At 61.5% G+C, this 42,392-nt stretch carries 35 protein-coding genes (2 of these 35 cut by a window edge); 12 read left to right on the forward strand and 23 right to left on the reverse strand.

What is annotated here, in order from left to right:
* From trxA to ahcY, 7 genes are all read right to left on the reverse strand, one after another.
* Positions 1-279 carry the 5' portion of a thioredoxin gene (gene trxA, locus N2601_RS17515; RefSeq protein ID WP_028753820.1) on the reverse strand. It extends 42 nt beyond the left edge of the window, so the window shows 279 of its 321 coding nt (coding positions 1-279); it begins with the start codon at positions 277-279; its stop codon lies beyond the left edge, outside the window.
* Positions 280-354: 75 nt separating this feature from the next.
* Positions 355-3,921 (reverse strand): double-strand break repair helicase AddA, encoded by a 3,567-nt coding sequence (gene addA, locus N2601_RS17520; RefSeq protein WP_260303248.1) that lies wholly within the window; start codon positions 3,919-3,921, stop codon positions 355-357.
* Complete coding sequence (gene addB / locus N2601_RS17525; protein ID WP_104821457.1) at positions 3,914-7,102, reverse strand: double-strand break repair protein AddB; 3,189 nt, start codon at positions 7,100-7,102, stop codon at positions 3,914-3,916. Before addB ends, addA begins: the two co-directional genes overlap by 8 nt.
* A gap of 3 nt (positions 7,103-7,105) precedes the next feature.
* Positions 7,106-7,837 (reverse strand): nucleotidyltransferase family protein, encoded by a 732-nt coding sequence (locus N2601_RS17530; RefSeq protein ID WP_104821458.1) that lies wholly within the window; start codon positions 7,835-7,837, stop codon positions 7,106-7,108.
* Positions 7,838-7,914: 77 nt separating this feature from the next.
* Positions 7,915-9,426 (reverse strand): tRNA (adenosine(37)-N6)-threonylcarbamoyltransferase complex ATPase subunit type 1 TsaE, encoded by a 1,512-nt coding sequence (gene tsaE / locus N2601_RS17535; RefSeq protein WP_104821459.1) that lies wholly within the window; start codon positions 9,424-9,426, stop codon positions 7,915-7,917.
* Entirely contained in the window at positions 9,423-12,011 is a 2,589-nt protein-coding gene (locus N2601_RS17540; protein WP_104821460.1) for a sensor histidine kinase, read from the reverse strand. The genes tsaE and N2601_RS17540 overlap by 4 nt, the downstream gene beginning before the upstream one ends.
* Positions 12,012-12,328: 317 nt before the next feature.
* Positions 12,329-13,729 (reverse strand): adenosylhomocysteinase, encoded by a 1,401-nt coding sequence (ahcY, locus tag N2601_RS17545; RefSeq protein WP_104821461.1) that lies wholly within the window; start codon positions 13,727-13,729, stop codon positions 12,329-12,331.
* A gap of 304 nt (positions 13,730-14,033) precedes the next feature.
* Here ahcY and N2601_RS17550 point away from each other — a divergent pair, with 304 nt between their 5' ends.
* Together N2601_RS17550 and N2601_RS17555 are read left to right on the forward strand one after the other, a co-directional pair.
* Positions 14,034-14,522, forward strand: a complete 489-nt coding sequence (locus tag N2601_RS17550; RefSeq protein WP_104821462.1) for a GNAT family N-acetyltransferase — start codon at positions 14,034-14,036, stop codon at positions 14,520-14,522.
* Between the two features lie 156 nt (positions 14,523-14,678).
* Positions 14,679-15,308 carry a glutathione S-transferase family protein gene (locus N2601_RS17555; RefSeq protein WP_104821463.1) on the forward strand — a complete coding sequence of 210 codons (630 nt, stop codon included), beginning with the start codon at positions 14,679-14,681 and terminating at the stop codon, positions 15,306-15,308.
* A 25-nt stretch (positions 15,309-15,333) separates the two neighbouring features.
* Here the strand turns inward: N2601_RS17555 and N2601_RS17560 are convergent, their stop codons facing one another.
* The 5 genes from N2601_RS17560 to N2601_RS17580 form a co-directional block, all read right to left on the reverse strand.
* Positions 15,334-15,609: an HPr family phosphocarrier protein gene (locus N2601_RS17560; protein ID WP_104821464.1), complete on the reverse strand. Its 276-nt coding sequence runs from the start codon at positions 15,607-15,609 to the stop codon at positions 15,334-15,336.
* 19 nt (positions 15,610-15,628) lie between these two features.
* Positions 15,629-16,030, reverse strand: a complete 402-nt coding sequence (locus N2601_RS17565; RefSeq protein WP_104821465.1) for a PTS sugar transporter subunit IIA — start codon at positions 16,028-16,030, stop codon at positions 15,629-15,631.
* Positions 16,031-16,182: 152 nt separating this feature from the next.
* Positions 16,183-16,635 carry an HPr kinase/phosphorylase gene (locus N2601_RS17570; protein WP_104821466.1) on the reverse strand — a complete coding sequence of 151 codons (453 nt, stop codon included), beginning with the start codon at positions 16,633-16,635 and terminating at the stop codon, positions 16,183-16,185.
* The gene (locus N2601_RS17575; protein WP_104821467.1) at positions 16,632-18,425 is read right to left on the reverse strand and encodes a sensor histidine kinase; all 1,794 of its coding nucleotides are present in this window, start codon (positions 18,423-18,425) and stop codon (positions 16,632-16,634) included. The genes N2601_RS17570 and N2601_RS17575 overlap by 4 nt, the downstream gene beginning before the upstream one ends.
* A 195-nt stretch (positions 18,426-18,620) precedes the next feature.
* On the reverse strand, positions 18,621-19,352 hold the full coding sequence (locus N2601_RS17580; RefSeq protein ID WP_199773506.1) for a response regulator transcription factor: 732 nt from the start codon (positions 19,350-19,352) through the stop codon (positions 18,621-18,623).
* A gap of 364 nt (positions 19,353-19,716) precedes the next feature.
* Here N2601_RS17580 and N2601_RS17585 point away from each other — a divergent pair, with 364 nt between their 5' ends.
* The 3 genes from N2601_RS17585 to N2601_RS17595 all read left to right on the forward strand — a co-directional run bounded on the left by N2601_RS17585 (position 19,717) and on the right by N2601_RS17595 (position 22,778).
* Entirely contained in the window at positions 19,717-21,327 is a 1,611-nt protein-coding gene (locus N2601_RS17585; RefSeq protein ID WP_104821469.1) for a phosphoenolpyruvate carboxykinase, read from the forward strand.
* A 121-nt stretch (positions 21,328-21,448) separates the two neighbouring features.
* Positions 21,449-21,883 carry an alternative ribosome rescue aminoacyl-tRNA hydrolase ArfB gene (gene arfB / locus N2601_RS17590; protein ID WP_104821470.1) on the forward strand — a complete coding sequence of 145 codons (435 nt, stop codon included), beginning with the start codon at positions 21,449-21,451 and terminating at the stop codon, positions 21,881-21,883.
* Positions 21,884-22,169: 286 nt separating this feature from the next.
* Positions 22,170-22,778 (forward strand): alpha-ketoglutarate-dependent dioxygenase AlkB, encoded by a 609-nt coding sequence (locus tag N2601_RS17595; RefSeq protein WP_104821471.1) that lies wholly within the window; start codon positions 22,170-22,172, stop codon positions 22,776-22,778.
* A gap of 3 nt (positions 22,779-22,781) precedes the next feature.
* Here the strand turns inward: N2601_RS17595 and coaA are convergent, their stop codons facing one another.
* The 7 genes from coaA to hisB are packed head-to-tail and all read right to left on the reverse strand — an operon-like array spanning position 22,782 to position 27,444.
* Positions 22,782-23,777: a type I pantothenate kinase gene (gene coaA, locus N2601_RS17600; RefSeq protein WP_104821472.1), complete on the reverse strand. Its 996-nt coding sequence runs from the start codon at positions 23,775-23,777 to the stop codon at positions 22,782-22,784.
* Positions 23,778-23,783: 6 nt separating this feature from the next.
* Positions 23,784-24,098 (reverse strand): phosphoribosyl-ATP diphosphatase, encoded by a 315-nt coding sequence (locus tag N2601_RS17605; RefSeq protein WP_104821473.1) that lies wholly within the window; start codon positions 24,096-24,098, stop codon positions 23,784-23,786.
* Positions 24,099-24,113: 15 nt separating this feature from the next.
* Positions 24,114-24,902 (reverse strand): imidazole glycerol phosphate synthase subunit HisF, encoded by a 789-nt coding sequence (gene hisF, locus N2601_RS17610; RefSeq protein ID WP_104821474.1) that lies wholly within the window; start codon positions 24,900-24,902, stop codon positions 24,114-24,116.
* Positions 24,899-25,648, reverse strand: coding sequence for a 1-(5-phosphoribosyl)-5-[(5-phosphoribosylamino)methylideneamino]imidazole-4-carboxamide isomerase (hisA, locus tag N2601_RS17615; RefSeq protein WP_104821475.1), 750 nt, complete (start codon positions 25,646-25,648; stop codon positions 24,899-24,901). The genes hisF and hisA overlap by 4 nt, the downstream gene beginning before the upstream one ends.
* 25 nt (positions 25,649-25,673) lie before the next feature.
* Positions 25,674-26,324 (reverse strand): imidazole glycerol phosphate synthase subunit HisH, encoded by a 651-nt coding sequence (gene hisH / locus N2601_RS17620; RefSeq protein WP_104821476.1) that lies wholly within the window; start codon positions 26,322-26,324, stop codon positions 25,674-25,676.
* Positions 26,325-26,326: 2 nt separating this feature from the next.
* Entirely contained in the window at positions 26,327-26,809 is a 483-nt protein-coding gene (locus tag N2601_RS17625) for a DUF2628 domain-containing protein (RefSeq protein WP_104821477.1), read from the reverse strand.
* Between the two features lie 26 nt (positions 26,810-26,835).
* Positions 26,836-27,444, reverse strand: coding sequence for an imidazoleglycerol-phosphate dehydratase HisB (gene hisB, locus N2601_RS17630; RefSeq protein ID WP_104821478.1), 609 nt, complete (start codon positions 27,442-27,444; stop codon positions 26,836-26,838).
* 214 nt (positions 27,445-27,658) lie between these two features.
* Here hisB and hslV point away from each other — a divergent pair, with 214 nt between their 5' ends.
* From hslV to N2601_RS17660, 6 genes are all read left to right on the forward strand, one after another.
* A complete protein-coding gene (gene hslV / locus N2601_RS17635) occupies positions 27,659-28,186 on the forward strand; it encodes an ATP-dependent protease subunit HslV (protein ID WP_104821479.1) in 528 nt (175 codons plus the stop codon).
* A 43-nt stretch (positions 28,187-28,229) separates the two neighbouring features.
* Positions 28,230-29,537: an ATP-dependent protease ATPase subunit HslU gene (hslU, locus tag N2601_RS17640; protein WP_104821480.1), complete on the forward strand. Its 1,308-nt coding sequence runs from the start codon at positions 28,230-28,232 to the stop codon at positions 29,535-29,537.
* A 168-nt stretch (positions 29,538-29,705) separates the two neighbouring features.
* Positions 29,706-30,659, forward strand: coding sequence for a DUF1402 family protein (locus N2601_RS17645; protein WP_104821481.1), 954 nt, complete (start codon positions 29,706-29,708; stop codon positions 30,657-30,659).
* A 48-nt stretch (positions 30,660-30,707) separates the two neighbouring features.
* Complete coding sequence (locus N2601_RS17650; RefSeq protein ID WP_104821482.1) at positions 30,708-32,102, forward strand: cytochrome P450; 1,395 nt, start codon at positions 30,708-30,710, stop codon at positions 32,100-32,102.
* Between the two features lie 327 nt (positions 32,103-32,429).
* A complete protein-coding gene (locus tag N2601_RS17655) occupies positions 32,430-34,433 on the forward strand; it encodes a hydantoinase/oxoprolinase N-terminal domain-containing protein (protein ID WP_104821483.1) in 2,004 nt (667 codons plus the stop codon).
* A gap of 119 nt (positions 34,434-34,552) precedes the next feature.
* Positions 34,553-36,721: a malate synthase G gene (locus N2601_RS17660; RefSeq protein ID WP_104821484.1), complete on the forward strand. Its 2,169-nt coding sequence runs from the start codon at positions 34,553-34,555 to the stop codon at positions 36,719-36,721.
* A gap of 264 nt (positions 36,722-36,985) precedes the next feature.
* Here N2601_RS17660 and N2601_RS17665 read toward each other — a convergent pair whose 3' ends face one another.
* Positions 36,986-37,660 carry a L,D-transpeptidase gene (locus N2601_RS17665; RefSeq protein ID WP_104821485.1) on the reverse strand — a complete coding sequence of 225 codons (675 nt, stop codon included), beginning with the start codon at positions 37,658-37,660 and terminating at the stop codon, positions 36,986-36,988.
* A gap of 180 nt (positions 37,661-37,840) precedes the next feature.
* On the opposite strand from N2601_RS17665, the gene N2601_RS17670 reads away from it, so the two are divergent.
* Positions 37,841-38,329, forward strand: coding sequence for an MmcB family DNA repair protein (locus N2601_RS17670; protein WP_104821486.1), 489 nt, complete (start codon positions 37,841-37,843; stop codon positions 38,327-38,329).
* 3 nt (positions 38,330-38,332) lie between these two features.
* Here the strand turns inward: N2601_RS17670 and N2601_RS17675 are convergent, their stop codons facing one another.
* The 3 genes from N2601_RS17675 to hrpB all read right to left on the reverse strand — a co-directional run.
* Positions 38,333-38,920 carry an ActR/PrrA/RegA family redox response regulator transcription factor gene (locus N2601_RS17675; protein WP_104824929.1) on the reverse strand — a complete coding sequence of 196 codons (588 nt, stop codon included), beginning with the start codon at positions 38,918-38,920 and terminating at the stop codon, positions 38,333-38,335.
* A 74-nt stretch (positions 38,921-38,994) separates the two neighbouring features.
* The gene (locus tag N2601_RS17680) at positions 38,995-40,332 is read right to left on the reverse strand and encodes an ActS/PrrB/RegB family redox-sensitive histidine kinase (RefSeq protein ID WP_104821487.1); all 1,338 of its coding nucleotides are present in this window, start codon (positions 40,330-40,332) and stop codon (positions 38,995-38,997) included.
* Positions 40,333-40,334: 2 nt separating this feature from the next.
* On the reverse strand, positions 40,335-42,392 hold the 3' portion of the coding sequence (hrpB, locus tag N2601_RS17685) for an ATP-dependent helicase HrpB (RefSeq protein ID WP_104824930.1). 411 nt of this gene lie beyond the right edge of the window; 2,058 of the gene's 2,469 nt are visible here — the last part of the coding sequence; its start codon lies beyond the right edge, outside the window; its stop codon occupies positions 40,335-40,337.

Genomic DNA, 42,392 nt, shown 5'->3' on the forward strand with positions numbered 1-42,392 from the left:
AGCGGCGCCAACCTTGATGTCGGCAACTTCGCCGGCCTTGAACATGGCAAGCGTCGGGATCGAGCGAACGCCGAACTGGGCAGCCAGTTCCGGGTTTTCATCGATGTTGAGCTTGGCGACCTTCACCTTGCCTTCGAACTGTACGGCGAGCTCTTCGAGAGCAGGCGCGATCATCTTGCACGGACCGCACCATTCGGCCCAGAAATCAACGACGACAGGCTCTGCGGACTGCAGGACTTCGGCAGCGAAGTTGGAGGTATCGACTTTCACGGTAGCCATAGGCTGCTCCTTACCAGGATTTGCGGGTTGCTAGATATGTGATGGTGCGGTGCCCAAATTTCAATATTTGGTATTTCACTTTGTTTTGAGCTCCGCAAGCGCCAATGCGAGCGCTTCTTGGGAGAGCGTGTGGATCGAGGCGTTCTCGGTGTAGACAAGCACGCAATCGATGCGTTTGCCGGGATAGAGCGGCGAAAGGATCTCGCGATAGATGGCAAGCTGGGCCCGGTGGGCGAAAGGAATCCCTTCGGCACCACGCGGCGGCACGCGATTCGTTTTGTAATCGAGGATGACCACGCGATCGTCGAGCACGGTCAGCCGGTCGATGCGGCCGGAGACGGCATAGTTTTGATCGCCGAGCGTCAGCGTGCCCATGATCGAGACTTCGGCCTGGGCATGGGCGCTGAAAACACCCTGCAGGTCTGGGTGCGACAGCAGCGCCATCACCGCGTTGATCAGCGCTTCGCGTTCGGCCTCAGGCCAGAAGCGTGCGGCTCGCTCGGCGTAGCGCCGCGCGGCATCGGCGCGATCTGCCGGCGCGATCTCCGGCAATGTCTGCAGCATGCGGTGGATGAAGCGGCCCTTTTCCAGCGAGCGATCCGATTTGGGCTTCTCGGTGAACAGCGGCGAGGCGACAAGCAGATTGTCGGCTTCATCGTCGATGATGGTGCCGGCACCGGAAGGGCTGAGCGGCCGGGGTAGGTTTCGCTGCGGCGGCAGCGGCCGGCTTAATCCCACCGGCAGCGCTCCTCGGTCCACGGTCGCTTCCGCCTGTTCCATGTGCTCGAAACTGCGCTCGACCTGGGTCACGCGCCAGCTCAAACCCTGCCACTCGCCATCCGGTCCGGAAAAGCTGACAGGCGTGCAGCGCTCGCCATCCTGGCGCAGCGTCCTGGAAATCATAGCATGCCATGTATCGACGTTTTCGCGAATGCCGCGATAGCCGCAGACAATCAGCCGGTCGGCGGCGCGTGTCATGCCGACATAGAGCAGGCGGCGATATTCCTCCTCCGCCAGCGACTGCAGCCTCGTCGCATCGGCCTGTGTCAGCGAATTGGCAAGTGCGCTGACCGGCACCCAGACGGGCAGCGGGATTTCGCCTTTGCCGGTCTCGATCAGGCGCAGCTTCGGCAAATGCGTATGGGTAAAGGCCTTGCCGCCGCCATCGACGAGGAAGACGATCGGCGCTTCCAGGCCCTTGGAGGCATGCACCGTCATGATCCGCACCTCGTTGCGGCCCTTGTCCTGCTCCCGCTTCACGGTCGGCGCCTCCAGCTCCAGCGTCGAGATGAAGGATTGCAGACCCGGCAGGCCGGAAGTTTCGTGGTCCAATGTAAAGGTCAGGAACTCGTCTAGGATGTCGCTGACTTCGGTGCCGAGCCGCGCCAGGAACTGCCGCCGGCCGCCGAAGCTGCCGAGAACGCGAGCGTAGAAGTCATGCACGGATAGGCTCTTGGAGAGTGCCAGGAAGGTTTTCAGCCGGTCGAGGACATGCCGGAAGCGCTCATTGCCGTCATCGGCGAATTTTTGGAGATGGCTCCAGACGCTTTCATCATCGCCGCGATAGGCCGCGACGGCGAACACATCGTCTTCACCGAGATCGAACAGGGGGCTCTTCAACAGCGCTGCCAACGAAAGATCGTCTTCCGGCAGCAACAGGAAACGGCCAAGCGCCAAAAGGTCTTGAATGGCGATGTGGCTAGTCAGCACCAGGCGGTCGGCGCCGGCAACGGGAATGTTGTTGCGCCGCTTCAAGGCCCGAGTCAGCGCGTTGACGAAGCTGTCACGCTTGCGCACCAGCACCAATATATCGCCGGCCTCGATGAAGCGCGCCTTTCCCTTGTCGATGATCGTCTCGCGGCCAATGACGTTGCCGATCGTCTGCGCCATGCGCCGCGCCAGGATCGCCGCCGGCGCGCTTTCCGGCGTCGAATCGAAGGGCGCCGTCCAGTCTTCCTCCTTCGCCAGCGGCTCGGGCGCAATCATCTCCCAGAGATCGACGGCGCCGGGATGACCGATGCGGCTGGAGCGGTGCACGACGGGCTCGGCGGCGGCACTGAGGCCACGGGCATTCTCGGGCGCCGTGAAGACATGGTCGACGGCGGCCAGCACGTCGGCGGTGGAACGGAAGGAGAGCGGAAGGCGGATCGATGAAAACTGCTGGCCGCTATTATCCACGCGCCGCCGCGTCCGGTCGCTCTCCTCGGAGAAACGTTCGGGCCGCGCACCCTGGAAGGAATAGATCGACTGCTTTTCGTCGCCGACCGCGAAGATCGTCCTGAGGGTCGGGCGCGCGCTTTCCCCGGAGAAGAAATCCTCCGCCAGCGATTGGATGACGCTCCATTGGATCGGGCTGGTATCCTGCGCCTCGTCGACGAGGATATGGTCTATGCCCTGGTCGAGCTTGTAGTGGATCCAGGGGCCGACGTCCTTCTTGGTCAGCAGATCGGCGGTGCGGGTGATCAGGTCTTCGAAATCGAGCTGGCTGCGCCGCTTCTTCAGTTCTTCATAGTCGCGGTTCAGCCGGTCGGCGAGGGTAAGCGCCGGCCGGGTGGCGCGATACATCCGCATCAGCTTCAGCCGGTCGCGGCAAACGACGACATGGGCGCGGGCGGCAGCGACTGCGTCGGCCAGCGCGGGTGCATCGGCCAGCATCGCCTTGACGAAAAACTGGCTGTCCGACTTCGGCTCGCCCTTGGCGGTCAGCATGACCTTTTCGAGGATCTCCGCGCGGGCGATCGGGTTCGCTTCGCGTTTGGCAAGGCGCAGCCCATAGGCGATGTCCTGCGCTTTTGCCCCACCCTTGAGATCGGCAAGCGTGAGATAGAGCTCCAGCGCCGAGCCTGAAAGGCCGGGCAGAGGCCAATACTGCTCCGCTATCCCAGCTTCGGTGTCATCGGGAGAGAGACCGAGCCGGGTCAGCAGCGCAGCCTCAATGCCGCCGTTCCGTTCGGCTTCCGCAGTGAAGCGCCTGATAGCATTGCGGTTGGCGACGATTTCGCCCAGCAATGTCTCCAGGCCGGATTCGTCGCCGAGATCGAGCACATAGGCGAAGGCCTCGGCAAGTTCGGCATTCGGATCATGCGGCGTTGCCGTCAACAGGGACCGACGGGCATCATCCAGCAGGGTCGCCGCGGCGCGATCGTCGAGAACCGAGAAATGGCCGGCGACATTGGCTTCCAGCGGGAATTGATGCAGCAGCGCTTCGCAGAAGGCGTGGATCGTCTGGATCTTCAGCCCGCCCGGCGTTTCCAGCGCCTTGGCAAAGAGGCGGCGAGCTTCGGCGAGCTTCAAGAGACCCGGCTCCGCGCCTTCGATCTCGGTGATTCGCGCCTTCAGCTCCTCGTCCGGCAATGTTGCCCAGGCAGCTAGGCGATCGAAGACGCGGTTCGACATCTCCGACGCCGCGGCCTTGGTATAAGTGAGGCAGAGAATGGCTGACGGCCGCGCGCCGGCGAGCAACAGGCGGATGACGCGCTGGGTCAGCACATGCGTCTTGCCGGAACCGGCATTGGCCGAGACCCAGGCGGACCGTTCCGGATCGGAGGCGATCGATTGCTGCACAGTCGTCCAGCCGATCCAGACGCCAGGATCGTCGCTATCGGGCAGGGCGCTGAGTTCGCCGTCGGAAAGCTCACTCATCGCCGCCTCCCTCCTGTTCGGTCTCCGCTGTCGACCATTCGGAGGCGCGGGCCAGGTGATCGTAGTCGCCGCCATATTCGAATTGTTGGGCGGGGATCAGCCGTGACGAGAAGCCCTTTTCGCCGGACTGCAGCAGGGCAACGAATTTGACGAGTTGGTCCATCGACTCCTCCGCCAAATCCATAGCCGACTTTGTTTCCGTCTTGCCGCTGCGGCCGGAAAGTTCGTTGTTGACCTGATCGACCTTGAAGCGATCGCCGGGCCTCAGACGCACATAAAGCAGGTTCTCCGGAGCAAGTGCGCCGACATCGCGGAAAGCGCCGGCCTTGAGTGCGTAAGCCTCCAGAGCCAATTGCGGATCGAGCAGCGCGCGGGCCTGCGCCGGCGAGGGATTGTAACCGGTCTTGTAGTCGATGATGTCTGCCGCCCTGTTGCCTTTGAAATCGATGCGGTCGGCAACGCCGGTCAAGCGGATGCCGATCGGCTCGATCTCGACGCCCGCAGGCACTTCCGTTGCCGTCGAGCGGATCTCAGGCCGCCGCTCCGCTTCCCAGGCGAGAAAAGCGCGCGCCACTTCGCGGAAACGTGGCCGCCAGACGCTATCGATATGAACCGGCAGTTGCTCCGCGTCGAAAAGCTCGGCCACGATACGATCCATAGCCAGCGATGCATTCGGCGTTCCCGCGATATGACCCTCACGGATAAAGCGATCGATGATCTTGTGATAGAGCGTGCCGCGCTCGGCCGGGCCGGGCTCGCGGTTGAAGGGAGCGATCGGGTCGAGCCGCAGGACGCGTCGGGCGTAGATCGCATAGGGATCGCGGCGGAGGCGGCCGACCTCGCTGAAGGAATAGCTTTTCGGCTGTAGCCCGGCTGGCGGTTTCGGGGATGGCCTCAGCGCCGGCGCCTGGTTTTCGCCTTCGTCGATCATCCCAGCCCAATGGCGATATTGATCGCCGCGCGCTTTCAATTCCCCGGCAAACGTCTTGCCGCCCAGCGCCATCAGCCGCTGCAGCCAGCGCGACGCCACGGTCGGGGTCGAGCCCTGTCGCAGTGCGCGCGAATAGATCAGGTCGCGCGTCCCATTCGCCATTTCGAAATCGTGGGCAAGCTGACCGATGCGGCGCTCCGGCGGTTCCAGGCCGATCGCGGTCTTCATCGTGCGGGAGATGAAGGGATTGTTGGCGGTCTGGCCCGGCCAGGAGCCTTCGTTGAGCCCGCCGAGGATCAACGTATCGACGCTCTGCAGGCGCGCTTCCAGCGTACCGAAGATGAACAGCCGCGGATGGCTCAGTGCCCGCGGCTTGACTGCCTGCCCGGCGGAGAGCGCGGCCATGATATCGATCCACTGCGGCCCATCCGCTTCGAGCTGGCCTTCGGTTTCCATGACCTCCTTCAGCAGGCTTGCCATCGTATCGCCGGCCTCGCCGGACCAGAGTCCGGCCAAGTTGCCGCGCTCATCGGCGGCAACGGCTTCAAGGGCGCGGCCCGTGCGATCGGCCCATTCGGAAAGGGTGGGAAGTCCGGCGGATGATGGTGTAAGCGCTGAGGTCAGCGGCTCGCATGCCGCTGCGATCTTTCGGGCCAGCGCGCGCGCATGTTCCACGGCTTCCGGAGGCAGGGATTTGCGCCAGTGCGGCGCATGTCGGTCCATTGCCTGTTCGGTGAGCTGCCGGTCGAGCAGGGATTCCAGCGCGCCGATATCGACATCGGCGATGCCGCCCCTCAAGGCGAGCACTTCCAGCGCATCGACGCCAAGCTGCAAGGCATCCGTGCGAAAGCCGAAGCGGGCGAGGGGATGCTTGATGAGCGAGACGATGGCAACGGGGTCGCCGGGGCGAAGCGTCGCCTCGAGCAGCAATTGCAGCAGCGCCCCTTGCGGCGTGGCGGCGAGCGGCGTTCCGGCCGAATCGTCGGCGGTGATGCCGAAGCGGGCCAGCTCCGCCGTCACGCGCCGCGCCAGATTGCGATCCGGCGTGATCAGTGCCGCCTGGCTTTCGCCGCCGTTGCGCCCCGGCTTCTCCAGCGCGAGCCGCAAGGCGATGGCGATTGCCGTCGCCTCTTCGCGTTCGTTCGTCGCCTCGATTAGCGCGACATCGGCGAAGGCTCGCGCAATGGCGTCCGGCGCCAGCGTCTTTTGCCATGCCCCCCAGCCGCTGGTCGCTTTCGCTGGCGCCAGGGCGCGCGACAGGACCTCAGCGCGAATCTGCATGCTCTCCGGCGCCTCGGCGACGGTTTCCACATCGCTTCGCTCCACGCGCAGCCGCTTCAACAGCAGCGACAGGCCATATTGTGAATGGCTGCGTGTCGTCGGATCGACCCTAGCGCCAGCGCCCGTCTCCGGCGCCACAAGCCGCCATTCCTCCTCCGGCATCGAAAGATCGAGCCCCGGAAGCACAATGACGCCCTGCGGCAGGGAGGCAACGGCGGCAATCAGCTCCGCCGTTGCCGGAACCGAACCGGTGGAGCCGGCGATGATGATCGGCCCGGCATGCTGCATTGTGGCAAACCGTTGCGCCTCGGCACGCAGGATGGCGTTGCGGTGTCTGGCGGGCGAGGATTTGCCGAGTTCCTCCAGCCGCGCCGGCCAGAAAGCACTGGCAATCTGCAGGAATTCGGTCGTCAATTGCCACCAGAGCGCATGGTCGTCGGCGCTAAGCTTGGCAAGCTCGGCCCAGTCGCGATCCTCGGTCTCGATGGAATCGATGAGTTCGGCGAGATTGCGCGCCAGCCAAATGGCGTCTGCCGGGCTTGCCGGAGCGACGAGCGGCGAATCCGAATGAATGTCGCGGACGATCTGCGGCAGCCTGTTGCGCCAGGCAAGGATCAGCCGTGCCAGTTCCAACAGCCGCGCGGTATTGGCGAGCGGCTGTGCCAGATCCGCGGTCGCGGGCAGAGCCTCTTCGAAATAGCCGCTATCGTCGTCCGTCTCGCCGAGCGGGCGGATCACCGGCAGGATCGCGGAGCGGCCGCCAAGCAGATCGACGAATTCCGAACGCAGCACGCGCGCCGCGCGCCTTGTCGGCAGGAAGATGGTAACCTTGGCAAGCGATAGCGGATCGCCGGGATCGTGGCGAAAGTGCTCGGTCAGTCGGCCATCACAGAGAGCGCTGGCAAGGGTCTTGAGAAAAGGCAGGCCCGCCGGGATCGTCAGGATGCGTTGCCGGTGCCCGCCCGTCATCCGTCACGCAAACGCCCGGAAAGTCCGGATCGTTTCCTCCGCCTCGCCGATCGCCTCCGGCGTGCCGACGGTCAGCCAATGGCCGTCCATCATCGTGCCGTAGAGCCGGCCCTTGGCGATTCCCTTGTCGAAATAGATGTTGATGTTGAAGGCATCATTTGGCGCATCGTCAAGAAGGGAGGGGTTCATGACGAAGGCGCCGGCATAGACGACGCCATTATATTGCGCGTCGCGATAGCGTGTAAGCCGGCCGTCCCCAGCCATGCTGAAATCGTTCTTGCCGTTGTGACCCGTGGTTCTTTCCAGCTCGACGCACAGCATCGCCATATCCATGCGCTGCTCGTCGAAGAATCCGGCTAATCGCTCGAGGTTTGTTGGTTGGCCGGGTTTCTCGCCGATCCAGAACAAGTCGGCATTCATGACGAAAACAGAATCGCGGCTCAGCAGCGTCAGGCCTTTGACGATGCCGCCGCCATTGTTCATCAGCGCATCGCGTTCATCTGAGATCAGGATGTCTAATCCGCGATAGTTCCGAAGATGCGCCTCCATCTGATCGGCATGATGATGGACGTTCACGACGGCCCGCTCGACACCGGCTTCGGCCAGGGCATCCAGCGTATAATCGATCATCGGCTTGCCGGCGATCTTTACCAGCGGTTTTGGGATGGTATCGGTAATTGGCCGCATGCGGGTCCCGAGGCCCGCGGCCAATACCATGGCTTGCTTGATGGTCATCTCGTCTCGAATTTGTGATTCGCTCGGCTGTCTTCCTTTAGCATATTGCAGGAAAACCGTCGCCCGGTCTCGGTCAGCTAGACGTCGCCTATTCCAGCTCGTGCACACCATTCGCGCAACGGAGCGAGCGTTTCGTGTTCGAAAGCGATGGCGAGATAGGCGAGCGTGCGTGGCATATGCTTCATATAGCCGGGCTTGCCGTCGCGCTGCAGCAGCCGCACCCAGAGGCCGGCGAGCTTGCAATTGCGCTGCGCCGACATGATCGCCCAGCTCTTCAGGAACTTTGCTTCGTCGAAACCGCCTTGGGCATGCCGCAGCGACAGATAATCCGCTATCAATTCATCATGCAGATCGCGCTCAATGGTGACACGCGCGTCCTGGACGATGGAGGCAAGGTCATAGGCCGTCGGGCCGATCATCGCATCCTGGAAATCGATGAGGCCGATTCGCTGGATGCCCTTTTCCTTGACCCGCCAGATGATATTCGGCGAATGGAAATCGCGCAGCAGCAGGTTCTTTTCAGCATCGTCCAGCTCATCGATCAGGCCGTTCCAGATCGCCAGATAGTCGGCCCTTTCCTCGTCGCTCGCCGGCGCACCGCGTTTCCAGGGCAGATGCCAGTCGATGAGCAACCGCGCTTCCATCGTCATGGCCGTCCGGTCGAAATCCGGAATATGATGGACGTGATCCGGCGTGACCGGGATGTCCTGCGGGATATGAAGGCTGTGCAGATGCGCCAGGCAGGCGACGCTTGCCCGGTAGCGATCGGCGATCGGCTTGCCTTCCTTGTCGAGCACGCCATCGGTGCCGAGATCCTCGATCAAAAGAATGCCCTGATCATAGTCGGCCGCGAAGATCTCCGGCGCGGCAAAGCCGTTTTCGCGCAGGACATTGGCGATCGCCACGAAGGGATAGGCATCCCAGGCGAGATGCGCGACTTTGGGGTAGGGCTTTCCGTCGAGCACCGGCGGCCCTTCGGGCAGCCGCGGCCAGTCCATCAGGATCACACGCTTACCGCCGCCATGCGGATGGATGGATTCGTAGGCGCGCAGCGAAGCATCGCCCGTCAGGAAACGCCGCCGAGCGCCGGCATAACCATTGGTGTCGAGGAAAGCGCGGATCGCCAGAACGCGCTGGATGCGGGCGAATTGCTTGGCCGATGCCACAATGGTCGCGCGGCGGCCTTCGCCTTCGTGCTCGAGCTTGAGATCGATGCGCTCTTTCGGCAGTTCGCCTTCGGCCATCTCCGGCCATTCCACCAGGCAGATGCCGGTCTGCAGCGCCTCGTCGAAGCCGAGTTCGTCGAGTTCACTGGGGTCGCCCAGACGGTAGAGATCGAAATGCGAAACCGGGATGCGCAGCTCGTAGGACTGCACGAGCGTGAAGGTAGGGCTTGGTACGTCCAGTTCCGAATCATCGGCCATGGCGCGCAGCAGGGCGCGGGCGAGCGAGGATTTGCCGGCGCCGAGATCGCCCGACAGCGCCAGGCAGTCGCCGGCCTTGAGCGCCAGCGCCAGATCTTCGCCCAGGCGAGTGGTTGCCGCGTCGTCTGCCAGGAAAAGGGAGATGCTTGTGTTCGCTGCTGTCATTCTGCTGCGACGGAGTGCGGCAATTCGGCGGAGGGAATCCGACACGTGACCGTGGTTCCCTTGCCCGGCTGGCTTTCGATCGAGACCTGGCCGTCGTGCAGGCTGACGAAGCTTTCGACGATGGAGAGACCGAGACCGGCGCCGCTGCGCTTGCCGCCCTTGCCGCTGGAAGCAAAGCGGTTGAACACGGTGCGCATGATCTCTTCAGGGATGCCCGGACCTTTGTCGGCGACCGAGAAGACGAAATCGGTGCCTTCGCGTGCGCATCTCAATTCGATCGTCGAGCCTTCCGGCGCGAAATTGGCGGCATTGGTCAGAAGCTTGAGCAGGATTTGCTTCAGCCGTTGTTGATCCGCAACCACGGAACCGAGATGGGCGGGGACGGTGATTTCCAGCGTGACGCCGCTTTCCTGCAGCCGATCGGCGATCTGCATCGACACCTCGTCCAGAAGGTCGTCGAGCCCGATCTCGGAATAGTTCAGCCGCATGATGCCGGCATCGACCGTTGCAAGATCGAGAATGTCGTTGACCAGCGTCAAGAGCACCGAGGAAGAGGTGGAGATATGATCGATATACTCTGCCTGCCGGTCGTTCAGCGACCCGATGCCCGGCGTCTTCAAAAGATCGGTAAAGCCGATGATATTGGTTAGCGGCGAGCGCAGCTCGTAGGAAACATGCTGGACGAAATCGTTCTTCAGCTCGTCGGCCTTCAGCAGCGCCTCGTTCTTTTCGGTCAGCGCCCGTTCGGCGCGCACGCTGTCGGTCTTGTTGACGAAGGTCAGCATGGTCTGCGCATTCGGCAGCGGAATGACGGCATAATCGAGGACTAGGTTGGAGTAGAGCTCCAGCGTGCCCTGCGACGACGGGCGTTCGTCGTCGAAGCTGGTGATCTGCTCGGCAAACCGCTTCCAGCCGTCCGGCCGGTCGTAGGAGGGCGCGCAGGCCTCGGCCAGAGCCTGGATATGCGTGCCGGGCTTCGCCTGTGCCTCGGTGATGTTCCACAGGATGCGGAATGCCGGGTTGGAGAGGCGGATGCGGCCATCGGGGCCAAAGACGGCAACGCCTTCGGAGAGATGGTCGATCGTCTCGCCCTGCACCTTGACCAGCGTGTTGTAGCGGGTTTCGAGATCGACCTGCTCGGTCAGATTCTCGAATACCCATGTGGCGCCGCCTTGCGGGTGGGCGGTGGCGAAAACCCGCAGGGTCTGACCGTTCGGCAGGTGCCAGAGATCCGATTGGGTGTCGAGCGCGCGGTAGACGGACAAGACTCCGTCTTTCCAGGTCTTCCAGTTCAGTTGCTCCGGCAGCTTCTTGGCGCCGCGCAGCCGATCCAGCAGCTCGCTATTGTCAGGTTTCTTCTCGAGGAAGGCGATGTCGAGCTCCCAAAGCTGGACGAAGGCCTGATTGTAGAATTGCAGCCGCCGGTCACCGTCGAAAATCGCGACCGGTGTCGCAAGATGATCGAGCGTCTCGGCATGGCTCTTCAGCGTGCGCGCCAGCTCGGCACGGACTGCTTCCGCTTCCGAAACGTCGATAGCGATGCCGGCCGAACCATCAGATGATTTGACGTCGATGACATCGAAGAAGGTGCGATTGCCGTGTACGACGGTGGAAATCTTGTCGTGGAAAGGCGATTCCGGCGTGGTGGATGCACGGATGCGCTCGCGCGCGACGGTCGTCAGGAATTCGCGGCCTTCGCGGATGGCTTCATCCGGCGACACCGCCTCGACTGCTTCGCCATAGGCCTGGTTGACCCAGGTCAGCTTGCCCTCGGTATCGCGCCGCCAGACCGGCAGGTCGATGGCATCGAGCAGGTTCTGGAAAGCGGAGATCGAAGTCATGAGCCGGTCGCGCTCGATCTTGAGCTCGGCCAGTTCGGCGCGCAGATTGTTGAGCGCGATGAAGCGGACGAAGGCGCGGCCGCCGGAGATGCGGCCCTGCGCCTCCAATATCTCGTCGCGGTTCGTCTCGACCACCATATCGAAGCTTTGGCCGCTGCTGCGCAGCTTGTCGATCGCCTTTTCCAGCTCGCCGGCCGACCAGGATTTCAGCCAGCGGCCGAAAGCGAGGAATTCGTTGTCCTGCGGCGCGCCGGTCTCGACGGGGAGCTGGCCAAGCAGCTCCGGCCGTGCGTTCTGCCCGTCCCAGATGACGATCCGGCGATTCTTGTCGGCGATCAGCGCCTGATACTGCGAAATGCGCTGGTTCGCGTCCGATAGCGCCGTACGGATCTCGCGGCTTTCGCTTTCCATATTGCCGCGCTGGCGGACCACCCAGACCGTCGACAGAAGTGCCGCGGAAATTACGCCGATGATGACGGAAAAGACGGCCATTTCGGAGGAGGTAAAGAGACGGGCTACCGCCGGCGTGCCGGCGCTCGTCTGCGCCAGAACGGGACCCGCCAGGCCGCTGACGATGCCGCCGAAAACGCTGAAACGCAGCAAGCGACCCAATGAGGCCAAAAGGCCTGCATTCGTCCGCCGCTTTGCTCGCGGTAAAAGCATATATGCGCCGCCCTGCCGCCGCCGCGCGATCGCCGCTGGGGGTATCGCTGGCTCAGGCAGGTTGTCTTTCCCTTCAGACATAAGCGGTCTGTCTCCGTCCTTCAGAGCATGATGCCGAAAAGTGTAAGCGGTTTTCGGACGACATCATGCTCTACTTATTTGATTGTAGAGCGGATTCAGATTTTAGGTCGTGTCGACCTAAAATCATCCGACTCTACTGTGCCGCATCTCGACAAGACATCCCATTTTCATGGCTCCGGGCATGCCCGGTTCGTCACGAATCAAGTCTAAAAACAATACTGCCTAAGGGAATCGCCGGGAAGGGAGCGGGCCAAAAAATAAGCCCCGGCATTTGTCAATGCCGGGGCCACAAGATATTGTGGATATCGATCGTAAGATCAGTATCTGTAGTGGTCGGACTTGAACGGACCCTTCGGAGTGACGCCGATATACGAAGCCTGCTCTTCAGAAAGCTCCGTCAATTTCACGCCAAGCTTGCTGAGATGCAGGCGAGCAACCTTTTCGTCGAGGTGCTTCGGCAGCACGTAGACTTCGTTCTTGTACTGGCCGGGCTTGGTGAAGAGCTCGATCTGCGCCAGCGTCTGGTTGGTGAAGGAAGCCGACATGACGAAGGACGGATGGCCGGTGGCGTTGCCGAGGTTCAGCAGGCGGCCTTCCGACAGCAGGATGATGCGGTTGCCCTTGGCGAACTCGATCATGTCGACCTGCGGCTTGATGTTCGTCCACTTCAGGTTACGCAGGGCGGCAACCTGGATTTCGTTGTCGAAGTGGCCGATGTTGCCGACGATCGCCATGTCCTTCATCGCACGCATATGGTCGATGCGGATAACGTCCTTGTTGCCGGTGGTGGTGATGAAGATGTCGGCGGTCGAGACGACGTCTTCGAGCTGAACCACTTCATAGCCGTCCATGGCAGCCTGCAGGGCGCAGATCGGATCGACTTCCGTGACCTTGACGCGCGCGCCGGCGCCGGAAAGCGAAGCAGCAGAACCCTTGCCGACATCGCCATAGCCGCAGACGACGGCGACCTTGCCGGCCATCATCACGTCGGTGGCGCGGCGGATGCCGTCAACCAGCGATTCCTTGCAGCCGTACTTGTTGTCGAACTTCGACTTGGTGACGCTGTCGTTGACGTTGATCGCCGGGAAGGGCAGCAGGCCCTTCTGGCTGAGCTGATACAGGCGGTTGACGCCCGTGGTGGTTTCTTCGGTGACGCCCTTAATGGCTTCGCGCTGCTTGGTGAACCAACCCGGCGATGCCTGGAGGCGCTTTTTGATCTGCGCGAAGAGGATTTCTTCTTCTTCGGAATGCGGATTGGAGAGGACGTCCTCGCCAGCTTCGGCGCGAGCGCCAAGCAGGATGTACATGGTGGCGTCGCCGCCATCGTCGAGGATCATGTTGGAGAAGCCGCCATCGGCCCACTGGAAGATCTTGTCGGTGTAGATCCAGTAGTCTTCAAGGCTTTCGCCCTTGACGGCATAGACCGGAACGCCGGAAGCGGCGATCGCGGCAGCGGCATGGTCCTGGGTCGAAAAGATGTTGCAGGATGCCCAGCGCACTTCAGCGCCGAGAGCGACAAGCGTCTCGATCAGCACTGCGGTCTGGATCGTCATGTGCAGCGAACCCGTGATGCGCGCGCCCTTCAGCGGCTGCGCTTCGCCGAATTCGGCGCGGCAAGCCATAAGGCCCGGCATTTCGGTTTCGGCGATCGAGATTTCCTTGCGGCCAAAGTCGGCAAGGCCGATATCGGCGACGATGTAGTCCTTTTCAGTGCTCATGAAGGTCTCCAGCCTGAACGATGCGAACGGACCACAGGCGAACGCCTCGGCCGAATGCAACAAGAATTGCACGCTGACAGCGTGTGGGATGATGCCCTGTAGCAGGCTTCAGGCCGGAAATCAATGTTGATATAAAGAAGTCTTTATATCTTTATATCCGTCGATTTTTAGGGTGCTTCTCTGTCATGAGACTATCGGGGCTTCTCTAGTCGGCGTGTCGGCGGCAAGCGATTTTTCATAGCTGAGGCGAGGACGTCTGGATTCGGCCCATACTCACCGTCGCACAATCTGCTAGAGTGATCTAATGTTCGCGACCAACCCTTACGAGTTTCGCAGAGCGACCCTGGATGATCTCGCTTTACTGAAGGCGTGGCGGTCGAGCCCGCATGTCCTGGAATGGTGGGGTTCTGGTGAGCCGTATGGTGAAGCAGAACTGGTTGATCCTCGGGTGGCTCGCTGGATCATTTCAATTAACGAACGGCCCTTTGCGTTCTTGCAGGACTACACGGTGCACGGATGGGAAGATCACCATTTTGCCGGTCTTCCCAAAGGGTCGCGGGGAATTGATCAATATATCGGAGACCCCGAAATGGTCGGCGTTGGACATGGTTCAGCGTTTATCGGAATGAGGATGCAGGCTCTTTTCGATGAGGGCGCACCTGTGATTGCGACCGATCCGCATCCAGACAATGGACGGGCGATAGCCGTCTACAAGAAGTTGGGGTTCGAACTGTCTGGACCACCTCAAGAGACTGGATGGGGCTTGATCTTGCCAATGCTGGCGAAGCGGTAAGCAGAATGGATGCAACGGCAGCAAAGTCCGCTTTCCAGCCGAAATCGCCGCTCTACAGAAACTAGGCGATCATTGGCTGCGTCCGGCTTGCAAGAATCGGATTGCACAGACGACTGTAGCGAGCAAACTCGGCCTTTTCACAGCGAAGGAACCGCCATGCTCACGCTTCATGACTATTTGCCGTCGCAGAACGGCTGGAAAGCCAGGGTTTTGCTCGGGCTCCTCGAAATCCCATATACCAGCCATCTTGTGTCGATTTTCGAGGGCGAGAGCCGCACCGACGCCTTCCTGAAGCTCAATCCGGTGGGCGCTATCCCCGTTCTCGAACTGGGGGACGGAAACGCGATCGCGGAATCAAACGCGATCCTCACCTATCTCGCCGAAGGCACGCCCTTTCTGCCAACGGACCGCTACCAGCGCGCCAAGGTCATGCAATGGCTGTTCTTCGAGCAATACCACATCGAGCCAGTCATCGGCTCGCTGCGCTTCTGGACGCTGACTGGGCGGTTGGAACGCAATCAGGCCTTGGTTTCGGGCAAGCACGAAGCCGCGGTCCGCGCTCTTTCGGCCTTGGAACGCAGCCTCGCCGGTCTTCCGTTTCTTGTCGGGAACGATCTTTCGATCGCCGATATTGCGGTCTACGCCTACAGCCACCGCGCCGCGGATTGCGGCTTTCCGCTGACCGACTACCCGGCGGTCTCCGCCTGGTCTGCCCGTGTCAAAGATGCCATTGGTCCGGGTTATCCCGTGCATCCCTACAGCATCGATCCGCATTCCGGCGCTTGAAGCATGCATAGCGCGGAGACGGAGATCACATCTCTTCGCCGAACTTGTCGGCGACCAGACGATCCAGTGCATCCAGTGCCTCGGCGGCCTGGGTGCCGCTGGCGGTGACGAGCACGCTGCAGCCGGGGCTTGCCGCAAGCATCATCAGGCCCATGATCGAATTGCCGCCCACCGTGGTTCCGTCCCTCGAGACGGTGATGGTGGCGTCATAGGCTTCGACGGTCTGTACGAATTTGGCGGAAGCGCGGGCATGCAGGCCGCGTTTGTTGATGATCAGAAGTTCCCGGGAAAGTTCCGTCATGGGCGGGATGTTTGTCTCGTCATTTGCCGCTGAGTACACGGCTGGCCACATTTATATACTTGCGCCCGGCCTCGGAGGCTTCAACCAGAGCCTTCTCCATGTTGTTGTCGCCCCGTACGCCCGCAAGCTTTATTAGCATCGGCAGATTGACGCCGGCAATAACCTCGGTATGACCGCTATTCATGACGGAGATCGCAAGATTCGAGGGAGTGCCGCCGAACATATCGGTAAGGATGATGACCCCGTGCCCATCGTCAGCGCCGGAAACAGCCTGCAGGATGTCCTGCCGGCGCTTGTCCATGTCGTCTTCGGGACCAATGCATACCGTCTCTATGAACTTCTGCGGACCAACGACATGCTCGACGGCATGCCGAAACTCTTCAGCCAGCTTGCCATGAGTGACAAGCACAAGTCCGATCATGATATTACTGCTCCCATCGCACACGCAAACAGGTGGCCCATATCGCAATGCAGCAATGTCGTCCACCGGTGGGGGGACATCTTGGCGATGAAAAGCCGAAGTGCAAGCTTAAAATATGATATTTAAGCGCCTGCAAGGACCTAAATGGCCGATTAATCCAAACTGATGATGATTTTCGCCATAATTACTGCAAGCGGATTGGCCGATGCCGCGGACAGCCGGATCAGCGGTAAGCGAATGGATTCAGTCACATCGATCTGTTCGTCTTCCGGGGGTAGTCGCTCGGCCGTTGCCGGATCGACCGGGCGTATGGCGAAATGCATTTCGGCCTCAGAAACATGGGGAAGGCGGACGATGCCAGTGTAGCGGATCTCCATTAGTCCGGCGATCGAAGGCGGGCATTCGGCGATGATGGCGCCCTCACGCTGCGTGATGAAAACCTGGTCGTCTGCGACCAATGTGGCGGAAAGGCCAAGCGGCTTGGCAGCGGCAAGGCATGCGAAGGCAAGCGTGGACTTGCCGCTGCCCGATGGTCCCAGAAACAGCAGGCCGGTCTTGCCGATCACGATCGCCGTCCCGTGGACATTGGTCGCTTTGCTGCTCATGCCGGTGTTTCGGCCGGCAATGAGAGGATGAAGCGGGCGCCGAGCAGCGCCGGGCCCTCGCCGTCGACGATATTCTCAGCACGTAGCGACCCGCCATGCGCCTCGGCGATCTGCCGGCTGATCGACAGGCCCAAACCGGAATTCTGCCCGAAACCTTCCGCTTCCGGCCGGTCGGTATAGAAGCGCTCGAAAATGCGGTCGATATTTTCCGCCTGGATGCCTGGCCCGTTGTCCTCGACATAGATGACGCAACGCGTTCGCGTTCGCGTCAGCCTGACCGTGATCTTTCCGGTGTCCTTCGCAACGAAGGAGCGGGCGTTTTCAATGAGGTTGGTGACGATCTGGCCGATCCGCAGGTCGTGGCCATCGATGGTGAACTTGGTCTTCGTGCCGGGCTTGCGGTCGACGATATAGTCTATCTCGACCGCCTTCTTGCTGTGCCCGACCTGACGGGAAATATCGATCATGTCGCGCAAGAGCACTTCGAGATCGAGCGATCTCGCATCGGAGCGGGCAAGCTCGGCATCGAGGCGGGAGGCGTCGGAAATATCGCTTATCAGCCGGTCGAGGCGGCGCACGTCATGCTGGATGACATCCATCAGCCGCTTCTTGGAATCGTCACTCTTGGCGAGCGGCAACGTCTCGACGGCGCTCCGCAGCGATGTCAGCGGGTTCTTCAGCTCGTGGCTGACGTCGGCGGCAAAACTTTCGATCGCATCGATCCGGTCGTAGAGCGCCGTCGTCATTTCGCGCAGGGCGATCGACAGGTTGCCGATTTCGTCCTGGCGCGCGGAGAAATCGGGAATTTCCTCGCGCTCCTTCGCACCGCCGCGGCGCACGCGGATGGCCGCTGCCGAAAGCCGGCGCAGCGGATTGGCGATGGTGGAGGACAGAAGCAGCGACAGAACGACGTTGACCAGTGTCGCGACGCCGAAGACGCGCATGATCGCCAGGCGCTCGGCATGCACAATCTTGTCGATATCGCCGGCCTGCGTCGATAACAGCAAGACGCCGAGCACGGCGCGGAAACGCTGGATGGGCACGGCGACCGAGACGATCAGCTCGCCCTTTTCCGTGGTACGCACCACGGCGCCGCGCACGCCGGTCAGCGCGTTCATCACTTCCGGATAGATCGAACCGTCACCGCCGGGCGCTTCCTTATAGACCGGCAGGTTGCCCGGCTGCAGCATCTTGTTGAGCAGGCCGCTGAACCAGTCCGACCAGTTCTGAGCCGCGTCTTCCACCGGTGGCAGATCGTAGCGCAGCACCTGACCGCGCGAATAGAGATGGCGGCTGTCGAGCAGCAGATTGGCGTCGGCATCGAAGATGCGGGCACGGGTGCGCGTCGGCGAGATCAGTCGCGTCAGCACCGGCGCCACCTTCTCCGGATCGATCGGGAACTCCAGGTCCTCGTCGTTCGGGACGGGCGTGATGCTCTGCCCGGCTTGCAGTTCCAGCAGCTTCTGCGGGTCGATGGTGATGGAGTTGGTATCGACCGAAGCGGATGCTGAGACGGCGCCGGCGATGATTTCGCCTTGCGTCAACAGGCTCTCGACGCGCGCATCAATCAGGCCCTCGCGGAATTGATTGAGATAGAGGATGCCGCCGACGAGAACGACGAGGGCGGCGAGGTTGAAGAACAGGATACGCCGCGTCAGGCTCGAAAAGACTGCATTGCCGAAGATGCGGCGGATCAGCGTGAAAGGGTGAGTCCACCGACGGCGGGCGATTCTGACGTCGCTCGGGCTTTCCGTCTCGTCGATATCTCTATCTTGCACCAGTTGTGCCAAGCCAGCGGCCCTTTCGAAGACAGGATCGGCGACCCTGTCCGCATGCTCTTATTTCATTGCCCGTCGCACGGTCCAGTAAACTATCCAAGTATGATGCCGAAAAGTGTAAGCGGTTTTCGGACGACATCATGCCCTGTTCTCTACCTCTCGAGCGGATTCAGATTTTAGGTCGATTCGACCTAAAATCCCCCGGCTCTAGGCCGCTTCGCGGAAGCGGTAGCCGACTCCATACAGCGTTTCGATCATATCAAAATCGAGATCGACCATCTTGAATTTCTTGCGCAGCCGCTTGATGTGGCTGTCGATGGTGCGGTCGTCGACATAGACTTGCTCGTCATAGGCAGCATCCATCAAGGCATCGCGGCTTTTGACCACGCCAGGGCGCTGCGCCAGCGAATGCAGGATCAGGAACTCCGTGACGGTCAGCGTCACCGGTTCACCTTTCCAGGTGCAGGTATGGCGTTCCTGGTCCATGACAAGCTGGCCGCGCTCCAGCGAGCGGGCCTGTTGCGCGGCGCCGGGCTTCGCGGCTGTGCCGCTGCTGGCCGCGTTCGCGGCTTCACGGGCGGAGGCGCGGCGAAGCACGGCCTTGACGCGCTCGACCAGCAGACGCTGCGAGAAAGGCTTGGTGATGAAGTCGTCGGCGCCCATCTTCAGGCCGAAGAGCTCGTCGATCTCTTCATCCTTGGAGGTGAGGAAGATCACCGGCAGGTCGGACTTCTGCCGCAGGCGGCGCAAAAGCTCCATGCCGTCCATGCGCGGCATCTTGATATCGAAGATCGCCAATTGCGGCGGCCGGGCAAGCAATCCGTCGAGCGCCGAAGCGCCGTCGGTATAAGTCTCCACCTTATATCCCTCGGCTTCCAAAGCAATCGACACGGAAGTCAGGATATTGCGGTCGTCGTCAACGAGCGCGATTGTCAACATGGTGTTCGTCTCCATCATCAGTGCGCGTCTCTCCCGGATTTGGAATCCAGCCCCAGGTGGCTCCCAGGTGGCTTGCCAGCTCGGTTGGCGGTAACCTGGCGCGCTTATGGGGATAAAGGTGGAACAAATTGTGGCAAAGATAAAGAGGCGGATTGCCGAACACACAAACAGTTAACCACGGGTTGTGCGGCGAAACGTCTCGCTGGTATCTATTCAACCGATTTAAAATTATGAAAATTTATTTAAATCGATTAAATACATGATATCATTAAAGATTTTTCGCTCTACTCTCTTGTGCTTTTAAAAAGACGCCTCTACGCTTTATTTAGTTTTAACGGCTGAGGCCACGTAGAGGAATAGAGCGATGGAGCAATTCGGCGTCCGTAATCCCGCAACCGAACTCGAATCGATCGGCCTGGGAGCCGCCGCCAGTGTTCGTTATAATCTCTTGGAAGCTCATCTCTATGAGGAAGCGATTCGTCGGCGCGAAGCCGATCTGACCGCTCATGGTGTGCTGAGAGCATTGACTGGGCAGCACACCGGCCGCTCGCCGAAGGACAAGTTCGTTGTCCGCAACGCGACCACCGAAGACCAAATCTGGTGGGATAACAACAAGCCGATGTCGCCAGAACATTTCGCGCTGCTGCACAAGGACATGCTGGCGCATGTACACGGCAAGGACCTGTTCGTTCAGGACCTGATCGGGGGCGCCGACCAGGATTACGCCCTGCCGACGCGCGTCGTCACCGAATTCGCCTGGCACTCGCTGTTCATCCGCAACCTGCTCATTCGTCCCGAGCGGTCGGCGCTGGAAAGCTTCGTGCCGAAGCTGACGATCATCGATCTGCCAAGCTTCCGCGCCGATCCGGAGCGCCATGGCTGCCGCACGGAAACGGTGATCGCCTGCGATCTCGTCAACGGCATCGTCCTGATCGGCGGCACCTCCTATGCTGGCGAAATGAAGAAATCGGTCTTCACCGTCCTGAATTACCTCCTGCCAGAACGCGGCGTCATGCCGATGCATTGCTCGGCCAATGTCGGGCCTGATGGGGACGCCGCGATCTTCTTCGGCCTGTCGGGCACCGGCAAGACGACGCTATCAGCCGATCCGACCCGCACATTGATCGGCGACGACGAGCATGGCTGGGGTGAAAATGGCATCTTCAATTTCGAAGGTGGCTGCTACGCCAAGACCATTCGCCTGTCGGCCGAGGCCGAGCCGGAAATCTACGCCACGACCCGCCGTTTCGGCACCGTGCTCGAAAATGTCGTGCTTGACGAACATGGCGTGCCGAATCTCGACGATGGTTCGCTGACGGAGAACACCCGCAGCGCCTATCCGCTGCATTTCATCCCGAATGCCTCGGAATCCGGCATGACCGGCCATCCGGAGACGATCATCATGCTGACGGCCGATGCCTTCGGCGTCATGCCGCCGATTGCCAAGCTGACGCCGGAACAGGCGATGTACCACTTCCTCTCCGGCTACACCGCCAAGGTCGCCGGCACGGAAAAAGGCGTGGTCGAGCCGGAAGCCACCTTCTCGACCTGCTTTGGCGCGCCCTTCATGCCGCGTCATCCGGCCGAATACGGCAACCTGCTGAAGGACCTGATCGCCCGCCACGGCGCCGGCTGCTGGCTCGTTAACACCGGCTGGACCGGCGGTGCCTACGGCACGGGCCGGCGCATGCCGATCAAGGCGACGCGCGCCCTGTTGGCCGCCGCTTTGAAGGGTGATCTCGATAATGCCGAATTCCGGATCGACCCGAATTTCGGTTTCGCCGTGCCGGTTGCGGTCGAAGGCGTGGATAGCGCAATCCTCGATCCGCGTTCCACCTGGGCCGATGGCGAGGCTTATGACGCGCAGGCGGCAAAGCTGGTGCAGATGTTCGTCTCCAACTTCGCCAAGTTCGAGGATCATGTCGACGGCAACGTCCGTGACGCGGCGCCGGGTTTGCGTGTCGCGGCGGAGTGATTCGCCGCACAGAGGAATGACTCACGTGAAACCCGGCGGCCGGTCCGCCGGGTTTTTCATTTTGCCCTCTGCCTGTTTTCAACCGCGCGTCAATATGGGATAGACGGGCGCGGAGAAAACCATGGCCAGCGACGCGCTTTACATCAACGACCGGATCACCATTGCCGGCTGGGAACTGACGGAACAATTCGTTCTGGCGGGCGGCCCCGGCGGGCAGAATGTCAACAAGGTCGCGACCGCTGTTCAGCTATTCTTCAACATTCCGAATTCGCCGTCGCTGAATGACCGCGTGAAGGCCAACGCCGCGAGGCTCGCCGGCCGGCGCGTTTCCAAAGACGGCGTGTTGATGATCGAGGCCAGCCGCTTCCGCAGCCAGGATCGCAATCGCGAGGATGCACGCGAGCGGCTGAAGGAACTGATCCTCGAAGCCGCCGCACCGCCGCCGCCGCCACGCAAGAAGACCAAGCCGACCAAAGGCTCGATCGAACGGCGCCTGAAGGAAAAATCGGGTCGCTCTGAGGTCAAGAAGATGCGAGGCAAGCCCGGGGGCGAATAGGTTTCGGGCTGCGGTTTTGGTTTGATTGGGTAAAATGGGGCTTGTCAGGCGAGTCTGTTGTTGCCGTAGCTCTGTGCCTGGCCCGTCATCCCAACCTTCTCGCCGCACTGCAGGGAGAAGGGACGACAGTGTGAAACAACAAAGCTCCCCACTCGTGACGGGTTCGGATTAGGTACTGTAAGCTCACTCGTCCCGCAAGGCGGGGAGAGGGCAGAGGTGAGGGGCCATGCACAAAGACGCGGCAATGGCGCACTTCCCTGACGATCACCAATCTTGGAAAATATCGATGCTCCTACCCAACGGAATTCGCCATCTTCCCGGTTATCTCGACCGCTCCACTCAGGAAGCGCTGGTCGAGACCATCCGCGCCGTTGTCGCCGAGGCGCCGCTTTACACCCCGGTCATGCCCGGCACCGGCAAGGAAATGTCCGTGCGCATGACCAATTGCGGCCCGCTGGGTTGGGTGACGGACAAGCAGCGCGGCTATCGTTACCAGCAGAACCATCCGGTGACTGGCAGGCCCTGGCCGGGGATTCCGCAACAATTGTTTGATCTCTGGAGCAATATAGCGGGCTATGAAAAGCCGCCGGAAGCCTGCCTGATTAATTTCTACGATGACGATGCCCGCATGGGCCTGCATCAAGACCGCGACGAACAGGATTTGGCGGCGCCCGTGCTGTCGATCTCGCTCGGCAACGCCTGCCTCTTCCGCGTCGGCGGCCTTAACCGCAATGATCGTACGCTATCTTTCAAGCTTTCCAGCGGCGATATTGTCCTTCTCGGCGGAAAAGGCAGGCTTTGCTTCCACGGCGTCGACCGCATCTATCCGGCGACCTCGACTCTGCTGAAAAACGGCGGCCGGATAAACCTAACCTTAAGGCGGGTGAACCCGTAACTTCTAAAGCTTCCTCAACGCCACCTGTTCGATCAGATGATTCCTGCCTTTCTGCAGGATGAGATCAGCGCGCGGGCGGGTGGGCAGGATGTTTTGGCGCAGGTTCTTCAGGTTGATGTTCTTCCACAGTCCTTCGGCGGTCGCGATTGCCTCTTGTTCTGTGATCGAGGCGTAGCGGTGGAAGAAGGAGTTGGGGTCGCGGAAGGCGGTTTCGCGCAGCTTCATGAAGCGGGCGACGTACCAGTTGTGGATCAGATGCTCGTCGGCATCGATATAGATCGAGAAATCGAAAAAATCGGACACCATCGGCACGATCTTGCCATCCGCCGGCAGATGCCGCGATTGCAGGACGTTGATGCCTTCGAAAATCAGGATATCCGGCCGGTCGACGGTTTTGTATTCGTCCGGCAGCACGTCATAGACGAGATGCGAATAGCAGGGTGCTTTGACGTCCGGCTGCCCGGCCTTGATCGCCGAGAGGAAGCGCAGGAGTGCTGCGGTATCGTAGCTTTCCGGAAAGCCCTTGCGCTGCATCAGGTTGCGGCGCTGCAATTCGGCATTCGGAAATAGAAAGCCGTCGGTCGTTATCAGGTCCACTTTCGGGCTCGACGGCCAGCGGCGCAGCAATTCCTTCAGGATACGGGCCGTAGTGGATTTGCCGACGGCGACGGAGCCGGCGATACCGATGACGAAAGGCGTCTTGGCGACGTCGGAAAGACTGAGGAACCGATTGCGCTGCTCGAACAGGATCTGCGAGGATTCCACATGCGAGGACAGAAGGCGCGATAGCGAAAGGTAGATGCGTCGGACTTCATCGAGATCGATCGGGTCGCCCATGGAGCGCAGCCGCGTCACTTCATCGGCGGTCAGCGTCAGCGGCGTATCGGCTCTGAATTTCGACCACTCGTCCGAAGAAAAGAAATAATAGGGCGAATAGGCTTTCGCCTCAAATATATCGAGTGTCTCGTGCGCAGGCAGGGTTTGGGTCGCTATCGTCATCGCATTCTACCGGCTGGCCTTCTCCTGAAGGCCGGATTGAGCGGTGCGCCTTTCGAGCTCACCCATGACATTCTGCAACGGAATGCCTGCAATCTTCAATACGACCATAAGGTGATAAAGCAAATCGGCTGCCTCGTAGGTGAGATTGTCGCGATCGCCGGTCACCGCCGCCATGACGGCTTCGATCGCTTCCTCGCCGAGCTTCTTTGCCGCCTTTGGCTGACCGGCGGCGAAAAGCTTTGCCGTCCAGGATTCCTCCGGCGAAGCCTTGGAGCGCTCGTCGACGATTCTTTCGAGGTCGGAAAGGGTAAATCCGCTCATCCGTCCTATCCCTTCCTAATCGAGCCGCATGGCGATGCCATGCTCTGACATATAGTGCTTCGCTTCGCCGACCGAATAGGTGCCGAAGTGGAAAATGGAAGCCGCCAGCACGGCCGTCGCATGGCCTTCCTTGATGCCGGCAACGAGATCGTCGAGATCGCCGACGCCGCCGGAGGCGATCACGGGCACACGTACCGCATCGGCAATTGCCCGCGTCAGCTCCAGATCGTAGCCGACCTTGGTGCCGTCTCGATCCATGGAGGTGACGAGCAGTTCGCCGGCGCCGCGCTCGACCATCTTGCGGGCAAAATCGACGGCATCGATGCCGGTCGCGTTGCGGCCGCCATGGGTATAGATCTCCCAGGCGCTCATATTGTCGCCGCCGAGTGCCTCGGTACGCCGCCGCTTGGCGTCGATCGAGACGACGATGCACTGATTGCCGAACTTGTCGGCCGCTTCGGCGACGAAATCAGGATTGTTGACCGCCGCCGAATTGATCGAGACCTTATCGGCGCCGCAAAGCAGCAGCTTGCGGATATCCGCGATGGTGCGCACGCCGCCGCCGACCGTTACCGGCATGAAGCATTGCTCGGCGGTGCGGGCCACGACATCGAAGATCGTCTCCCTGTTGTCGGAAGAGGCGGTGATATCGAGGAAACACAGCTCGTCCGCACCGGCGGCGTCGTAGGCCTTGGCGGCTTCGACGGGGTCGCCGGCATCGACGAGGTTGAGAAAGTTGACGCCCTTGACGACACGGCCGTCCTTGACGTCGAGGCAGGGGATGACGCGGGCTTTCAGGGTCATTGCGCGATCTCCTTCGCCTTGGCCGCCTTGATCAGCGCCAAGGCCTCCTTCGGATCGATCCGGCCATCATAAAGCGCGCGGCCGGAAATCGCACCTTCCAGTTTGCGGGCATCTGGCTGGATCATGCGGCGGATATCATCAAGCGAGGCAAGGCCGCCGGACGCGATGACGGGAATGGAAACGGCATCGGCCAGTTCCAGCGTCGAAGCCCAGTTGATGCCGGTGAGAATGCCGTCGCGGTCGATATCGGTATAAATGATCGCGGCCACGCCTGCGCCTTCGAATTTTTTCGCCAGTTCGATGACGCCGAGTTCGGAGGCTTCCGCCCAGCCTTCGACCGCCACCTTGCCGCCCTTGGCGTCGATGCCGACGGCGATATGGCCTGGAAATCTCCGACAGGCTTCGACGACAAGCGCCGGATCGCGCACGGCGACAGTGCCGAGAATGACGCGGGCAAGCCCGCGTGTCAGCCAGTTTTCGATATGGTCGAGCGTACGGATGCCGCCGCCGAGCTGCACAGGGTTTTTCGTCGCCTTGAGAATGGCGTCAACGGCCGCCCCATTGACGGTCTCGCCGGCGAAGGCGCCGTTGAGATCGACGACATGCAGCCATTCGAAGCCCTGGTCTTCAAAGGCTTTCGCCTGGGCGGCGGGATCGGGATTGTAGACGGTCGCCTGCTCCATGTCGCCGAGCTTCAGGCGCACGCACTGGCCGTCCTTGAGGTCGATGGCGGGAAAGAGAATCATGTCTTTGTCCTTAATGCGCGAAGCGTCACGGCTTCCAGCGCATAAAATTGGCAATCAGGGCGAGGCCGAGCTTCTGGCTCTTTTCCGGATGGAACTGCGAGCCGGCCATGTTGTCACGGCCAACGAAGGCGGTCATCGCTCCGCCATAACTGGTCGTGGCGATGACATCGTCGGCATGGTCGGCGGCCAGATGATAGGAATGCACGAAATAGGCATGCAGCCCCTCCGATCCGGTCGGAATGCCGTGGAAGAGCGGGTGCGGGTGTCTGAGATCCAGCGTGTTCCAGCCGATCTGCGGGATTTTCAGCGTGGGATCGCCGGGCGTCATCTCCTTGACGTCGCCCTTGATCCAGCCGAACCCCTGCGTGATCGTCTTTTCCAGCCCGCGCGACGACATGAGCTGCATGCCAACGCAGATGCCGAGGAAAGGGCGGCCCTTGTGTTCCACGACATCAATCACCGCATCCGCCATGCCGGAAACGGCGTCGAGCCCACGGCGGCAATCGGCATAGGCGCCGACGCCCGGAAGCACGATGCGATCGGCGGTGGCGACACGCTCGGCATCGTCAGTCAGATCGATTTCAGCGTCGATACCGGCTTCGCGGGCGGCGCGTTCAAAGGCCTTGGTGGCCGAGCGCAGATTGCCTGAGCCGTAATCGATAATCGCGACGCGCATGATCAGCGTCCTCCGTCATAGCCGGGAAGACCGAAAGACGGTCCGCCCCGGCTTGGGCTATTGTTTGGAGAGGTGGGGATATCCCAATCGTTTGAACGGATATTCTCCTCGGCCTTCGGCTCAGTCGTAGTGAAATGGATCTCTTCGGCCGTCGCCAGATTGGGCGCCGAAACCAAGTCTTCCGTCTTCCAGCCGCCTGCAACGAGGCTCCGATACGCGGCGTGGTTGCCTTCAAGCGCAGCCAGGACATGCACGCCGAGCAGGATCGCGATGCCGGCGGCAAAAAACTCCGGCCGGCGGATCAATTCCAGGGCGATGCCCTGTAGCAGAAAGGCGGCGATGGCCTGCAGCCACAGCCGGTGAAAAAGCATCCATAGTGTCGGAAACAAAAATGCGGTCCAGGAAAAACCGTCGCGGATGAAGCGCGTGCTCACCTGGTTTTTGTCCGGTCCTCCGGGTGGCGTCAAAATCAAATAGCTTGCCATCTCTTCACTTTCCCCATGACGGGGGCTCAGGCGAGGGTGCCCTTTGTCGAGGGCACACGGCCTGCCTGCCGCGGATCAATCTCGGTTGCCGTGCGCAGTGCGCGGGCAACGGCCTTGAAGCATGTCTCGGCAATATGGTGATTGTTGGCGCCATAGTGGTTGAGGATATGCAGCGTGATGCCGGCATTCTGCGCCAAGGCCTGGAAGAATTCGCGCACCAGCTCGGTATCGAAAGTGCCGATCTTCGGGGCGCTGAAGGCAACATTCCAGACGAGGAAGGGCCGGCCGGACAGATCGACGGCCGCCTTCGTCATCGTTTCGTCCATGGCGAGATCGATCGAGGCGTAGCGGGTAATGCCGCGCCGGTCGCCCAGCGCCTTGGCAATGGCCTGGCCGATGGCGATGCCGGTATCTTCGACCGCGTGGTGATCGTCGACATGCAGATCACCCTTGGTGTCGATCTCCATATCGATCAGCGAATGTCGCGAAAGCTGCTCCAGCATATGGTCGAAGAAGCCGACGCCCGTCGAAATCGTCGACTTGCCACTGCCGTCGATGTTGACGGACACGGAGACCGAAGTCTCATTGGTCTTGCGGGAAACGCTTGCCGTGCGGCTCGCTGCGGTCTCTGCCATGGTTGCTCCATCGGGATTGACGGCCGTTCCTTATCAGGCACATCGGCAAATATCCAGAAGTTAAGTCAGTATAGACTTATCTAGCCGGCTTACATGCATCATTCCGAAATAACGGGCATTTGCAATCGTAAAAAGCCCTCTTACATAGGGCTTGACGGGGCCGAAACGCGGCCCGGCAGAAAGCCCGCCAAAATGGGGGCAAACAGGTGTTTATATGACGACAATTGTAACTATTCGTAAGGGCGGCAAGGTGGTGATGGCTGGCGATGGCCAGGTGAGCCTCGGCCAGACCGTAATGAAGGGCAATGCCCGCAAGGTTCGCCGCATTGGCAAGGGTGACGTGATTGCCGGTTTCGCCGGTGCGACCGCCGATGCCTTTACGCTGCTAGAGCGGCTGGAAAAGAAGCTCGAACAATATCCCGGTCAGTTGATGCGCGCCGCCGTCGAGCTTGCCAAGGATTGGCGTACGGACAAATATCTGCGCAACCTCGAAGCCATGATGCTCGTCGCCGACAAACAAGTGACGCTCGCCGTCACCGGCAACGGCGATGTGCTTGAGCCGGAACACGGCGCCATGGCGATCGGCTCCGGCGGCAATTTTGCGCTCGCCGCGGCGCGCGCGCTGATGGATACCGACAAATCGGCCGAGGACGTTGCCCGCCGCGCGCTCGATATCGCCGCCGACATCTGTGTCTACACCAATCACAATGTCGTGGTCGAAACGCTCGACTCCGAAGCCTAATTCCTCTCTTGATTGTTTCTAGCCCTGACGGGAAGCGCACGAAATGACCACTTTTTCCCCCCGCGAGATCGTTTCAGAACTCGACCGCTATATTGTCGGCCAGCATGAGGCCAAACGCGCCGTGGCGATTGCGCTGCGCAACCGCTGGCGCCGCCAGCAGCTCGAGCCCGATCTGCGCGACGAAGTCATGCCGAAGAACATTCTGATGATCGGCCCGACCGGCGTCGGCAAGACGGAAATCTCCCGTCGCCTCGCCAAGCTTGCCGGCGCGCCCTTCATCAAGGTGGAAGCGACGAAATTTACCGAAGTCGGCTATGTCGGCCGCGATGTCGAACAGATCGTCCGCGATCTCGTTGAGGTCGGCATCGGCCTAGTGCGTGAAAAGAAGCGCGCCGAAGTGCAGGCGAAGGCGCATATGAGCGCGGAAGAGCGGGTGCTCGATGCCCTCGTCGGCTCTACGGCCTCGCCGGCAACGCGCGACAGCTTCCGCAAGAAGCTGCGCGAAGGCCAACTGGACGACAAGGAAATCGATATCGAAGTCGCCGACACGGGCTCCGGCATGCCCGGCTTCGAAATTCCCGGCATGCCCGGCGCCAATATCGGCGTCCTCAACCTGTCCGAAATGTTCGGAAAGGCCATGGGCGGCCGCACCAAGAAGGTGCGCACCACGGTGAAGGATTCCTACAAGGAACTGATCCGCGACGAATCCGACAAGCTGATCGACAACGAGGCGATCCAGCGCGAAGCGGTTCAATCGGCCGAGAATGACGGCATCGTCTTCCTGGACGAGATCGACAAGATCGCCGCCCGCGATGGCGGCATGGGCGCCGGCGTTTCCCGCGAAGGCGTGCAGCGCGACCTGCTGCCGCTGGTCGAAGGCACCACGGTTGCGACCAAATATGGCCCGGTGAAGACCGATCACATCCTCTTCATCGCCTCGGGTGCGTTCCATGTGTCGAAGCCTTCGGATCTCCTGCCGGAATTGCAGGGCCGTCTGCCGATCCGCGTCGAACTGAAGCCTTTGAGCAAAGAGGATTTCCGCCGTATCCTGACGGAGCCGGAAGCCAGCCTCATCCGCCAATACAAGGCGCTGATGGAGACGGAAAACTTGAAGCTCGATTTCACGGATAACGCGATCGACGCTTTGGCCGATGTCGCTGTGCACCTCAACTCCACTGTCGAGAACATCGGCGCCCGCCGCCTGCAGACAGTGATGGAGCGTGTACTGGACGATATTTCCTACAACGCTTCGGATCGTGCCGGCGTGTCGGTGACCATCGACGCCGACTATGTGCGCGAACATGTTGGCGATCTCGCCACCAATACCGACCTGTCGCGCTTCATTCTCTAATGGAATTAAGCCGGTGACGGCATCTTGACATATTAAGCACTCGACAGCGGGCCGTTAACTTTTTAGTTAAGGCCCGCTTCTTTGCGTGGGAATGGCTTTATTCGGCCAAGATTGTCCGTCAGGCAGCCGCATTGAAACATCGGATGAAACTTCGACAGGGCAGCCATCGTGCGACGCATTCTGATCACCCTTCTTCTGGCGGTTGTCAGCCTCTCCTGGACTCCGGCCTATGCGGATGCAGCGGCCATGGTGCCGCCGGGCAACCGCAACGCCGAGCAGCCGGCAATCCCTGGTGCCTCCGTGCGCCGTACCAAGGGCACGAATTCGACCTTCGAGCGCAAATACCAGAAGGTTCACGAACTGCTGGCGACCGATACCAAGCTCATGTCGAAGATCAAGTCGACGGCGCGCGCCTACGGCATCGACCCCATCCACATCATCGGCGCGCTGGTCGGCGAACATACCTATAATGTCGACGCCTATGACGGCCTGCAGTCCTACTACGTCAAAGCCGCCTCCTATGCCGGCCAGAGCTTCCGCTTCGCCTATGACGGCGAAGACGTCGATGATTTTGTCGCCCGGCCGCAATTCGATGCCTGCAAGGGCAAGAGGGATTCCTACAGCCTCTGGACCTGCCGCGAAGATGTCTGGGAAAGCGATTTCCGCGGCAAGAAGGTCGGCGGCAAATCCTTCCCCGACAACCGTTTCAGCGCCGTGTTCTTCCAGCCCTTCTATGCCGGCCAGACCTTCGGCCTCGGCCAGGTCAATCCGCTGACGGCGCTGGAGCTCTCCGATCTCGTCAGCAGCACGTCGGGCATTCCGAAGCTGGATGAAAAGGACGCCGGCAGCGTCTACAAGGCCATCATGGATCCGGATCTGTCGCTCGCCTTCGTTGCGGCCTCGATCCGCAAGTCGATCGATGACTACCGTTCGATCGCCGGCATGGACATTTCGGGCAATCCGGGCATCACGGCGACGCTCTACAATGTCGGCAATTCCCGCCAGCGGGCCGCAGCGCTCGCCGCCAAGAACCGTGGGGCCGGACAACCGGTCTGGCCGGAGGAAAATTACTATGGCTGGCTTATCAATGATAAGCTGGACGATCTGAAGTCGCTGCTTTAAACTTCGGGAGCCGTCGCGAAAATAAGGTTTTCGAGGAGATTGGATCTCATGGACATGATCCCGGAAGCCTTTTCCCCACCAGCCCCGACCCCGCGTACCGTCCCGCCATCGCGTCTGACGATCATCCGCACCATCCTGCGCAATCCGCTGGAATTATGGGGTGAGCCTTCCTATACGCTGCCATGGATCATGACGCGCTTCTTTCGCGAGCACACGCTGATCGTCAATGATCCCGGCCTGATCAAGCATGTGCTGGTCGACAATGCCTCCAATTACCGCATGTCGGATATCCGCCAGCTCGTGCTCCGGCCAATCCTGCGCGACGGCCTGCTGACGGCGGAAGGCCAGGTCTGGAAGCGCTCGCGCAAGGCCGTCGCGCCGGTTTTCACGCCGCGCCATGCCCAGGGCTTTGCCGGCCAGATGCTGAGCCAGAGCGAAGCCTATGTTCGCAAATACGAGGAGGCCGGCAGCGATGGCAAGGTTTTCGACATCGCCATCGATATGACCGAGCTTACCTTCGCCATCCTCGCCGAAACGCTGTTCTCCGGTGAGATCGTCACCGAAAGCGGCCATTTCGCCGATGACGTCAACCAGCTTCTGCATCGCATGGGCCGCGTCGACCCGATGGATCTTCTGCGCGCGCCTTCCTGGGTGCCGCGCGTCACCCGCATCGGCGGCCAGAAGGTGCTCGACAAGTTTCGCGGCATCGTCCGCAAGACGATGGATCTTCGGCTCGACAAGATGCGTAGGGATCGGGCCAGCGCTCCCGACGATTTCCTGACGCTGCTGTTGGAAAAGGCCGGCCCCGACGGCCTGACCATGGAGGAGATCGAGGACAACATCCTCACCTTCATCGGCGCCGGTCATGAGACGACGGCGCGGGCGCTGGCCTGGACGCTCTACTGCGTCGCCAATACCCCGCATATCCGCGAGGTCATGGAAGCGGAAATCGATCTGGTGCTCGCCACCGGCGCCGAGCCCGTCGCCTGGCTCGACCTGATGCCGAATGTCCGTGCCGCCTTCGAGGAGGCGATGCGCCTCTATCCGCCGGCGCCATCCATCAACCGCGCCTCGATTGCTGACGATGAATGGATAAGCCCAAGCGGGGAGCGCGTGGAGATCCCGGCCGGGATCACCGTACTGATCATGCCTTGGACACTGCATCGCCATGCGCTTTATTGGGACAAGCCGCGTGCCTTCATGCCCGAACGCTTCCTTCCGGAGAATCGCGGCAAGATCAACCGCTTCCAGTACCTGCCCTTCGGCGCCGGCCCCCGCGTCTGCATCGGCGCCACCTTTGCCCTTCAGGAAGCCGTCATCGCCCTTGCTGTCATGATGCACCGCTTCCGTTTCGATGTGACCGATCAGACGAATCCCTGGCCGGTGCAGAAGCTGACGACCCAGCCGCAAGGCGGGCTGCCAATGCGGGTGACGAGGCGGTAGGGGCGCTGCGGGCACGGGATTATCTCGCCCCTGGCGGGCGAGAAAGCAATTTCACTGGCTTAGGAATTGCGGCGCAGAAGCTGCTACGCATTAAAAATGCTTAGCGCAATTTCTAAGCCATTGAAATTGCAAGAGAGGGGGTCAGTTTCTTGTTCAGACAAATTTCTAAATTTCGTGCGTCCCTACCTACCCCCGCTCTTGCAAAAACTAAGAATTAGACGGGGACAAGCCCCCGCCTAATCCTAAGTTTTTGCTTTCTCGCCCGCCAAGGGCGAGATAGGCTCCGCGCTTGCCGCCTCACTCATCTCCTCAAGGGTAAATTGATCTGTGACATCTCATTTCCTGCTCGGCATCGACACCGGTGGAACCTATACCGATGCCGTTCTCTTCCATGAAACCGACGGCGTTGTTGCCAAGGCGAAATCGCTGACCACGCGGCATGATTTGGCCGTCGGCATTGCCGGCGCTGTCGATGCGGTCATCGCCAAGGCGGCCATCCCCGTTTCCGCTATCGGTCTCGTATCGCTGTCGACGACGCTTGCCACCAACGCGCTGGTCGAAGGGCAGGGCGGCCGCGCCGGACTGGTAATGATCGGCTTCGGCCCCGATGATCTGAAGCGTGACGGCCTGGCCGAGGCGCTGGGGACCGATCCAGTGGTGTTTGTACCCGGCGGACACAGCGTCCATGGCAACGAGAACCCGCTTGATCTGGCGGCGCTCGAAGCGATGCTGCCGGAGCTTTCGAAGAGCGTTTCGTCCTTCGCGATCGCTGGCTATTTCGCTGTGCGGAATCCGGCTCATGAAATCCGTGTGCGTGACTGCATCCGCGAGATTTCCCATCTGCCGGTCACCTGCAGCCATGAACTCTCCTCCAAGCTTGGCGGCCCGCGCCGGGCGCTGACGACGCTTTTGAACGCGCGGTTGGTGTCCATGATCGACCGGCTGGTCGGCGCCTGCGAAGGGTTTCTGGCCACGCGCGGCATCGCGGCGCCGATGATGGTCGTGCGCGGTGATGGCGCGCTGATCTCGGCCGCAGAAGCTAAGCTCCGTCCAATCGAGACCATCCTTTCTGGACCTGCGGCGAGCCTTGTCGGCGCACGCTATCTGACCGGCCTCGACGATGCCGTGGTGTCCGATATCGGCGGCACCACCACGGATGTCGCTGTGATGGAGGCCGGCCGGCCGCGGCTCGATGCCGACGGTGCGGTGGTCGGCGGCTATCGCACCATGGTCGAAGCGGTCGCCATGCGCACCTATGGCCTTGGCGGTGATTCCGAAGTGAAGATCAACGATCGCGGTCTTGTCGCCGCCTTCGAACTCGGGCCGCGCCGCCTGCTGCCGCTCAGCCTCGCAGCCCATGTACACAGCCAGGCCGTCATCGGTGTGCTGGAGCAGCAGCTTCGTGCGCCGCATCTCGGCCGCCACGCCGGCCGCTTTGCCGTGCGCACCGGCGTACCGGATCATCTTGCGAGCGGCTTGCAGCCGTCGGAACAGGCGTTGTTCGACAAGATCGGCAGGGTACCCCTGCCGCTCGACCAGCTTCTGACCTCGACGTCGCAGAAAGCGACCCTGGACCGCCTGGTTGCCCGTGGCCTGGTGCATCTCTGCGGCCTGACGCCGTCAGACGCAATGCATGTGCTTGGGCGGCAAAGCCAGTGGAGTGCGGAAGCCGCCCGGTTGGGTCTCGCGCTGGCAATGCGGTTGAAGGACGGCTCCGGCCGCCCGATTGCCGACTCGATAGAGGAGCTGGCGCAAAAGATCGTCGATCGCCTGACCCGGCAGTCCGCCGACGTGATCCTGGCCGCCTGCCTGGCGGAGGACGGCGTTACCCATCTCGATCCGGCCAAATCGATCTCGATCGACCGCGCGCTTCGTCGCGCACGGGGCATCGCCCGTTTTGCCGTTTCGCTCGATCGCCCTCTGGTCGGCCTCGGCGCTTCCGCCCCCGTCTATTACCCTGCCATCGCCGAGATGCTGGCAAGTGACAGCGCCATTCCCGCTGATTCGGATGTGGCCAACGCGATCGGCGCCGTCGTCGGCCAGGTTCGCACCAGCGCCACGGTATTCGTCACCATGCCCGAGGATGGCATCTATGTGCTGAATGGCGCGGGCGAGACTTTGCGGTTCACTGACGAGCAAAAGACTTTTTCTCTGGCGCGGCAGCGGGCAATCGAGGTGGCGACGGCGCAAGCGCGCTTGAATGGTGCCGAAGATCCCGTCATCGCCGTGGAAGAACAGGTCGATGCGCCTGAGATCGAGGGCAATCGCAAGCTGGTCGAGGCCCGCTTCATCGCCACCGCCAGCGGCCGCCCGCGCATAGCCGCCGACTGATTATTTCCATAAATGCACAAATCTTTCGAACTATTGCCAAATTGACGGAGAGCCTAACCGCCCGCAAACTGGCAGCATGTAAAAATTGAGCCGTAGAACGGCCGTGAGGAGTGATTGGTATGAGCCGCATTGACAAGAACGGGCTTCAGATTGAGCCGGTGCTTTATGATTTCCTCGTCAAGGAGGCCCTGCCAGGCTCCGGCGTCGACCCGGATACCTTCTTTGCCGGCTTCTCGGCGATCGTGCACGACCTCGCGCCGAAGAACCGCGATCTGCTCGCCAAGCGCGACCGGATGCAGGCTGCCTTGGATGATTGGTATCGCAAGAACGGCGCGCCGGTGGACATGGCCGCCTACGAAGCCTTCCTGCGCGAGATCGGCTACATTATTCCCGAAGGCCCGGCCTTCTCGGTCTCGACCGCCAATGTCGATCCCGAAATCGCCTCTATCGCCGGCCCGCAGCTCGTCGTTCCCGTCATGAATGCCCGCTATGCGCTGAACGCCGCCAATGCGCGCTGGGGTTCGCTTTACGATGCGCTCTACGGCACCGACGCCATCCCTGAGACCGACGGTGCCGAGAAGGGCAGGGGCTACAATCCGAAGCGCGGTGAAAAGGTCATCGCCTGGGTGCGTGATTTCCTCGATACCGCCGCGCCGCTTGCCGGTGCGAGCTGGAAGGACGTCACCGGCTTTACTGTCAAGGACGGCGCATTGGCGATCGCAACGAAGAGCGGTGCTACGGCTTTGGCCGATGCTGGGCACTTCGCAGGCTATCTCGGCGACGCCAGCGCTCCCTCGCATATCCTGCTGAAGAACAATAGCATCCACATCGAGATCGTCCTCGATGCCGGCACCGAGATCGGCAAGGCCGATGCGGCTGCTATTTCTGACGTCCGGCTGGAATCGGCGATCACCACGATCATGGACTGCGAAGATTCGATCGCTGCCGTCGACGCCGAGGACAAGGCCGAAGTCTATCGCAATTGGCTCGGCCTGATGAAGGGCGACCTGACGGAGGAAGTTTCCAAGGGCGGCAAGACCTTCACCCGCCATCTCAATCCGGATGTGACCTACACGGCGCCAGATGGCGCGAGCTTCGAGCTGCATTGCCGCTCGTTGATGCTGGTGCGCAATGTCGGCCACCTCATGACCAATCCGGCGATCCTCGACCGCGACGGCCATGAAGTGCCTGAGGGCATCATGGACGCCATGATCACCGGCCTGATCGCGCTCTATGATATCGGGCCGAACGGCGGGCATAAAAATTCCCGCGCCGGCTCCATGTATGTCGTCAAACCGAAGATGCATGGCCCGGAAGAGGTCGCCTTCGCCGTCGCGATCTTCTCGCGCGTCGAAGATGTGCTCGGCATGCCGCGCAACACCATCAAGATGGGCATCATGGACGAGGAGCGCCGCACCACGGTCAATCTCAAGGAAGCAATTCGCGCTGCCAGCGAACGCGTCGTCTTCATCAACACCGGCTTCCTCGATCGCACCGGCGATGAGATCCATACCTCGATGGAGGCGGGCCCGATGATCCGCAAGGGCGACATGAAGCAGGCAGCCTGGATCGCGGCTTATGAAAACTGGAATGTCGATATCGGTCTGGAATGCGGCCTTTCCGGTCACGCGCAGATCGGCAAGGGCATGTGGGCCATGCCGGACCTGATGGCGGCGATGCTGGAGCAGAAGATCGCGCATCCGAAGGCCGGCGCCAACACCGCCTGGGTGCCGTCACCGACGGCCGCGACGCTGCATGCGACCCACTATCACCGCGTCAACGTCGCTGAGGTCCAGCAGGGCCTGAAAAGCCGGGCTCGCGCCAAGCTTTCCGACATTCTTTCCGTTCCGGTCGCGTCCCGCCCGAACTGGACGCCGGAAGAAATCCAGCGCGAGATCGACAATAATTGCCAGGGCATTCTCGGCTATGTCATTCGCTGGGTCGATCAGGGCGTCGGCTGCTCCAAGGTACCGGATATCAACAATGTCGGCCTGATGGAGGATCGCGCCACGCTGCGCATCTCGGCGCAGCACATGGCCAACTGGCTGCACCACAAGGTCATCACCGAAGCGCAGATCGTCGAGACCATGAGGCGCATGGCCGCCGTCGTCGACCGGCAGAACGCCGGCGACCCGCTCTACAGGCCGATGGCCGGCAATTTCGATGGCTCTATCGCCTTCCAGGCGGCGCTTGATCTCGTCCTCAAGGGTCGAGAGCAGCCGAACGGCTATACCGAGCCGGTCCTGCACCGCCGCCGCATCGAGCTGAAGGCAAAGCAGGCGGGATGACCCCTCCATCTGGGGCCACCTCGATCCTTCGAGGCCTTGTCGCCTGCGCTGGCGCTTTGGCGGCAAGGCGCCTCAGGATGAGGTGGAGAGAGTCTTGCGGCTAAGGGAAGAGATCAGCCCTCATCCTGAGGCGCGCAGCCGAAGGCGAAGCCTCGAAGGACGAGGGCGGGTAGGGCGGTATAATATCGGACCTCAGTTCCCCAAAACAAAAAGGCCGCCGGACATCGATCCCGCGGCCTTTTGAATTCCAAATAATGCCAGCGATTACTGGATCACGACGACCTTGGTGGCGTGACCCGGCAGAACGCGGTTGTAGAGATCGATGACGTCCTGGTTCATCAGGCGGATGCAGCCCGAGGAAGCCGCGGTGCCGATCGAAGCCCATTCCGGCGTGCCGTGCAGGCGGAACAGCGTGTCCTGGCCCTTCTCGTTGTAGAGATACATGGCGCGGGCGCCGAGCGGATTTTCGAGGCCCGGGTTCATGCCGTCATCGACATACTTGGCGATTTCCGGACGGCGGACCGCCATTTCCTTCGGCGGATGCCAGCTCGGCCATTCCTGCTTCCAGGCAACATATGCCGTGCCCGACCATGCAAAGCCCTGCTTGCCGACGCCGATGCCGTAGCGCATGGCTTCGTTGTTGCCGAGGATGTAATAAAGATGGCGCTCGCGGGTGTTGACGATGATCGTGCCCGCAGCTTCGTCAGACTTGTAGGAGACGATCTGGCGGCGGAACTGCGGCTTCACCTTCTGGATCGGGATCGCCGGCAGTTGGAAGCCGTTGTCGCTCGTGACGCCGTAATCATTATCGAACGTCTTGACGGTGTCGGAAGCGGAATTGGCGGTAGCGGTCGGCGTGGCTGCGGCAGTGGTGGCGTAACCAGCCGTGGCAAGCGTTGCGACAAGGCCGAGTGCGGTCATAGCATTGCGGATGCGCATGGAAGTCTCTTGGTGAGTTGTGACAGGGAATGGGATGGTATCAACCATCTTTGACTACGGTTTATTTTCTATTAAATTTAGCTTTGCAAGCTGGTGCGGGGCGACAAAATAGCTCCGCTGCGCAAATTAAAGGGACATGGTTTTTTTGCAACAACGCTTGTTCGGTCCCAGAGGCAATTCATGACGATTTTAAGTGTTTACAATAACAATCCGTTAATAGACGGTCGGCAGTCGGAACGGGCGATGCTTGTACGCAGGGGCGTGCAACTATTACTGCACGAGATGCGCCTTGCCGTCTTGCCGGAGCTGCCGCTCGCCAGCGGCCGCCGCGCCGACCTCATCACGCTTTCCGAAAAGGGCGAGATCTGGATCATCGAGATCAAATCGTCGATCGAGGATTTTCGCGTCGACCGCAAATGGCCGGATTACCGCCTGCATTGCGATCGCCTGTTCTTCGCGACCCACAAGGACGTGCCGCTCGATATCTTTCCGGAAGATTGCGGGCTTTTCCTGTCGGACGGTTACGGCGCGCATATGATCCGCGAGGCGCCGGAGCATCGCCTGCCACCAGCCACGCGCAAATCGGTGACGCTCAATTTTTCCCGCGCCGCCGCCCAGCGGCTGATGCTGGCCGAATGGGCGACGGGTAAGTCTTTTTCGTCTGAATGAAGGTTACTTCGGTGCGCGCTTGGCGAGGATTCGTTGCAGCGTGCGGCGATGCATGTTGAGACGGCGGGCCGTCTCGGAGACGTTGCGCTCGCACATTTCGTAGACGCGCTGGATATGCTCCCAACGCACCCGATCCGCCGACATCGGATTTTCCGGCACCTCGGCCTTTTCGCCCGGCCGTTGCGTCAGCGCCGCATAGACGTCGTCGGCATCCGCGGGCTTGGCAAGATAATCGAGAGCACCGAGCTTCACGGCAGTGACCGCGGTCGCGATATTGCCGTAGCCGGTCAGCACCACGATATGCGTATCGTCGCGCCGCTGCCGGATCGCCTCGATGACATCAAGGCCGGTGCCGTCACCGAGACGAAGGTCGACCACGGCGTATTTCGGTGGCGTGGCCTTGGATTTGGCAACGCCTTCCGCCACCGATTCCGCCGTCTCGACCACGAAGCCGCGCGTCTCCATGGCGCGCGCCAGCCGGCGCAGAAAGGGTCCGTCGTCGTCGACGATCAGCAATGTCGCGTCGGGCCCGATATGGTCCGCCGCGTCCTTGGCCCCCGCATGAGGGTCGGTGAGCTCTTTATCCGTCATCATGTTCAATCCCGGCGGCAGACCGCCTGCATAGTCCTACTGACTTTAACGACCGGTGTTTTAAGCCGTGAAATTCATTTTGTCGAATTACTGTCGATCAACATTCGCGGCCATTCAACACGGATGCGTGCACCCGGCGTTTCAGGGTCGCGATTGCCGAAGGAAAGCTCTGCGCCCGAACGTTCCAGCAGGGTCTTGGCGATGAACAGGCCCAGTCCGAGGCCGCCCGCCGTATCGTCTCGCTGTCGCGTCGTGACATAGGGCTCGCCGATCCGCATCAAGATTTCGGGAGAGTACCCGTTGCCGTCATCCTCGATGACGATTGTCAGCGTATCGGGATTATATTCCACCGTGACGGTCACCTTCTTTCGCGCATAGTCGACGGCGTTTTCGATGAGATTGCCAAGCCCGTACATGATGCCGGCGTTGCGGTTCAGCACGGGTTCGCCGAGGCGCGGGCTCTTTTCGATCAGCTCCAGCTTGATGCCGAATTCCCGATGCGGTGCGATGATCTCCTCCATCATCGACGACAGCGTCAGCCGCCGCATATGCGCCTCGTCCTCGGAGGAGAGCGTCGTCAGCCGCCGCAGGATGTCGCGGCATCGTTCGCTCTGGCTACGCAGCAGCGCCACATCCTCGCGGAAGCGGTCGTCCTGGCTGAGCTCGCGCTCCATCTCCTTGGCGACGACGCTGATCGTTGCCAGCGGCGTGCCGAGTTCATGAGCCGCGGCGGCGGCCAGCCCGTCGAGTTGCGACAGGTGCTTTTCCCGCTGCAGCACCAGTTCCGTCGCCGATAACGCATCGGCAAGCTGCGTCGCCTCCATGGAGACGCGGTAGGCATAGAAGGCGGCAAAGGCCATGGTCGAGGCGATCGAGCACCAGACGCCGAGCTGCATTACGCTATGAACGTTGATCTCGATGCCATCGTACCAGGGCAGCGGAAAAGGCGAGAAGGCAAGGCCCGTGATGCAGATCATCGCCAGCACGATCAGCGCCATGCTGTAGCGGATCGGCTGCGAGGCGAAGGAGATGATGACGGGAACGCAGACCAGGGCGGAAAAGGGATTGGCGAGCCCGCCGGTGATCAAGAGCAGCCCGCAGAGCTGCAGGAGATCGAGGCCGAGCAGCGCAAAGGCAGCCGGCGGCTCCAGGCGGTGCGTTGGCGGATAGCGCAGCGTCAGGAAGAAGTTGATCCAGGCGAGGCAGGCGATCAACACGCAGCAGGCCAGCAGCGGCACGGCAAATTTCAGCCAGAAGGCGACGATCATCACCGTCACCGTCTGGCCGCCGACCGCGAGCCAACGCAGCCGCACCAGCGTCTGCAGCCTGAGCCGCCGGCTGGTGTGGTGATCGTCCTGCGGCTTGGCGTCCGCGTCCGCCATTTTGTCCAATCCTCTGAAGAAACGGGCCATTCTCAGGTACCACGCGGCTTGGCTCTTGTCGTCGGCAAAGCATCAGCCGGATCCTCCGGCCAGGGATGCCTGGGGTAACGCCCGCGCATATCGGCGCGCACGTCTTTCCACGATCCTGCCCAGAAGCCGGGCAGATCACGCGTCGTCTGGATTGGCCGGTGCGCCGGCGACGTCAGTTCCAGCACCAGCGGCAGCCGCCCACCGCCGACGGCCGGATGCTGCTTCAGGCCGAAAAGCTCCTGAACGCGGATCGTCAGCAGCGGTTCTTCGCCTTCATATTGGATCGGATGACGCTGGCCCGTCGGCGCTTCGAAATGCGTCGGCGCCATCCGGCCAAGGTCGCGTTGCAGCTCATGCGGCACCAGCGACATCAACCCGTTGGAAAGCCCGCCGGCCGAGATGTCGGAGAGGCCGCGTGCCTCGGTCTGGAATGGCGTGAACCATTCGTCGAGCCGCGAAAGCAGGGCATCGTCGCTCATATCGGGCCATGGCTCCCCGATCGTCCGGTGCAGGAAGCCGATCCGTTCACGCAATTGCGTCGCCTCTTTTGAAAAGGGCAGGACGGCGAGCCCCAGCTCGCGGATGCCGTCGGCCAGCGCCTTCGCCGCCCGCTCGCCCGATGGTCGAGGCAAGGGGGTCTCCTCGAAGATGATGGCCCCGAGCCGCGTCACGCGCCGCGCCCGCACTTGCCGGCTGGTCTTGTCGAATAGGCTCTGGTCCTCGGTGCGGATCTCTCCCGGCAGATGCTCCTCGACATCAGCACGCGCAATTTCCGCCGCTGCCAAGATACGGCCTTGCGCCGCCCGGCCCGTCAGGTCGGCAATGACAAGCATTTGCGAACCGGCGAGGCGCTCCGTCTCCGGCAATTCGGCGCCGCGCCCGTTCGCCATGACGAAGCGTCCGCGGCCGCCGCGCTGCAGGGCGATGCGATCGGGGAAGGCATGCAGCAGCAATGAACCGGCCAGGACCTGTACTCCTGCGTCCGCAGCCTTGCTGTCGCCTGCCGCTGTCGCCAACCGCCCTGCTAGCCGGCGCGACGCCTCCGCGCGTTCACCCTTTTCCGTCTTGAACCGCCGCAGGCGCTCTTCCAGATCGATGCTTTGCCCGCCGAGCCCCTGTTCCGTCAGCAATACGGCGAGCATCGCCGCCTCGCGTGCCTGGCCGAACTCCGCTGCTGAAATCACCATGGCCGCTAGCCGCGGCGGCAGAGCCAGATCGCGCATCAGCCTGCCGTGTGCCGTCAGCCCGTTCTCCGTGTCCAGCGCCCCCAATTGCCGCAGCAATGCCCGCGCTTCGCCCAGTGTCGTCGCCGGCGGCTGATCGACAAAGGCAAGTGCGGCTGGGTCCTGCACGCCCCAATGGGCAAGATCAAGCGCCAGCCCGGAAAGATCGCTGGACAGAATCTGCGGCGGCGTGAAGGCCGGCAGTGCCGCCGTCTGGCCTGGATGCCAAAGCCGGATCGCAATACCAGGCTCGGTTCGCCCCGCACGGCCAGCGCGCTGATCGGCGGAAGCCCGCGATACCCGCACCGTCTCCAGCCGAGTGATCCCGGTCGACGCTTCGAAAACCGGCAGCCGCTGCAGGCCGCTGTCGATGACGATGCGCACGCCGTCGATGGTGATCGACGTCTCGGCGATCGATGTCGCCAGCACGATCTTGCGCGTGCCTTTCGGCGCCGGCCGGATCGCCGCATCCTGTTCCTTTTGACCGAGATTGCCGTAAAGTGGCGCGATCACTGTCTCCGGCGACAATCGGCCTTCGAGTCTTTCCACCGTGCGGGTGATTTCCGCCTGGCCGGGCAGAAAGGCAAGGATCGATCCCTGTTCCGTCGCATGCGCATCCAGGATCGCCTTGGTTATGGTCTCCTCGATCCGTTCGCCGGCCGGCCGGTCCTGATGGCGGATCTCGATCGGAAAGCTCCGGCCCATGCTTTCGATGATGGGCGGGCGTCCGAGCAGGGCGGCGACACGTTCGACATCGAGCGTCGCCGACATCACGAGGATACGCAGATCCTCGCGGAGCGCCGATTGCACGTCGAGCGCCAGCGCCAGGCCGAAATC

The sequence above is a fragment of the Rhizobium sp. CB3060 genome (assembly GCF_025200735.1).
In the GTDB taxonomy this organism is placed as follows: Bacteria; Pseudomonadota; Alphaproteobacteria; order Rhizobiales; family Rhizobiaceae; genus Rhizobium.

Excerpts from the sequence above, each read along its gene's own strand:
- addA (WP_260303248.1), bottom strand. The coding sequence starts at position 3,921 with ATGAGTGAGCTTTCCGACGGCGAACTCAGCGCCCTGCCCGATAGCGAC.
- addB (WP_104821457.1), bottom strand. The coding sequence starts at position 7,102 with ATGACGGGCGGGCACCGGCAACGCATCCTGACGATCCCGGCGGGCCTG.
- N2601_RS17530 (WP_104821458.1), bottom strand. The coding sequence starts at position 7,837 with ATGACCATCAAGCAAGCCATGGTATTGGCCGCGGGCCTCGGGACCCGC.
- tsaE (WP_104821459.1), bottom strand. The coding sequence starts at position 9,426 with ATGACAGCAGCGAACACAAGCATCTCCCTTTTCCTGGCAGACGACGCG.
- N2601_RS17540 (WP_104821460.1), bottom strand. The coding sequence starts at position 12,011 with ATGTCTGAAGGGAAAGACAACCTGCCTGAGCCAGCGATACCCCCAGCG.
- ahcY (WP_104821461.1), bottom strand. The coding sequence starts at position 13,729 with ATGAGCACTGAAAAGGACTACATCGTCGCCGATATCGGCCTTGCCGAC.
- N2601_RS17550 (WP_104821462.1), top strand. The coding sequence starts at position 14,034 with ATGTTCGCGACCAACCCTTACGAGTTTCGCAGAGCGACCCTGGATGAT.
- N2601_RS17555 (WP_104821463.1), top strand. The coding sequence starts at position 14,679 with ATGCTCACGCTTCATGACTATTTGCCGTCGCAGAACGGCTGGAAAGCC.
- N2601_RS17560 (WP_104821464.1), bottom strand. The coding sequence starts at position 15,609 with ATGACGGAACTTTCCCGGGAACTTCTGATCATCAACAAACGCGGCCTG.
- N2601_RS17565 (WP_104821465.1), bottom strand. The coding sequence starts at position 16,030 with ATGATCGGACTTGTGCTTGTCACTCATGGCAAGCTGGCTGAAGAGTTT.
- N2601_RS17570 (WP_104821466.1), bottom strand. The coding sequence starts at position 16,635 with ATGAGCAGCAAAGCGACCAATGTCCACGGGACGGCGATCGTGATCGGC.
- N2601_RS17580 (WP_199773506.1), bottom strand. The coding sequence starts at position 19,352 with ATGTTGACAATCGCGCTCGTTGACGACGACCGCAATATCCTGACTTCC.
- N2601_RS17585 (WP_104821469.1), top strand. The coding sequence starts at position 19,717 with ATGGAGCAATTCGGCGTCCGTAATCCCGCAACCGAACTCGAATCGATC.
- arfB (WP_104821470.1), top strand. The coding sequence starts at position 21,449 with ATGGCCAGCGACGCGCTTTACATCAACGACCGGATCACCATTGCCGGC.
- N2601_RS17595 (WP_104821471.1), top strand. The coding sequence starts at position 22,170 with ATGCTCCTACCCAACGGAATTCGCCATCTTCCCGGTTATCTCGACCGC.
- coaA (WP_104821472.1), bottom strand. The coding sequence starts at position 23,777 with ATGACGATAGCGACCCAAACCCTGCCTGCGCACGAGACACTCGATATA.
- N2601_RS17605 (WP_104821473.1), bottom strand. The coding sequence starts at position 24,098 with ATGAGCGGATTTACCCTTTCCGACCTCGAAAGAATCGTCGACGAGCGC.
- hisF (WP_104821474.1), bottom strand. The coding sequence starts at position 24,902 with ATGACCCTGAAAGCCCGCGTCATCCCCTGCCTCGACGTCAAGGACGGC.
- hisA (WP_104821475.1), bottom strand. The coding sequence starts at position 25,648 with ATGATTCTCTTTCCCGCCATCGACCTCAAGGACGGCCAGTGCGTGCGC.
- hisH (WP_104821476.1), bottom strand. The coding sequence starts at position 26,324 with ATGCGCGTCGCGATTATCGATTACGGCTCAGGCAATCTGCGCTCGGCC.
- N2601_RS17625 (WP_104821477.1), bottom strand. The coding sequence starts at position 26,809 with ATGGCAAGCTATTTGATTTTGACGCCACCCGGAGGACCGGACAAAAAC.
- hisB (WP_104821478.1), bottom strand. The coding sequence starts at position 27,444 with ATGGCAGAGACCGCAGCGAGCCGCACGGCAAGCGTTTCCCGCAAGACC.
- hslV (WP_104821479.1), top strand. The coding sequence starts at position 27,659 with ATGACGACAATTGTAACTATTCGTAAGGGCGGCAAGGTGGTGATGGCT.
- hslU (WP_104821480.1), top strand. The coding sequence starts at position 28,230 with ATGACCACTTTTTCCCCCCGCGAGATCGTTTCAGAACTCGACCGCTAT.
- N2601_RS17650 (WP_104821482.1), top strand. The coding sequence starts at position 30,708 with ATGGACATGATCCCGGAAGCCTTTTCCCCACCAGCCCCGACCCCGCGT.
- N2601_RS17660 (WP_104821484.1), top strand. The coding sequence starts at position 34,553 with ATGAGCCGCATTGACAAGAACGGGCTTCAGATTGAGCCGGTGCTTTAT.
- N2601_RS17665 (WP_104821485.1), bottom strand. The coding sequence starts at position 37,660 with ATGCGCATCCGCAATGCTATGACCGCACTCGGCCTTGTCGCAACGCTT.
- N2601_RS17670 (WP_104821486.1), top strand. The coding sequence starts at position 37,841 with ATGACGATTTTAAGTGTTTACAATAACAATCCGTTAATAGACGGTCGG.
- N2601_RS17675 (WP_104824929.1), bottom strand. The coding sequence starts at position 38,920 with ATGACGGATAAAGAGCTCACCGACCCTCATGCGGGGGCCAAGGACGCG.
- N2601_RS17680 (WP_104821487.1), bottom strand. The coding sequence starts at position 40,332 with ATGGCCCGTTTCTTCAGAGGATTGGACAAAATGGCGGACGCGGACGCC.